The sequence below is a fragment of the Microbacterium croceum genome, assembly GCF_023091245.1.
Taxonomy (GTDB): Bacteria; Actinomycetota; Actinomycetes; order Actinomycetales; family Microbacteriaceae; genus Microbacterium; species Microbacterium croceum.
The window spans coordinates 507185-563749 of the sequence record NZ_JAHWXN010000001.1; the positions used below are offsets into that span (position 1 = coordinate 507185).

53 protein-coding genes (2 of these 53 only partly in view) are annotated in these 56565 nt (G+C 68.2%); 28 read left to right on the forward strand and 25 right to left on the reverse strand.

Annotated features, from left to right (window positions below; genetic code table 11):
* The 5 genes in view from KZC51_RS02360 to KZC51_RS02380 are tightly spaced (at most 11 nt apart) and all read right to left on the reverse strand, a layout consistent with a single transcriptional unit that may run on beyond the window.
* Positions 1-9 carry the start of an ABC transporter ATP-binding protein gene (locus KZC51_RS02360; protein ID WP_247628418.1) on the reverse strand. It extends 831 nt beyond the left edge of the window, so only the first 9 of its 840 coding nucleotides appear in the window; it begins with the start codon at positions 7-9; its stop codon lies off the left edge, out of view.
* Positions 2-850: an ABC transporter ATP-binding protein gene (locus KZC51_RS02365; protein WP_247628419.1), complete on the reverse strand. Its 849-nt coding sequence runs from the start codon at positions 848-850 to the stop codon at positions 2-4. Before KZC51_RS02365 ends, KZC51_RS02360 begins: the two co-directional genes overlap by 8 nt.
* Positions 847-1758 carry an ABC transporter permease gene (locus tag KZC51_RS02370; protein ID WP_247628420.1) on the reverse strand — a complete coding sequence of 304 codons (912 nt, stop codon included), beginning with the start codon at positions 1756-1758 and terminating at the stop codon, positions 847-849. Before KZC51_RS02370 ends, KZC51_RS02365 begins: the two co-directional genes overlap by 4 nt.
* Positions 1755-2816 carry an ABC transporter permease gene (locus KZC51_RS02375; RefSeq protein ID WP_247628421.1) on the reverse strand — a complete coding sequence of 354 codons (1062 nt, stop codon included), beginning with the start codon at positions 2814-2816 and terminating at the stop codon, positions 1755-1757. The genes KZC51_RS02370 and KZC51_RS02375 overlap by 4 nt, the downstream gene beginning before the upstream one ends.
* 11 nt (positions 2817-2827) lie before the next feature.
* A complete protein-coding gene (locus KZC51_RS02380; RefSeq protein ID WP_247628422.1) occupies positions 2828-4414 on the reverse strand; it encodes an ABC transporter substrate-binding protein in 1587 nt (528 codons plus the stop codon).
* Between the two features lie 151 nt (positions 4415-4565).
* Here KZC51_RS02380 and KZC51_RS02385 point away from each other — a divergent pair, with 151 nt between their 5' ends.
* Complete coding sequence (locus tag KZC51_RS02385; protein ID WP_281731697.1) at positions 4566-5156, forward strand: Lrp/AsnC family transcriptional regulator; 591 nt, start codon at positions 4566-4568, stop codon at positions 5154-5156.
* 89 nt (positions 5157-5245) lie between these two features.
* Here KZC51_RS02385 and KZC51_RS02390 read toward each other — a convergent pair whose 3' ends face one another.
* The gene (locus KZC51_RS02390) at positions 5246-5602 is read right to left on the reverse strand and encodes an avidin-fold protein (protein ID WP_247628424.1); all 357 of its coding nucleotides are present in this window, start codon (positions 5600-5602) and stop codon (positions 5246-5248) included.
* A 22-nt stretch (positions 5603-5624) separates the two neighbouring features.
* Positions 5625-6227, reverse strand: a complete 603-nt coding sequence (locus KZC51_RS02395) for a GNAT family N-acetyltransferase (RefSeq protein ID WP_247628425.1) — start codon at positions 6225-6227, stop codon at positions 5625-5627.
* An 80-nt stretch (positions 6228-6307) separates the two neighbouring features.
* Between KZC51_RS02395 and KZC51_RS02400 the strand changes: the two genes are divergently transcribed.
* The 3 genes from KZC51_RS02400 (at position 6308) to KZC51_RS02410 (ending at position 9723) form a co-directional block, all read left to right on the forward strand.
* Entirely contained in the window at positions 6308-7276 is a 969-nt protein-coding gene (locus tag KZC51_RS02400) for a hypothetical protein (protein ID WP_247628426.1), read from the forward strand.
* Positions 7273-8388 (forward strand): DUF3137 domain-containing protein, encoded by a 1116-nt coding sequence (locus KZC51_RS02405; protein ID WP_247628427.1) that lies wholly within the window; start codon positions 7273-7275, stop codon positions 8386-8388. The genes KZC51_RS02400 and KZC51_RS02405 overlap by 4 nt, the downstream gene beginning before the upstream one ends.
* A gap of 372 nt (positions 8389-8760) precedes the next feature.
* Entirely contained in the window at positions 8761-9723 is a 963-nt protein-coding gene (locus tag KZC51_RS02410; protein ID WP_247630570.1) for an IS481 family transposase, read from the forward strand.
* Here the strand turns inward: KZC51_RS02410 and KZC51_RS02415 are convergent.
* Positions 9720-10614 (reverse strand): IS5 family transposase gene (locus KZC51_RS02415; RefSeq protein ID WP_247628428.1). Its coding sequence is split into 2 segments (ribosomal slippage): positions 9720-10256 and positions 10258-10614, totalling 894 coding nucleotides; the frame shifts between segments, so codons are not numbered across the junction. The two genes, KZC51_RS02410 and KZC51_RS02415, sit on opposite strands and share 4 nt — an antisense overlap.
* 536 nt (positions 10615-11150) lie before the next feature.
* Positions 11151-11693, reverse strand: coding sequence for a cutinase family protein (locus KZC51_RS02420; protein WP_247628429.1), 543 nt, complete (start codon positions 11691-11693; stop codon positions 11151-11153).
* A gap of 282 nt (positions 11694-11975) precedes the next feature.
* Here KZC51_RS02420 and KZC51_RS17915 point away from each other — a divergent pair, with 282 nt between their 5' ends.
* The 7 genes from KZC51_RS17915 to KZC51_RS02450 all read left to right on the forward strand — a co-directional run bounded on the left by KZC51_RS17915 (position 11976) and on the right by KZC51_RS02450 (position 18029).
* Positions 11976-12179, forward strand: a complete 204-nt coding sequence (locus KZC51_RS17915; RefSeq protein WP_372491743.1) for a helix-turn-helix domain-containing protein — start codon at positions 11976-11978, stop codon at positions 12177-12179.
* 211 nt (positions 12180-12390) lie between these two features.
* Positions 12391-13086 (forward strand): DUF1684 domain-containing protein, encoded by a 696-nt coding sequence (locus KZC51_RS02425; protein WP_247628430.1) that lies wholly within the window; start codon positions 12391-12393, stop codon positions 13084-13086.
* A gap of 28 nt (positions 13087-13114) precedes the next feature.
* Positions 13115-14611, forward strand: a complete 1497-nt coding sequence (locus KZC51_RS02430; RefSeq protein ID WP_247628431.1) for an ABC transporter substrate-binding protein — start codon at positions 13115-13117, stop codon at positions 14609-14611.
* A 52-nt stretch (positions 14612-14663) separates the two neighbouring features.
* Positions 14664-15626 carry an ABC transporter permease gene (locus KZC51_RS02435; RefSeq protein WP_247628432.1) on the forward strand — a complete coding sequence of 321 codons (963 nt, stop codon included), beginning with the start codon at positions 14664-14666 and terminating at the stop codon, positions 15624-15626.
* Positions 15623-16483 carry an ABC transporter permease gene (locus KZC51_RS02440; protein ID WP_247628433.1) on the forward strand — a complete coding sequence of 287 codons (861 nt, stop codon included), beginning with the start codon at positions 15623-15625 and terminating at the stop codon, positions 16481-16483. The genes KZC51_RS02435 and KZC51_RS02440 overlap by 4 nt, the downstream gene beginning before the upstream one ends.
* Complete coding sequence (locus tag KZC51_RS02445) at positions 16480-17277, forward strand: ATP-binding cassette domain-containing protein (protein WP_247628434.1); 798 nt, start codon at positions 16480-16482, stop codon at positions 17275-17277. The genes KZC51_RS02440 and KZC51_RS02445 overlap by 4 nt, the downstream gene beginning before the upstream one ends.
* Positions 17274-18029, forward strand: coding sequence for an ABC transporter ATP-binding protein (locus tag KZC51_RS02450; RefSeq protein WP_247628435.1), 756 nt, complete (start codon positions 17274-17276; stop codon positions 18027-18029). The genes KZC51_RS02445 and KZC51_RS02450 overlap by 4 nt, the downstream gene beginning before the upstream one ends.
* Positions 18030-18127: 98 nt before the next feature.
* Here the strand turns inward: KZC51_RS02450 and KZC51_RS02455 are convergent, their stop codons facing one another.
* From KZC51_RS02455 to KZC51_RS02465, 3 genes are all read right to left on the reverse strand, one after another.
* Positions 18128-18529 (reverse strand): DUF779 domain-containing protein, encoded by a 402-nt coding sequence (locus KZC51_RS02455; RefSeq protein ID WP_247628436.1) that lies wholly within the window; start codon positions 18527-18529, stop codon positions 18128-18130.
* Between the two features lie 66 nt (positions 18530-18595).
* Positions 18596-20146, reverse strand: a complete 1551-nt coding sequence (gene exaC / locus KZC51_RS02460) for an acetaldehyde dehydrogenase ExaC (RefSeq protein WP_247628437.1) — start codon at positions 20144-20146, stop codon at positions 18596-18598.
* A 114-nt stretch (positions 20147-20260) separates the two neighbouring features.
* Positions 20261-21583, reverse strand: coding sequence for a GAF domain-containing protein (locus KZC51_RS02465; protein WP_247628438.1), 1323 nt, complete (start codon positions 21581-21583; stop codon positions 20261-20263).
* 244 nt (positions 21584-21827) lie between these two features.
* Here KZC51_RS02465 and KZC51_RS02470 point away from each other — a divergent pair, with 244 nt between their 5' ends.
* Both KZC51_RS02470 and KZC51_RS02475 read left to right on the forward strand, forming a co-directional pair.
* Positions 21828-23333 carry a sensor histidine kinase gene (locus KZC51_RS02470; protein ID WP_247628439.1) on the forward strand — a complete coding sequence of 502 codons (1506 nt, stop codon included), beginning with the start codon at positions 21828-21830 and terminating at the stop codon, positions 23331-23333.
* Positions 23326-24225: a response regulator gene (locus KZC51_RS02475; protein WP_247628440.1), complete on the forward strand. Its 900-nt coding sequence runs from the start codon at positions 23326-23328 to the stop codon at positions 24223-24225. The genes KZC51_RS02470 and KZC51_RS02475 overlap by 8 nt, the downstream gene beginning before the upstream one ends.
* 228 nt (positions 24226-24453) lie before the next feature.
* Here the strand turns inward: KZC51_RS02475 and KZC51_RS02480 are convergent, their stop codons facing one another.
* The gene (locus KZC51_RS02480) at positions 24454-25881 is read right to left on the reverse strand and encodes a CCA tRNA nucleotidyltransferase (RefSeq protein WP_247628441.1); all 1428 of its coding nucleotides are present in this window, start codon (positions 25879-25881) and stop codon (positions 24454-24456) included.
* A gap of 39 nt (positions 25882-25920) precedes the next feature.
* On the opposite strand from KZC51_RS02480, the gene KZC51_RS02485 reads away from it, so the two are divergent.
* Positions 25921-26535, forward strand: a complete 615-nt coding sequence (locus tag KZC51_RS02485; protein WP_308194280.1) for an HD domain-containing protein — start codon at positions 25921-25923, stop codon at positions 26533-26535.
* 21 nt (positions 26536-26556) lie between these two features.
* On the opposite strand, the gene KZC51_RS02490 is transcribed toward KZC51_RS02485, so the two are convergent.
* Complete coding sequence (locus tag KZC51_RS02490; RefSeq protein ID WP_247628442.1) at positions 26557-27954, reverse strand: hypothetical protein; 1398 nt, start codon at positions 27952-27954, stop codon at positions 26557-26559.
* Positions 27955-28034: 80 nt separating this feature from the next.
* Positions 28035-28325 carry a hypothetical protein gene (locus tag KZC51_RS02495; RefSeq protein WP_247628443.1) on the reverse strand — a complete coding sequence of 97 codons (291 nt, stop codon included), beginning with the start codon at positions 28323-28325 and terminating at the stop codon, positions 28035-28037.
* Positions 28326-28474: 149 nt separating this feature from the next.
* On the opposite strand from KZC51_RS02495, the gene KZC51_RS02500 reads away from it, so the two are divergent.
* The 10 genes from KZC51_RS02500 to KZC51_RS02545 all read left to right on the forward strand — a co-directional run bounded on the left by KZC51_RS02500 (position 28475) and on the right by KZC51_RS02545 (position 40758).
* Complete coding sequence (locus KZC51_RS02500; RefSeq protein ID WP_247628444.1) at positions 28475-31018, forward strand: FN3 domain-containing metallophosphoesterase family protein; 2544 nt, start codon at positions 28475-28477, stop codon at positions 31016-31018.
* Between the two features lie 237 nt (positions 31019-31255).
* On the forward strand, positions 31256-32281 hold the full coding sequence (locus KZC51_RS02505; RefSeq protein WP_247628445.1) for an Lrp/AsnC family transcriptional regulator: 1026 nt from the start codon (positions 31256-31258) through the stop codon (positions 32279-32281).
* Positions 32282-32395: 114 nt separating this feature from the next.
* Positions 32396-33886 carry an aldehyde dehydrogenase family protein gene (locus KZC51_RS02510; protein WP_247628446.1) on the forward strand — a complete coding sequence of 497 codons (1491 nt, stop codon included), beginning with the start codon at positions 32396-32398 and terminating at the stop codon, positions 33884-33886.
* Entirely contained in the window at positions 33883-34641 is a 759-nt protein-coding gene (locus tag KZC51_RS02515) for a gamma-glutamyl-gamma-aminobutyrate hydrolase family protein (RefSeq protein ID WP_247628447.1), read from the forward strand. Before KZC51_RS02510 ends, KZC51_RS02515 begins: the two co-directional genes overlap by 4 nt.
* Positions 34638-35108: a DUF3830 family protein gene (locus KZC51_RS02520; protein ID WP_017829890.1), complete on the forward strand. Its 471-nt coding sequence runs from the start codon at positions 34638-34640 to the stop codon at positions 35106-35108. Before KZC51_RS02515 ends, KZC51_RS02520 begins: the two co-directional genes overlap by 4 nt.
* Positions 35109-35148: 40 nt before the next feature.
* Positions 35149-36228, forward strand: coding sequence for an extracellular solute-binding protein (locus tag KZC51_RS02525; protein WP_247628448.1), 1080 nt, complete (start codon positions 35149-35151; stop codon positions 36226-36228).
* Complete coding sequence (locus KZC51_RS02530) at positions 36225-37052, forward strand: ABC transporter permease (protein ID WP_247628449.1); 828 nt, start codon at positions 36225-36227, stop codon at positions 37050-37052. The genes KZC51_RS02525 and KZC51_RS02530 overlap by 4 nt, the downstream gene beginning before the upstream one ends.
* A 2-nt stretch (positions 37053-37054) precedes the next feature.
* Complete coding sequence (locus KZC51_RS02535; RefSeq protein WP_031205837.1) at positions 37055-37855, forward strand: ABC transporter permease; 801 nt, start codon at positions 37055-37057, stop codon at positions 37853-37855.
* Positions 37855-38898, forward strand: a complete 1044-nt coding sequence (locus KZC51_RS02540) for an ABC transporter ATP-binding protein (RefSeq protein WP_247628450.1) — start codon at positions 37855-37857, stop codon at positions 38896-38898. Before KZC51_RS02535 ends, KZC51_RS02540 begins: the two co-directional genes overlap by 1 nt.
* 99 nt (positions 38899-38997) lie before the next feature.
* A complete protein-coding gene (locus KZC51_RS02545; RefSeq protein WP_247628451.1) occupies positions 38998-40758 on the forward strand; it encodes an alkaline phosphatase family protein in 1761 nt (586 codons plus the stop codon).
* Positions 40759-40800: 42 nt separating this feature from the next.
* On the opposite strand, the gene KZC51_RS02550 is transcribed toward KZC51_RS02545, so the two are convergent.
* From KZC51_RS02550 to KZC51_RS02580, 7 genes are all read right to left on the reverse strand, one after another.
* On the reverse strand, positions 40801-42339 hold the full coding sequence (locus KZC51_RS02550) for a carboxylesterase/lipase family protein (protein WP_247628452.1): 1539 nt from the start codon (positions 42337-42339) through the stop codon (positions 40801-40803).
* A 14-nt stretch (positions 42340-42353) separates the two neighbouring features.
* A complete protein-coding gene (locus KZC51_RS02555) occupies positions 42354-43025 on the reverse strand; it encodes a GAP family protein (RefSeq protein WP_372491745.1) in 672 nt (223 codons plus the stop codon).
* 79 nt (positions 43026-43104) lie between these two features.
* Positions 43105-44820 (reverse strand): sensor histidine kinase, encoded by a 1716-nt coding sequence (locus KZC51_RS02560; RefSeq protein ID WP_247628454.1) that lies wholly within the window; start codon positions 44818-44820, stop codon positions 43105-43107.
* A complete protein-coding gene (locus KZC51_RS02565) occupies positions 44817-45464 on the reverse strand; it encodes a response regulator (RefSeq protein WP_247628455.1) in 648 nt (215 codons plus the stop codon). Before KZC51_RS02565 ends, KZC51_RS02560 begins: the two co-directional genes overlap by 4 nt.
* Positions 45465-45761: 297 nt before the next feature.
* Positions 45762-45950, reverse strand: coding sequence for a hypothetical protein (locus KZC51_RS02570; protein WP_247628456.1), 189 nt, complete (start codon positions 45948-45950; stop codon positions 45762-45764).
* A gap of 39 nt (positions 45951-45989) precedes the next feature.
* A complete protein-coding gene (locus KZC51_RS02575; RefSeq protein ID WP_247628457.1) occupies positions 45990-47045 on the reverse strand; it encodes an LLM class flavin-dependent oxidoreductase in 1056 nt (351 codons plus the stop codon).
* 29 nt (positions 47046-47074) lie between these two features.
* Positions 47075-48583: a DUF7059 domain-containing protein gene (locus KZC51_RS02580; protein WP_247628458.1), complete on the reverse strand. Its 1509-nt coding sequence runs from the start codon at positions 48581-48583 to the stop codon at positions 47075-47077.
* 97 nt (positions 48584-48680) lie between these two features.
* Between KZC51_RS02580 and KZC51_RS02585 the strand changes: the two genes are divergently transcribed.
* The 4 genes from KZC51_RS02585 to trxA all read left to right on the forward strand — a co-directional run bounded on the left by KZC51_RS02585 (position 48681) and on the right by trxA (position 53988).
* Positions 48681-50876 carry a DUF6049 family protein gene (locus KZC51_RS02585; RefSeq protein ID WP_247628459.1) on the forward strand — a complete coding sequence of 732 codons (2196 nt, stop codon included), beginning with the start codon at positions 48681-48683 and terminating at the stop codon, positions 50874-50876.
* Positions 50869-52503, forward strand: a complete 1635-nt coding sequence (gene murJ / locus KZC51_RS02590; protein WP_247628460.1) for a murein biosynthesis integral membrane protein MurJ — start codon at positions 50869-50871, stop codon at positions 52501-52503. Before KZC51_RS02585 ends, murJ begins: the two co-directional genes overlap by 8 nt.
* Positions 52504-52622: 119 nt before the next feature.
* On the forward strand, positions 52623-53597 hold the full coding sequence (trxB, locus tag KZC51_RS02595) for a thioredoxin-disulfide reductase (RefSeq protein WP_247628461.1): 975 nt from the start codon (positions 52623-52625) through the stop codon (positions 53595-53597).
* Between the two features lie 67 nt (positions 53598-53664).
* Complete coding sequence (trxA, locus tag KZC51_RS02600) at positions 53665-53988, forward strand: thioredoxin (RefSeq protein ID WP_247628462.1); 324 nt, start codon at positions 53665-53667, stop codon at positions 53986-53988.
* 234 nt (positions 53989-54222) lie between these two features.
* Here trxA and KZC51_RS02605 read toward each other — a convergent pair whose 3' ends face one another.
* From KZC51_RS02605 to KZC51_RS02615, 3 genes are all read right to left on the reverse strand, one after another.
* Entirely contained in the window at positions 54223-54558 is a 336-nt protein-coding gene (locus KZC51_RS02605) for a tryptophan synthase subunit alpha (protein WP_247628463.1), read from the reverse strand.
* A 9-nt stretch (positions 54559-54567) separates the two neighbouring features.
* Positions 54568-56016 carry a sugar porter family MFS transporter gene (locus tag KZC51_RS02610; protein ID WP_247628464.1) on the reverse strand — a complete coding sequence of 483 codons (1449 nt, stop codon included), beginning with the start codon at positions 56014-56016 and terminating at the stop codon, positions 54568-54570.
* A gap of 62 nt (positions 56017-56078) precedes the next feature.
* Positions 56079-56565 carry the 3' portion of a ParB/RepB/Spo0J family partition protein gene (locus tag KZC51_RS02615; RefSeq protein ID WP_247628465.1) on the reverse strand. The gene runs 476 nt beyond the window's last position, so 487 of the gene's 963 nt are visible here — the last part of the coding sequence; its start codon lies off the right edge, out of view — the gene reads right to left on this strand; the stop codon is at positions 56079-56081.

Sequence of the window (56565 nt, forward strand, 5' to 3'; positions counted from 1 at the left end):
CTCACTCATCAGCGGCCTCTCCCTCGGGTGCTTCCTCGATCTTCGAACCGGGCAGCGCCGCGAGCAGCGTGCGCGTGTACTCGTGCTGCGGCGAGAGGAACAGGGTCTCGCGGTCGGCCCGCTCGACGATGCGTCCGTCCTTCATGACGGCCACCTCGTCGGCGATCGCGCTCATGACGCCCAGGTCGTGCGTGACGAGCAGCACAGCCAGGCGTCGCTCGGTGGCGAGATCGCGCAGCAGCCGCAGGATGCCGGCCTGCACCGTGACGTCGAGCGCCGTGGTCGGCTCGTCCGCCAGCAGCACGTCGGGGTCGCACGCGAGGGCGCACGCGATCGCGATGCGCTGACGCTGTCCGCCCGAGAACTGGTGCGGGTAGCGCTTCAGCGCCTCGTCGGGGTTCGGCACCTGCACGGTCTCGAGCAGCTCGACCGCCCTGGCACGCGCCGCCGCCCCCTTGAGGCCGAGGTGCACGCGCATGTGGTCGGTGAGCTGACGGCCGACCGGCAGCTGCGGATGCAGCGACGCCGAGGGGTCCTGGAAGATCATCGCGATGCGCTTCCCGCGGATGCGGTTGAGCGCGCGGCGTCCGAGACCGACGAGCTCGTCGTCGCCGAGGCGGATCGACCCCCCGGTGCGGGCCTGTCGCGGCAGCAATCCGAGAACCGCCAGCGAGGTCAGCGTCTTGCCGGAGCCGGACTCGCCGGCGAGACCGTGGATGCGACCGGGCGCGAGGTCGATCGACACGCCCTTGACGAGCGGGCGGCCGATGTCGATCGTGAGGTCGCGGATGCTCAGCGTCGGGGCGACGGTGGTCGCCGCCCCCTGAACCGGCGTGCTCTGGGCGCTCATGCGGCGACTCCGGTCGCGGAGGCCTTGTGCTCGGCCTGCTTCTCGTGCGTGATCTCGGCCGTCGGGTCGAGCACATCGCGCATCGCGTCACCGAGGAAGTTGAACGCGAGCACCACGGTCAGGATCGCGAGTCCGGGGAAGACTCCGAGCCACCAGGCATCGAAGTTCTGCATCGCGCCGGAGATCATCGATCCCCACTCGGCCGTCGGCGGCTGCGCGCCGAGACCGAGGAAGGAGAGCCCGGAGAGGAGCAGGATGGCCGCGCCGATGTCGAGCGTCGCCAGCACCAGCACGGGCCCGGCGATGTTCGGGAGGATGTCGACGAACAGCGTCCGCAGCGGCGAGTGGCCGAGCAGCCGTCCGGCGATCACGTAGTTCTGACCGCGCAGGCCGAGCACGATGCTGCGGGTGACGCGGGAGTACTGCGGCCACGACACCACGATCGCGGCGATCACGGCGTTGAACAGCGAAGGGCCGAGCGATGCCGCCACCACCATCGCGAGGATGACGGTCGGGAACGCCATGAACAGGTCGGTGATGCGCATCAGGGTCTCATCGAGCCAGCCGCCGAAGTACCCGGCGAGCGCACCGATGACGGTGCCGATGATCATGGCCGCGATCACCAGGGTGAGCGCGAGCGGCAGGCTCACGGTGGCGCCGGTCATCAGACGCGAGAAGATGTCACGCCCGTTGCCGTCGGTGCCCAGGATCGTGTCGATACCCGGCGGTTGCAGGCGAGGGAGCACCTGGGCATTGGGGCCGAACGGCACCCACCACTGCGCCGTGAAGGCGACGATGACCCAGGCGCCCGCGATCACGGTGCCGATGATGCCGAGCGGGGTGCGCCAGGCTCGGGGCCACCGGAAGCGGAAGCGTCCGGCCGGGGTCGCGGCGGCGATGCGGCTCATGCGATCCTCACTCTCGGGTCGAGGACGCCGTAGAGCAGGTCGACGACGAAGTTGATGAGGAGGTAGATGAATCCGACCACGAGACCGACGCCCATGATGCCGGGCAGGTCGAGGTTCGCGGCCGAGTTATAGGCGTAGGTGCCCAATCCCGGCCAGGCGAAGACCGACTCGACGAGCACCGTCCCCGAGAGCAGCGCCCCGAAGGCCACACCGACGACGGTCAGGATCGGCAGCGAGGCGCCGCGGAGCACGTAGTCCAGGATCACGCGCATCGCCGGGAGTCCCTTGGCCCGCGCGGCTCGCACGTAGTCGCTGCCCAGCACCTCGAGCACCGAGGTGCGGATGAACCGAGTGAGCAGACCGATCGTCACGAGCGACAGCACCATGACCGGCAGGGCGAGGTGCGCGAGGGCGTCGAAGAAGCCGACCGCGTCGCCGTTCAGGAGGTAGTCGACCGTGTAGAGCCCGGTCACACGCGGGGGCGGCGTGATCGACGGGGAGATGCGTCCGGAGCCGGGCGCGATGCGCAGCTCCAGGAAGAAGACATAGAAGCTGACCAGCGCCAGCCAGAAGGTCGGCACGCTGAGTCCCACCAGCGTCACCACGCGGATGACCTGGTCGGTGACGAGTCCGCGCCGGTAGGCGGCGAGAGTGCCGAGCACGATGCTGACCACGAGGCTGAGGATGATCGCGCCGATCGCGATCTCGATCGTGGCCGGCACCGCGGTGGCGAGGTCGCTGGTGACCGGGCGTCCGGTCACCAGCGACGTGCCGAGGTCCCCGCGCAGCAGGTTCCCCATATAGATGAAGTACTGCACGAACAGTGGCTGGTCGAGTCCGTGCTCCCGGATGAACGCCTCGCGCGTCGCCGGGTTCTGGGACGCGCCCTCACCGAGTGCGGCCGAGACCGGGTCTCCCGGCACCAGGTTGGTGAGCGCGAACGTGACGATCGTCACGCCCACCAACAGGAGCAGGGAGGTGCCGGCCCGCCGCAGCAGGTATCCGAGCAGAGGCGACCGGCGCCGCTGCGCCTGCCTCTGCACCGCCACTGTCGTCATGAGATGTCCGCTCAGCCGGCCGGGGTGATCTCGGCGATGTCCATCTCCCAGACGGAGTTGTACACGGCGCCGGTGACGCTGTCGGCCGAGGAGATGTTGCGACCGGGGACGATCAGCGGCACGAACGGGCCCTCGGTCTGCATGGCCTCGGCGAAGGCCGTGAAGGCATCGGTGCGCGCAGCGGCGTCGGTGGCTGCAGCGGCATCAGCAGCGATCGCGGCGATGGCCGGGTTGGCCTCAGCGGCCCAGCCGGCGCGGAGACCGACCTTCAGACCGGGGCCGAAGGGCAGGAAGTTCGCGGAGTCCGCGTAGTCCGGACCCCAGAACCAGAGGCCGAAGCCCTCGGTGCCGTTGACGTAGGCGTCGAGCTCGGTCGCGAACGGGGCCGGGGCGAGCTCGACCGTGATGCCGGCGTCTTCGAGCTGTGCCTGGATGCGCTCGGCGAGCGGGGTGAACTCCACGCCACCGACCGGGTAGTCGTTCGGGAACTGCAGCTTCAGGGTCTGGCCCGTGTAGCCGGCCTCGGCGAGCGCGGCCTTGGCCTTGTCGAGGTCCTGCGTCACTCCGCTGTCGAGCGCGCCCTCGAATCCGGGCGGGATGACACCGGTCGCCTGCACGGAACCGGCGCCCGCCAGCTCCAGCAGCGAGTCGTAGTCGAGCGAGTAGCGGATGGCCTCGGCGATCTTGACGTTCGCCAGGTCACCAGCGACGGCCTCGGACTGGTTCAGCAGCAGGAAGATGGTCTGTCCGGACGGGACCGAGTCCACCGTGATGTCGTCGCCCAGACCGGCGACCTGGTCGCCGTTCAGGTCCATCGCGACCATCGAGTCGCCGCCCTTGAGGTTGGCGAGCTGCGTGGCGCTCTCCGAGACGTTGCGCACGACGACGCGCTTGTATGCCGACTCCTCGTCGCCGTTGTACTCGTCGTTGCGGGTCAGGACGACCTGCGAGCTGAGGTCGAGCGTGTCGAGCACGAACGGGCCGGAACCGGCCGACTCCCCGTCGAGGAACTTCTGCGCCGTGTCGGTGCCGTCGGTCGTGCCGCCGTTCTCGATCACGACGTCGGAGTTGACGATGCCGAGCGCCGGGTTCGCGAGGATCGCGGGCAGCTGCAGCAGCGGGGTCTCGGATGTGAACTCGATGGTCTTGTCGTCGACCTCGGTGATGGTGAGGCCGCCGAGCAGGAAGTTCGGCTTGGCGTCGGCCATGCCCTGGATGCGCTGCAGCGAGAAGACGACATCCTTCGCCTCGATGGGCGAGCCGTCGGAGAAGACGCGGTCGCCCTCGAGCGTGAAGGTGAACTCGGTCGCCTCGTCGTTCTGCTCCCAGGAGGCGAGGCCGGGGACCGGGGTCGACACGTCAGAGCCCTTGAAGTCGACCAGCGTCTCGTAGAGCGCCTTGGCGATCATGTTGCCGGTGGGGTCGTAGGTGTGGCCGGGGTCGGCCGTCTCGATCGAGAACGCCGTGTCGATGACCAGCGAATCCGTGCCGGAGGACTGGCCGCCGTTGTTGGCCGAGTTCCCTCCTGAGCATCCTGCGAGCGCGAGGAGCGCAACGGCTCCGATCGCGATGACCGACGTGCTGCGACGTGACGACATGAGAGCCTCCAGAGGCGAGGAGTACATTCGGGTGTGGCCGAGCCAGATGTGGACGACCGGTGATCAGATTCGCATCATATGCGACGATGTGTCCAGCAAGGATGCGGATCATCATCATGGTCTGTCTAGAACCTTGGACGTGAGGAGCAATATGTCCAGCAAGGATGCCGAACAGTCAAAGCATTCTGGACGGAATGCCACCCCGTTGGACGAGACCGCGTACAGAATCCTCGAAGTGCTCCGTGATAACGGTCGCGTCTCGATCGCCGCACTCGCGGACAAGGTGGGGATCTCCCGGGCGAATGCGTACACGCGGGTCGAATCGCTCGTGCACGACGGGGTGATCACGGGCTTCAGCGCACGGGTCGATCAGGCCAAGGCCGGACTCTCGATCGGCGCACTCGTGTTCGTCACGGTGCTGCCGCAGGCCTGGGCGTCGTTCCGCGACCGCGTGCTCGAGATGCCGGATGTGGAGTGGTGCGCGATCACCACGGGCGAGCACGATGCGATGCTGCTGATCCGCGCGGTCGACGTGAGCGGTGTGCACGAGTTCTCGACCGGCGTCATCGCGCAGCTGCCCGAGGTGCGCACGGTCGTGAGCGTGGTGGTTCTCGACGAAGTCATCCGCCGCCCGTACCTGCTGCCGGGCGACCTCCCCGAGCGCGCGAGCGCGAGTGCCCTGCTCGGCATGACGCGCTGGACCCCGGCCTCCCCCGGCCGCGACACGCTCCCCCCGCGCTGACCCCCACCCACCCGTGAGGGGTCAGGACACGCCGCGCCGCGGCATCCGAGCACGGCGTGTCTTGACCCCTCACGGGTGCGAGGCGGGCCTCAGGCCGCGATCTCCTCGCACACGCTGAGCTGCGGAAGTCCGTGCATCTCGTAGTGCTCGACCAGGCGGATCGCTCCGTCCTCGGTGAACTCGAGATCGCTCTCGCCGTCCCCGGTCACGACGGTGCCGTCCGCGACGAGCACGTGCACGAACGAGACCCAGATCGAATCCCCGGTGCGGGTCCCGACGAACTTGCCGAATGTGACCGTGTCACCCTCGTACCCGCCCCAGATCGCCCCGTCGCGCTCGAAGTACTCGAAGATGCTCGGCGCAGCGGGGTCGACCGCAGAGGTGGTGGACGACACCATCCGGAATCGGCGGCCGTCGAGGGAGGGGATCGTTGCAGTGGCAGTCACCCCTCGATTATGCGGGATGCGATCACCGCACGGATGCGGACCGCTCTCGCCACTCGCCCTCGAGGAGGCCGTAGATCAGGAGCGTCGTCCACTCCTGCTTGAACCACTCGCTCTCGACGAGACGCGCCTCGCGGCGGAAGCCCAACCGCTCCACGACGCGTGCTGACGCGGCGTTGCGCTCATCGATCCGCGCCGCGATCCGATGCAGTCCGAGCCCGTCGAAGCCGAGCGCGAGCAGCGCGTCGACCGCCTCCGTGGCGTAACCGCGCCCCGAGAACCGGGGGTCGAAGATATAGCCGACCTCGCCCGCGCGATCGGTCTCGCTGCGCCAGAACAACACGACGTCGCCGACGAGCGCACCGCTCTCGCGCTCCTCCACCGCGAGGCAGATCCCGTCGCCCTCCGCCGTGAAGACGGTGCGCGACCAGGTCGTCGCGATGCGCTGCTCGACCTCGCCGAGCGTCAGCGGGGCATAGGGCACGTAGCGCACCGCATCCGGATCCGACTTGTACGCGTGCATCGCGACCGCGTCGTCGGCCGCGATCGGTCGCAGCAGCAGCCGTGCGGTCGGGATCGGGTACTCGGGGGCGAGTCCCCCATTCTGCAACGGCGTCTGATCCACCACGCGCGATCCCCTCAGAAGACTCACTTCTCGACGTTCGGATCATAGGGCACGCCTGTCGCGCGGCAGGTACCGTGGGTCGCATGGAGTGGATCGCGAACCCCAGCGTCGGCGAATGGCTGCGCGAGCAGCTCGATGAGGACTACGGGACCATGCATGGCGTCGTCCCGCACGGATACCCGGCGTACGCCCGGGTGTTCCACCCCGCTGTGGTGCGATCCCTGCCCGACCGCGCGGTCCCGACCCACCAGGAATGGGAGCGCCTGGCTCCGGACGAGCAGGCTCGGCTCGTCGGCCTCTTCGTCGACGAGCCCACCACCTGGGCGGAGACCGCCGCTGCGTTCGGCACGACGCTGCATCCGCTGGCGCAGTGGCAGCGACTCGTGCGGACACCTCCCGAGGAGGACTGGCGGACGCGCGTCGCCCCTGACGGCCGCGAGTTCACGGCCCCGATCGATGGTGAGCTCGACGTCGACGCCCTGGCCGCCGTCGCCACGCACCTGGTCACCCATACGCACACCCCGGATGCCGGCTACGCCGCGCTGTGGGAGGGTACCGGCGGGCTCGTCGGCTACCTGGGCGAATCGCCCTCGCGCGCCTTCTTCATCGTCGGCGAAGATCCGAACCACGAGGCGATGCTGAACCGCAGCACGCACGACCCGTTCAACAACGTGTTCCGCAAGCCGTCGTGGCAGGAGGGCATCCTGTCGCGCGAGATCTCCGAGGGCCCACGACTTCAACTGCCCGGTCGCGACCACGTGCTCTTCTCCGTGCCGCCGCGCCTCTTCGCAGATCCGGAATGGGTGCTCGACGTGCCGTGGCGCGACCGCATCGCCGAAGAGCACGGGTTCCAGGCCTCTGCGCAGGGCCCCAGCATCATCTGGCCGGAGGATCGGTCGTGGGTCGTGGTGACCGAGGTCGACTTCGATTCGACCGTGGTGGCCGGATCCGCCGAACTCATCCGCGCCATCTGCGCCGACGAACGCCTGGAGGCCCTGCCGATCGCCGAGGGCGCCGACCTGGGCTGGCACGGCGACGAGGTCAATCGGTGAGCGCTCCGCAGTCTCCGCTCACCTTCGACGCCGCACCCCTCACCGACCCTGTCGATCCGGCAGCCGTCCGCGCATTCGCCGCTGAGGTGCGGGCGCGCGGAGCGCAGGGGCCGGCGATCTCGACCATCATCGGCATCGTCGTCGCGGTCGTCGTGACACTCGTGCTGGTGCCGACCGTGGTCACGGTCATCGTCAGTCTCGCCGCGGCCAGCGGCTCCCCCGCGGCTGCCGCGATCCCCCTGCTGCTCATCGGCCTGGTGCTGGCCGCGATCGCGATCATGATCTGGCTGGGTTGGCGCAACGGACGCGACACCCGCTATCGGCTCGACCGGTTCGCACGGGCGAACGGGATGTCGTACGAGGCTCGCGTCGCCGACCCGCCGCTGCCGGGCATGATCTTCAGCCTGGGACGCTCGCGTCTGGCGACAGACCTGGTGCGGGGTTCGACGCCTCGCTTCGTCGAGTTCGGCAACTATCAGTACACGGTGCAGAGGGGGAAGAACTCCACCACGTACCGATGGGGCTACGTGGCGGTGAAGCTCGACGTGCCGCTGCCGAACATCGTGCTCGACGCCAAGGGCAACAACGGCTTCGGATCGAACCTGCCGGCCTCGTTCCAGAAGGAGCAGCGACTGTCGCTCGAGGGCGACTTCGACCAGCACTTCACGCTGTACTGCCCGGCGGGCTATGAGCGCGACGCGCTGTACCTGTTCACGCCTGACATCATGGCCCGCTTCATCGACAACGCCGCACAGCTCGACGTCGAGATCGTCGACGACTGGCTCTTCCTGTACACGCAGCGCAAGGTGTCGACGCTCGATCCGGCGACGTGGGCGTGGCTGTTCGGTGCCGTCGGGGCGCTGCTCACGAAGTTCGACCAGTGGGCGCGGTGGCGCGATGAGCGGCTGCTCGCCGAGCACGCGGAATCCGCGGCGTCACGACCAGCAGCGTCATCCGATGCCGCCCTGCCCTTCGCTCCGCCTGCGGGCCTGCTCACTCCGCCACCCGGTGTCGCACCGCAGGGCCGTCGGCTCAAGCGCAGCGGAACGTGGCTGCCGATCGTCGTCCTGATCGCGTTCGGCGTGTTCTGGCTCTGGAGCCGACTGAACTAGAGGGAGCGCTCCCATCTATGTGGGGGTGGGTGCCGTTTGGGGAACAGCCGCCCACCCCATCCCCCCTCGGGATCAGAAGAAGAACTGGGGATCCTCCTCCTGCATGATGACGGCGTAGCCGTCGCGCCCGCGGTCAGCTGGGGACTGACGATGCTCGGCGCTCAGGAGAATGGTATACCGGATGACGTTGCAATGTCTTGCGTTCATTCAGGCGCATGGTCCCTGTCCCTACCGGAGGTAGGCGACCGAGCCAGCGCAGGAGCCTCCTGCTCGGATCGACCTACGCAGGCAGATCCTCCTACGTCCGGTCTCAGGTCCCGAGCGACGTGAGCCCTTAGTACTCCGGTTCCGCTCCAGCACGATGGAGTCCAGATCACCGCCCCTAGTTGTGATGTCCAGGGACGTTGTTGGCCGGTCGCTGTCGCGGCGAAGATGTTCATGACCTCACCGCCCACAGCACGGAAATGGGCTGCACGGTTCCGGGTCGAAGGGCCTGCGGGGATGACCGACAGGTCCAGTCGGCCGCGGTCGATGCCGACCAAGACGTCGCCGACGATGGTCAAACGGATCGTGAAGGCACGCTGGCGGCGACGGCTCGGGCCGATGCAGATCGCCGGAGAGCTGGGCATCCCCGCCTCGACCATCCACGCCGTGCTCGTGCGGTGCCGGATCAACCGGCTCAGCCACATCGATCGGGTCACGGGAGAACCCATCAGACGATACGAGCACGACCATCCCGGGTCGCTGATCCATGTCGATATCACCAAATTCGGCAACATCCCAGACGGCGGCGGGTGGCGGTTTGTCGGCAGACAGCAGGGCGATCGGAACCGGGAGGCGACGGCGAAGCGGACCGGGCAGCGGCACGCCCACTACAAACCCAACGTTGGCACTGCGTTCGTTCACACCGTCATCGACGACCACTCCCGCGTCGCCTACGCCGAGATCTGCATGGACGAGAAAGCGGTCACCGCGATCGGAGTCCTCGAACGCGCAACCGCCTGGTTCGCCGACCACGGCGTCACAGTCGAACGCGTCCTCTCCGGCAACGGCTCCGCCTACAAGTCCTACGCCTGGCGAGACGCTTGCGCGGCGCTCGGGATCCGGCACAAACGCACGCGCCCCTACCGTCCACAGACGAACGGCAAAATCGAACGCTTCCACCGCACTCTCGCCGATGGCTGGGCCTACGCCCGCTTCTATGGATCCGAGGCCGAACGTCGAGCCGCGCTACCCGGCTGGATGCACTTCTACAATCATCACAGGCACCACTCCGCAATCGGAGCCCCGCCCATCAGCAGGATCGAGAACAACCTGCCTGGACATCACACCTAGTGCATGTCTGATAATTGCTGGGTCCACGCGATTGCTGCATGGATGAGGACTGCGGCGCGGTAGACGATCGCGCGCTTGTCGTAGCGGGTGGCGAGGCCGCGCCATTGCTTGGTGTGGCAGAACCGGCGCTCGACGACGTTCCGGTTCTTGTAGTCGTTGGCGTCGAGCCTGATCGGTCTGCCGCCGCGTGAGCCGCGCCGTTTGCGATGCCCTTTCTGATCTTTGGGCTCGGGGATGACGGCCTTGATGCCCCGCTCGCGCAGGTGTTTCCGGATCGCGCGTGATGAGTAGGCCTTGTCTCCGCGGACCGCGTCCGGGAGGGTGCGTGGCCGGCATACGTCCCGGCCGACTCGCAACTGTTGCAGGAGTGGCAACAGCATGGGCGAGTCCCCAGCCTGACCCAACGTGATCAGTGTGACCAGCGGGAGCCCGCTGCCGTCGACGAGCTGATGGATCTTCGTCGACAACCCGCCCCGGGAGCGGCCGATCCCGTGATCAAGCGGCTCGACGGCCAGATTCGTGTAGTGCGATCCATCCCCCCGTGGGGCGAGTCGTATTCGTCGCGTGCAGATGCGCCCGGGCGATCGTCGAGTCCACGGACAGTGACCAGTCGATCAGCCCGTCCGCGTCCGCCTGCGCGGCGAGCGTCGCGAGCACCCTGTCCCAGGTGCCTTCGACTGCCATCCGGTGATGCCACGTCCACACCGTCTGCCACGGCCCGAACACCGACGGCAGATCACGCCACGCGATCCCACACCGATACCGATAGATGATGCCCTCGACCATCGACCGGGCATCCGAGAACGGCCGCCCCTTCCGACCCGTCGAGCTGGGCAGCATGCCCTCGATCAACAACCACTGAGCATCCGAGAGCAACTGGAAACGCGACACGCCTCAAGCGTCCCAGGCGGCCGCCCATCTACTTATCAGACACCCCTCGGTGAACGCCAATCTGGGTCAGTACACGTGGGCGAGGAGGACGTCGCCCGATCGGCAGCAATGTCGACCACCTGAGCGCACAAAACCAAGTGAAACCGCCACATGACTCCTCGTTCGCGCCCGGGCGCCAGGCCTTCGCTGGGCATGACCTACCGCATCAGTAGCGCCACCTCACTGACATAGCTAGCAACGAAGGCACCGGCCGCGGTGACCAAGATTCCAACGAGCGGAAGCCACCACCTCGGCCGCCCTGGAAGCAAAAACTGCAGCGCGCCAACGAGTAAGAACAACAAAACCGCGAATGCGGCAAAGATGTTCCCGGTCGCATGCAAGAGTTCGAAATTGCACTGCTGATCACAATGGGGGACGTAGATCCTCTTGAAATAGACGAACGGGATCAGAACCCCTGCCACCGCGAACTGCACTCCCCAAAGCGCCGTGCTAAGCACGCCGCGCCGTGCTTCCCTAGTGGCCATCACTCCTCCACCCTAGAACGCATTTACCATGTACTCCATCCACTGACGAGCGGCCGTCGTGGAGTTCTCGCCGTAAAGGTTGTGAATGTTCATGGCGTTCGAGGCCTTCCCGCGGTTGCAGAAGAAGTCGCCGGAATAGCAGTATGAACGAATCTTATAGACCCAGCCCTGGAAGGAACTACCCATCGGCCAGCCCCATGACCGGTAGGAAGCGTACTGATCCTTGTATGCCTGGATGCCTCCACCCATGAGCCCGTCCGTGTTAGTGGGGGAACCGGGGGCGTTGTATGGCTGGTTGGGGGAGAAGTTCGGATCACCGAATACGACTACGGCCCGAATCGCACTCTTAGCTCTGATGGAGAGATTCGGGGCACCCGAAACCTGAAGGAGTGCGTTTAGTACTACGGCGCCGCCCTGGGAATGTCCTGCGAGGAATATCGCGGGCGTGTACGAGCCGCACTGTTGGACTAGCCAGTTGATCTCGTTGACGAGGTTCGCTCGGCCAACCATCACACTGTTGAAGTAGTTTCCGTCGCCCGAAGCGGGGTAGTTCACCGATGCCACATACATCGGCAGCGGACTACTCGCTTTGAAATGCCATGCCAGAGAAAGCAGCTCGTCTCCATGTCCTCCCGTCGTCCACACTCGATTGCCGTGAGCGAGGCCCGCACCTGCGGCAGCGCCTGTGCCTCGTGCCGTCAGGAGAATGCCAAAGTCGCAGATGCCCGCGCTGGCAGCGTTTGCGGGAGGTGGCCCGACCACTCCCAGCCCGGCCATCATCAGGACTGCCGCGATTCCTCCAACTAGATTCCGAATCCTGTATTTTCTACGCCCAACTTGCGGGCTCGGCTAGCTCGCGGCATGACACAAGAACAAGTAGCTCAATCCGCCCAAATCGACGTGTCGACATATGCACGCATGGAGCGGCGCCTCGACGAGGCGGATGGCCACGGATCCAGAGCCAGCACCATAATGAAAGTTCTGCGCGTCCTCCACGTTCCGGCCGCCCAGATCGAGAGGGTCGCCAACGCCTATTGGTGACGGCAGGGTTTCGTGCTTGACCTTCTCCTCCAGGCTTGCTCGGTCTGCGCCGTCTAGCCTGAGGCGCAGCGGCGTGCGATCTCATGTGCCGGATGAGTCTCATCGAAGGTCCCCGCTCCGACGATGCGGCACCCGAGGCCGTCGCGGACCGCGTTACCGCAAGTGACGGTCACGGCCCCACCCCCGTCTGCATGCAAGAGAATGGAAGGTGATGTCTGAACGCGAATCCCACACCCTCTGGCAAGCAGAACGCCGCGCCTCCGTCACCGGGGCCACCGGCAACCTGGCGCTGATCGAGACCCGCTGGACCGGCGAACGCCCCGATCTGGAAGCCGAGCAGAATGCGGCGCGGGCCGGTGTCACCGTGACGCCGATCCAGCGCACCGACATCGACACCGGCGAAGACCAGCACGGACTGCGTGTCTGGGATGCCGACGCACCCGCGATCCGCGCCTTCGACCGCATCGACACCTACGAGTACGACCCGGCGTGGGTGCTGGAGGGTCACTTCACCCCGGTCGCCGGCGACCGCCGGGTGTCGTTCGAGCACATCCGCGACAACGGCGGAACGCGCGATCTCGTCGTCCCGGGCGACATCCGCCTCACGCTCGACGGACGCGAGTACGACCTGGCGGCGTTCGACGACGGCGGCACGCTGCTGCTCGTCTTCGGCGACGAGACCAACGGATCGGAGACCTACGGCTCCGGGCGTTTCCTGTTCGTGCAGCTGCGCGATGACGAGGGCACCGTCGTCCTCGACTTCAACAGGGCCTTCGTGCCGCCGTGCGGATTCAGCGCGCAGTACAACTGCCCGCTGCCGCCGGCATCCAACCGCTTCCCCCTGCCGATCCGAGCAGGTGAGAAGAACGTCGTCTTCCGCGACGGCTTCGACATCTACGCGGCGTGACGCCGCACACTCTCACCCTGGAGCACTCATGAGAAGAACCCGCATCCTCGGCGCGCTCGGCGCCGTCGCCACGCTCGCCCTCGTGGCCGGCTGCGCGTCCGGCACGGGCGATGACACCACGGCGAGCGAAGACGCCACGATCTTCATCGGTTCGCTGTACGAGCCCAAAAACCTGAGCAACACCCAGGGCGGTGGCCAGGGCGTGACGGAGGCGCTCACCGGGAACGTCTACGAAGGCCTGTACCGGCTCACGGACGACGGCGAGGTCGAGCCGCTGCTCGCCGAAGACGCCCAGGTCTCCGACGACGGCCTGACCTACACGATCACGCTGCGCGACGATGTGACCTTCCACTCGGGCGACCCGCTCACCTCCGCCGACGTGAAGTCGAGCATCGAGGCCGTCACCGCCGAAGACTCGGTGTCGGCTCGCAAGTCGAGCTTCTCGACGATCGCCGACATCGCGACCCCCGACGACCAGACCGTCGTGTTCACGCTGTCGCAGCGGTCGATCTCGTTCCTCTACAACCTCAGCTACGTGTGGATCGTCAACGATGAAGCGGGTGACATCACCGCCGCGGAGGATGGCACCGGCCCCTATACGCTCGACGAGTGGAAGAAGGGCTCGACCCTCACCCTCGAGCGCTGGGACGACTACTGGGGCGAGCCGGCCAAGAACGGCGAGGTCGTCTACACGTACTTCACCGACGCGACGGCCGAGAACAACGCCCTGCTCACCGGCGAGATCGATGTGATCACCAGCGTGCAGAGCCCCGACTCGCTCTCGCAGTTCGACAACGACGACTACGTGATCAGCGAAGGCACGTCGACCACGAAGGAGCTGCTCGCGTTCAACGACCGGGTCGCCCCCTTCGACAACGTCCTGGTGCGCAAGGCGATCTACTCGGCCATCGACACGAAGAAGCTCCTCGAGTCGATCTGGGGCGACTACGGCACGCTGATCGGTTCCATGGTTCCGCCGACCGATCCCTGGTACGAGGACCTCACGAGCGTGAACCCGTACGACATCGACCTGTCGAAGGACCTGCTCGCGCAGGCCGGGTACGCCGACGGCTTCACGTTCACGCTCGACACCCCGAGCTACGACCCGCACCCCGCCGTGGCGGAGTTCCTGCAGTCGCAGCTCGCCGAGGTCGGCATCACGGTCGAGATCAACACGATCAGCGCCGACGAGTGGTACACCAAGGTGTTCAAGGAGCAGGACTTCGAGGCCACTCTCCAGGAGCACGTGAACGACCGTGACGTCGTCTGGTACGGCAACCCCGACTTCTACTGGGGTTACGACGACGCCGACGTGCAGAAGTGGGTCGCCGAGGCCGAGCAGGCAGCGACGACGGATGAGCAGACCGCCCTTCTGAAGCAGGTCAACGAGAAGATCGCCGCGGATGCCGCGAGCGTATGGTTGTACCTGTACCCGCAGATCGTGGTCGCCTCGAGTGACCTCAGCGGGTACCCGGTCAACGGCCTGAACTCGCAGTTCTTCGCCTACGACATCGTCAAGTCCTGACGTGCGAGGGGGATGCCGCGCGTCGGCATCCCCCTCGTCATCCTGAGAAGCCATGCTCGCCTACCTGCTGCGCCGCCTCGCCTTCCTCGTGGTGTCGCTGATCGTCGCGATGATCGCGATCTTCGTGCTGCTGCGCCTGCTCCCCGGCGACCCGGCGAACGCCCTGCTGTCCGTGAACGCCACTCCCGAGCAGATCGCGGCCGCCCGCGAACAGGTCGGCTCCGATCAGCCTCTCCCGCAGCAGTTCACGACCTGGGCGGGACAGCTGCTGCGCTTCGACCTCGGCGAGTCGTTCCTGAGCGGTCGTGCGGTCGGACCCGACATCGCGGACCGCCTGACCGTGACCCTTCCGCTCACTCTCATCGCCTTCACCGTCGCACTGCTCGTCTCGCTCGTGATCGGCATCACCGCCGCGGTGAAGTCCGACCGCTGGTACGGCATCGCGCTCTCGGGTTTCGCGCAGCTCGGCGTCGCCGTCCCCGTCTTCTGGGTCGGCGTCGTGCTCGTGTGGGTGTTCGCACTCGGACTCGGCCTCCTGCCCTCTGGCGGCTTCCCTCGCGATGACTGGGAGGATCCGGCCGACGCATTGCGCTCGCTCGCGCTCCCGGTGATCACGATCGTGATCGTCATGAGCGCCTCACTCAGCCGTTACGTCCGCTCGGCCACTCTCGACGTGATCGGCAGCGACTACCTCCGCACCGCCCGCGCCGGCGGATCCGGCACCGCCGAGGCTCTCCTGCGTCACGGCGTACGCAACGGCGCGGTGCCCGTGGTGGCGGTCCTCGGCATCGAGCTGTCCACGACTCTGCTCGGCGCGGTCGTCGTCGAGAGCGTCTTCACTCTTCCCGGACTCGGGAGTCTGCTGCTGTCGGCCATCGAGCAGCACGACTTCCAGGTCATCCAGGGTGTCCTCGTCATCAGCACGCTGTTCGTGCTGATGGTCGGGTTCGCCGCCGACATCGTGCAGCGCCTGATCGATCCGCGTCTGCGCACGAGCGTCTCGGGGAATCGATGAGCCGCGTCGCCGAACAACTGATCACCGGATCCGTGCCCGTGCGGCGGCGGCCGAAGGCGACCCTGCTGATCGGGCTCGTCCTCACGGGTGCGATCGTGCTCATCGCCCTGGTCTCGCTGTTCTGGCTGCCGTATCCGCTCGCCGACACCAGCGGCAGCCGCCTCGAGGGACCGAGCGCGCTGCACCTGCTCGGCACGGATCGGCTCGGACGCGACCTGCTCTCCCAGCTGATGTGGGGCGCGCGGATCGCCCTCATCGTCGGCACCTGCGCGGTCGCGATCGCCGCGGTGCTGGGCACGATCGTCGGCCTGATCGCCGCGTTCTCCCGACCGTGGGTCGACGACACGCTCTCGGCAGGACTCGACGTCGTGATCGCCTTTCCCGTGCTGCTGTTGGCGATGCTGGTCGTCGCCATCCAGGGCGCGTCACTGTGGTCGGCCGTGCTCGCGATCGGTCTCGCGATGTCGGCGGTGGTCGCGCGGCTCACGCGCATCCTCGCTCGTCGTGTGCTGCAGGAGCAGTTCGTCACAGCCGCCCGCACGAGCGGCACGAGCGTGCTCGGCATCGTCTTCCAGCACGTGCTGCCGAACATCGCGCCGACCCTCGCCGTGAGTCTCGCGCTGCAGTTCGGTGCCGCCGTGCTCGCGGAGGCGAGCCTGTCGTACCTGGGTCTGGGCGCTCCCCCGCCCAACGCATCGTGGGGCCGGATGCTGCAGGAGGCACAGGGCACCGTGCTCACCGCTCCTGTGGGTGCGATCGCTCCCGGTGTCGCGATCATCGCGCTCGTGCTCGGCGTGAACTTCCTCGCCGACGGACTGCGCGACCTGGCCGACCCGACCCGCAGGAGGAGTCGATGAGCCTTCTCGACGTCGCCGGCCTCTCGGTGCGCTCGGCATCCCACGCTCTCGTGCGCGAGGTCTCGTTCTCGCTCGCAGCCGGAGAGCGTCTCGGCCTGATCGGCGAATCCGGTTCCGGCAAGTCGCTCACCTCGCTCGCGGTGACCGGTCTGCTGCCGGATTCGCTCTCGGCGTCGGGCTCGGTGCTGCTCGACGGCCACCAGGTGATCGGAGCCCGGGATGCCGATCTGCGACCACTGCGCGGACCCGTCGCGCAGATCGTGTTCCAGGAGCCACTGACCGCGCTCGACCCGCTGATGCGGGTGGGGCGTCAGATCGCCGAACCGCTGCGCCGCCACCTCGGGCTGCGCGGTCAGGAACTGCGCGCCGCGATCGCCGCTGCGCTCGACGAGGTCGCGCTCTCCGATCCGCGCATCTCGCGCGCGTACCCGCACGAGCTATCGGGTGGCCAGCGACAGCGGGTGGCGATCGCGATCGCCCTCGCGGCCCGCCCGCAGCTGCTCATCGCGGACGAGCCGACCACCGCGCTCGACGTCACCGTGCAGGACAGCGTGCTCACTCTTCTCGAGCGCCTGGTCGCAGAGCGCGGCATGGCGCTGCTGTTCATCAGCCACGACCTGGCCGTGGTCTCGAGCATGGTGGATCGCATCGTCGTGCTGCGCGACGGGCTCGTCGTCGAGGCGGGGCCGGTGGCGCAGGTGCTGCAGGAGCCGGCCGAGCCGTACACGCGGATGCTGGTCGACAGCGCCCGTGCGCTCGATGCGTTCCTCGACGCCGGGGAGGTCGGACCATGACGCTGCTCGAACTGCGCGCGGCCGGATTCTCCTATGGATCGCGCCGCGTTCTCGACGACATCTCGCTGCGCATCGACGAGGGAGACTCGCTGGGCCTCGTCGGTGAGTCGGGGGCCGGAAAGTCGACGATCCTCCGGCTGATGCTCGGCCTCGCCGCCCCGCGTGAGGGACAGGTGCTGTTCGATGGCACCCCGCTCGCTCTGCGCGATCGCGCACAGATGCGTCGGTTCCGCGCGAGCGTGCAGCCGGTGTTCCAGGACCCGTATTCGTCTCTCGACCCCCGCCAACGCATCGACCGGATCATCGGCGAACCACTCCGTTCGCTGGGTCTGGCATCCGGCACCGATGCGCAACGCCGTATCGCCGAGGCGCTCGAGTCGGTCGGGCTGCCCGCCGACACCGCACGCCGGTACCCGCACGAGTTCTCCGGAGGACAGCGTCAGCGCATCGCGATCGCGCGCGCCGTGGTCTCGCGCCCCCGCGTGCTGCTGGCCGACGAGCCGGTCAGCGCCCTCGACGTCACCACGCGCGTGCAGGTGCTCGAGCTGCTCGACCGGCTGCGCCGCGAGAACGGCCTGTCGCTCGTGATGGTGTCGCACGACCTGACAGCGATCGCCTCGGCCTGCGACCGCACCGTCGTGCTGCAGCACGGTCGTGTCGTCGAGCAGGGGGCCACGGCGGCCGTGCTCCATGCCCCGCAGCAGCCTTATACGCGCGCGCTCGTCGACGCCGTTCCGCGGCTGCCGCGCTGAGACCGCGACACATCCCCCGCCGAAGCGAACAAGTCACCCCATATCGGGTGTTTCTGGCCATCGGATAGCCGGGATTCTGGCCACTCTTGGACCGTCGTTCACGCCGACGGCGCGGAGAGCCCGAAGTACGCGAGCTCCGCGTCGTTCAGCATCCGGGACCGGATCAGGAACCGCATCCCCGTCGGCCCCTCGACCGAGAAGCCGGCCCCCCGACCCGGCACCACGTCGATCGTGAGGTGCGTGTACTTCCAGTACTCGAACTGCGACTCCGACATGAACACCTCGACGGGTGCCTCCAGCCCCACGTCGAGCGCACCGAGCAGCACATCGCCGGGCCCCGTGATGAACATGCCCACGGGGTAGCACATGGGCGACGAGCCGTCACAGCATCCGCCCGACTGATGGAACATGAGCGGTCCGTGCTGCACGGTCAGATCACGCACGAGGGATGCCGCCGCATCCGTCACGTCCACGCGCTGGTAGGTGCCGATGCTGACCATGACTGCCGCCTTCCGGGAAGGGAGCCGGGCGGACGCTGAGAATGCAGCGTCCGCCCGGGGATGAACTCAGAAGAAGCCCATCGGGCCTTCCGCGTACGAGACCAGGAGGTTCTTGGTCTGCTGGTAGTGGTCGAGCATCATCTTGTGGTTCTCGCGCCCGACGCCCGACTGCTTGTATCCGCCGAACGCGGCGTGCGCCGGGTACTGGTGGTACGTGTTCGTCCAGACGCGACCGGCCTCGATCGCGCGGCCGGCGCGGTAGGCGGTGTCGCCGCTGCGGCTCCAGACACCGGCACCGAGGCCGTAGAGCGTGTCGTTGGCGATCGAGATCGCGTCGTCGAAGCCGTCGAACGAGGTCACGGAGAGCACCGGCCCGAAGATCTCCTCCTGGAAGATGCGCATGTCGTTCGTGCCCTCGAACACGGTCGGAGCGACGTAGTATCCCTCGCTCAGGTCTCCGCCGAGATCGACCCGCTCACCGCCGGTGAGCAGGCGGGCGCCGCCCTGCTTGCCGATGTCGATGTAGCTGAGGATCTTCTCGAGCTGGTCGTTCGAGGCCTGCGCGCCGATCATGGTCGCCGGGTCGAGCGGATTGCCCTGCACGACCTTCTTGACCCGCTCGAGTCCATCGGCGAGGAAACCGTCGTAGATCGAGCGCTGGATCAGTGCGCGCGAGGGGCAGGTGCACACCTCACCCTGGTTGAGCGCGAACATCGTGAAGCCCTCGAGCGCCTTGTCGTAGAACGGGTCGGAGGTGGAGCGGGCGACGTCCTCGAAGAAGACGTTCGGGCTCTTGCCTCCGAGCTCCAGCGTCACGGGGATCAGGTTCTGCGAGGCGTACTGCATGATCAGGCGGCCGGTCGTCGTCTCGCCCGTGAAGGCGACCTTGCGGATGCGCTTGTGCTGAGCCAGCGGAGCGCCCGCCTCGATGCCGAAGCCGTTGACGATGTTCACGACGCCGGCCGGCAGCAGGTCGCCGATGATGTCGAACAGGAACAGCAGCGATGCCGGCGTCTGCTCGGCCGGCTTGATGACGACGCAGTTGCCCGCGGCGAGCGCCGGGGCCAGCTTCCATACCGCCATCAGGATCGGGAAGTTCCAGGGGATGATCTGGCCGACCACGCCCAGCGGCTCGTGGAAGTGATACGCGACGGTGTTCTCGTCGAGCTGGCTGATGCCGCCCTCCTGCGCCCGCAGCACGCCGGCGAAGTAGCGGAAGTGGTCGACCGCGAGGGGGATGTCGGCGGCCAGCGTCTCGCGCACCGGCTTGCCGTTCTCCCAGGTCTCGGCGATGGCGATCTCCTCGAGGTGCTGCTCGATGCGGTCGGCGATCCTGTTGAGGATCACGGAGCGCTCGGCCGGGCTCGTCTTGCCCCAGCCCGCGAATGCCTGCCAGGCGACATCGACCGCGCGGTCGATGTCTTCCACGGTTCCGCGGCCGACCTCGGTGAACGGCTTGCCGTTGACGGGACTGACGTTCTCGAAGTACTGGCCTTTGACCGGCTCTACGAACTCGCCGCCGATGTAGTGGCCGTAGCGAGCGCGGTAGTTCGCAAGGGCCCCCGGCTGCCCCGGGGCCGTGTAGGCGGTGGACACGTCTTCTTCGACGATGGTCATCGTGACTCCTTCGACCGGCCGCGCGTCGGTGCTGCGGCGTGTCCTCCGAAGGTAGGTCGCGGGAGGTTGCACCCGGGTGCGCAACGTTGCAAGCAGTTGCAGTCGGTCCCGGCGCTACTCGGCTCGCTCGATGCGGGCGACCAGGCTGGCGCGCTTCGGCGACCGGGCGGGCAGCATCTCGAGCGCCAGGCGCAGGATCTCGACGTCAGCCTGCCCCTCGGGGATCTCGGCATAGGCCAGCAGCACATCCAGGCTCGCCTCCGACAGCATCGCCTCTCGAAGACCGGCGCGCACCGACTCACGGAACTCCTCGACGCCGGGTGAGGTCGATTCCGGCAGCACGGGTCCGCGGTAGGCCGTCAGCGCCACGCGGTGCGCTCCGCGGTCGAGCAGCGAGAGCACATCGTGCGCATCGGTGTCGAGCGGCAGCGGCAGCCGATAGGGACGCGATTCGGGCACCAGGTCGGGGGCCGCGCGCTCGAGCACCTTGCGCAACCGCACCATCTCGGGGCGCAGAGTGTCGGGAGAGACCCCGGGGCCGTAGACCAGCTCGCACAGACGCTCGGCCGAGAGTCCCTGCCGGTGCACCGCGAGCATCAGCAGGATGGCGGCGTGCCGGGCGCTGAGCTCGATCATCGACTCCTCGTGCGCGGACTCGGTCTCGAGCCGCGCCCGATCGCGCCCCAGCACGTGCAGCGTCGCCCGGGCGGTGGCGCGGGTGCGGGAGGCCGCCGCATGAGGGCGAGACGGCGTCTCGGCCCGTGAGCGCAGCCGTGCCACCAGAAGCTCGGATTCCACGGCGCGAGCGGTCGCATCGACCAGGAGTCGGGCCTGCGGGCTGACGACCTCTGAACCGCCGGTGATGTCGATCACGCCGAGCACGCGCTTCGTCTCGGGGTCCCGCACCGGAGCCGCCGAGCACGACCACGGGTGCACGAGCCGGTTGTAGTGCTCGGCACCGCGGATCTGCACTGACTGACCGAGTGCGAGGGCGGTGCCGGGGGCGGTCGTGCCGACGGCGTCCTCCGCCCAGTTCGCGCCGGCGACGAACCCCATCCCGTCGGTGAGGGACTGCAGCTGCCGGTCGCCCTCGATCCACAGCAGGCGCCCGGCCTGGTCGCCGACCGCGATGACGACCCCGTTGTCTTCGGCGTCGCCCGGCAGCAACAGCGCCCGGATCATGTCCATCGCGGAGGCCAGGGGATGAGCGAGGCGATAGGTCTCGAGCTCCTCGCTCACGAGCTCGATCACGGGCGCGGCCTCGGGGCCGACGCGACGACGCCACGACCGCTCCCATGACTCCCGCACGAGAGGGCGCACGTGCGCGAGACGCTGGTCGTCGAGGTTGCCCGCCAGCAACTCCTCGTGCGCACGCTCGATGAGGAGACGGGAGGTCGCAGGCTGGACGTCCCGGGAGTCGTGCCACAAGGCAGACACGGCAGTCTCCGATCATCAGCGGTGGAGCGTCCTGCCAGTGTACGACGCTGACGCGGCGAGGCACAGAGCGCGGATCACCCGATCGGCGTCGAATCCGCAGCACCCCGGAAGTGAGGGAAACCGCGATGCTGCGTTGCGTCCGAATCGGTCGCAGCACTAGACCAGCAAGAGCAGGGTCGGAGGGGATGTGCAGACGGGGTCATCGGCGATCCGCGCCGATCGTAGACACCGTGGCGCGAGGAGGATGTCGCGCAGAGCCGTGCTCCTCGCGCAGACGTTCGTCTTCGCGATCCTTCTCGCCGTCACGCTGGTGGGCGCTCTGACGTTCGCGGGTGCCGAGAACGAGCGCGGCGTCCTCGGCATGCTGAAGCGTCCGGTCGCCGATGAGATCGCCGATCGCGTGCTCAGCGGAGACTCCCGCCCGCTGGGACGACCGCTGTCCCTGTACGCCGTCGTCGATGCCACCGGCGACATCATCGCGGCGGAGGGTCCTGACGGCGAGGGAGCGATCGGGCGACACGTGGACGGGCTCGGCAACGAGCCGGGGGCATCGACCGGACCGGGATTCTCGTTTCCGCTCGCACGCGGAGGCTGGTTGTTCGTCGAGATCGATCAGCGCTGGCTCGGCAGTCGGGTGATGGGCATCGCCCTGCCCGTCTCGCTCTTGATCATCGGGGCGGCCGCGCCCTCCTTCATCCTGCTGCGTGTGCTGTCGGTGCGCATGACTCGCGCGGCGTACCGCATGGAGCCGGAGCAGGTCGACCAGATCGTGCGCGAAAGGGCGACGCTGCTGGAGAGCATCGCCGACGCGGCGATCGGGATCGACAAGGACGGCGGGCTCCTGTGGTTCAATCGCGCGGCCGAGGACCTCCTCGCCGTGACGCACGCCGACATCGGCCGGAGCGCGGAGGAGGTGCTCTCGACCGCGAGCGGCGGCAACGGCGGTCACGCGCTCGACGCTCATCTGATCCAGATCGGTGACCGCGTGCTGATGCTGTCATCCGATCTCACGCTCTCGCACGCCGCGGGCGAGAGCCGGCTGGTCATGCTCAGGGACTACTCACGTGATGCCTCGCTCCTGCGCGAGCTGGACGGAGCGCAGAGTCATATCGATGCGCTGCGCTCGCGCGGACACGAGTTCGCCAACACCTTGCACATCATCGAGGGACTGCTGGAGATGAAGGAGCCGGATCGCGCGCTGGATTTCGTTCGAGCCGGTGGGGTGTCCGGGGAGTTCGGCATGCCTGCGGACGGGATCGAGGACCCGAGTGTGCGCGCACTCGTCTACGCGCACCGGGCTCGCGCACGCGAACGCGGCATCGAGCTCGTCGTCGCGCCCGGTGCCGCTCTGCCCGACCTCGCGGGCGCGGAACCGCTGTTCACAGAGGCCGGCCTGCTGGTCGTGGGCAACTTCCTCTCCAATGCCGTCGAGAGCTGCGAGGTGGATGACCGGGTGCGCCTGAGCATCCGTTCTCAGCCCGCGGGCGATGGGCGTGGCCTCGAGGTGACGATCCAGGTCGACGACAGCGGGCCCGGGGTCCCGGAACATCTGAGGGGTCAGATCTTCGCGCTCGGCATGACGACGAAGACCGGTCGCGACGCGCGTGGATACGGTCTCGCGATCGTGCGAGGCGCCGTCACCCGGTTGGGCGGGTCATGCGTGTGCCGTCCGTCCGAACTGGGTGGCGCGCAGTTCGAGGCGCGACTCCCGGTGCCGGATTCCGACGAGTGGAGGTTCCCCGATGCCTGAGCTCGGAGTCCTGATCGTCGACGACGAGCCGATGGCGGCGCAGCTGCATCGGATGTTCGTCGAGGGAACTCCCGGATTCGTCGTGACGGGGGTCGCCTACTCGGGCGAGGAGGCGGTGGAGATGATGACGAGCGAACCTCCCGATGTGGTGCTACTCGATCTGCAGCTGCCCGGGATCTCGGGAATCGACGTGCTCCGGATGCTGCGCACCCGCCTGGGCAACGAGGTCGATGTGATCGCGGTCACCGCAGACCGACGTGCCCGCAGCATCGACCAGATGCGGATGCTGGGCGTCGCCCACTACCTCGCGAAGCCGTTCTCGGTGCGCGAGCTCCGCACGCAGCTCCGTTCCGTGGCCCGTGTGCGCACGGCGCTGGCTTCTCGTCAGAGCTTCGACGGACAGGCGGACATCGACGGGGTGATCCACAACGGCTTCGTCGAGATCGGCGCTTCGGTCGCGCGACCGGACGACCCGACGGAACAGGACATCCTCGCCGGGCATCCGCTCGACGCCCTGCGCGAACTCGCGGATCGTCGCATCGCCGATCACGGGCACTCCGTCGACTTCACCCTGCACACTCTCGCGGACACGCTCCATGTGTCGGCCCGTCAATTGCAGCGTGCCTACGCACGAGCCGATCGTGCGGTGCAGGATGCGATCCGCGACCACAGGGTCGGTGTCGCCGCGATGCTCATCCTCGGGGCGGAGCGGCTCACGATGACGGAGGTGGCGCGCCGCAGCGGCTTCAGCTGCGTCCGCACCATGCGGCGCGCGTTCCAGGAGGTGCACGGAGTGCCGCCCGCTCGTTGGCGTGCAATGCAGACGCACGCGGCGAAGGAGCCGGAATCGCGACGAAAAACGGACAGAACGCGTCCAGGACGCGGGGAATGACACATCTGCGTCTCTGCCGCATGCCGGCGTCCGAGAGGATTCGGGAGAAGGATGCCACCGCGCGATGAGCGGGGAGTCGCCACCGCGCCGCGCATCCCTCGGACCGCCCAGGGGAGCGGTCAAGGGCACGGATCTGTGGAGAGTGCCCGAGGAGACGATGGAGCCTCCTCACCGTGAGGGGTCTCGGCTGGGGCGAAGGCCCCTCACGGGGACCACGAGGGAGCCGCCTCAGCCGCGCGCGGCCCACCACGCGCGCAGGCGCTCCTCGGCGACCTCGGGGCCGAGCACGCCCTCGTCGAGACGCAGCTCGAGGAGGAACTTGTACGCCTCCCCCACCTCGCGCCCCGGCGTGATGCCCAGCACCTGCTGGATGCGGTTGCCGTCGAGCTCCGGACGGATGGAGTCGAGCTCCTCCTGCTCGCGCAGCGCCGCGATCCGCGACTCGATGTCGTCGTAGGCGCCCGCGAGGCGCGCGGCTTTGCGCTTGTTGCGCGTGGTCACGTCGGCGCGGGTGAGGATGTGCAGGCGATCGAGCTGGTCGCCGGCGTCGCGCACGTAGCGTCGAACGGCCGCATCGGTCCAGGCGCCCTCGGCATAGCCGAAGAACCGCAGGTGCAGCTCGATGAGGGTGGCGACGGCATCCGTCGTGGAGGTGTCGAAGCGCAGGGCCTGCATCCGCTTGCGAGCCATCCGCGATCCCACCACGTCATGGTGATGGAACGTGACGATGCCGCCGTCTTCGAGCTTGCGGGTGCGCGGCTTGCCGATGTCGTGCAGCAACGCGGCGATGCGCAGGGCCACGTCGGGCTCGGCGCCCGGATTGCGGGACTTCTCCAGCTCGATGGCCTGGCTCAGCACCGTGAGCGAGTGCTCGTAGACGTCCTTATGGTGGTGATGCTCATCGACTTCGAGACGCAGCGCGCTGACCTCGGGAAGGAACTCGTCGATCAGTCCGCTGCGCACCAGCACGCGGATGCCGCGCACCGGGTCATCGCTCTGCATGAGGCGCACGAGCTCCGACTGGACGCGCTCGGGGCTCACGATCTTCAGCGTCTCACGCAGTTCGGCTATGGCGTCAGCCGTCGCATCTTCGACGCGGAACCCGAGCTGCGCACTGAAACGGGCGGCCCGCAGCATGCGCAGCGGATCGTCGCCGAACGAGATGCGCGGGTCGGCAGGAGTGCGCAGGATGCCGGCGACGAGGTCTTCCACTCCCCCGGTCGGATCCACCAGTTTCACCGAAGGCACCCGCAGCGCCATCGCGTTGACCGTGAAGTCGCGCCGCACCAGGTCGCCCTCGATCGAGTCGCCGAACTCGACGGTCGGCTTGCGCGTCACGCCGTCGTAGCTGTCGGCGCGGTACGTGGTGATCTCGACCTGCTCGCCCTGCACGCGGGCGCCGATGGTGCCGAACGCGCGACCGATGTCCCAGTGCGCGGTGGCGATCGGCTTCACGATCGCGAGGATCTCGTCCGGCGAGGCATTCGTCGTGAAGTCGAGATCGTGCGTCTCGCGGCCGAGCAGCGCGTCGCGCACCGGGCCGCCGACGACGGCGAGGTCGAATCCGGCATCCGCGAAGGCCGTGGCGAGGGTGCGGACGACCGGATTCTCGGCGAGCGCACCGAGACGAGCGAGGCCGTCAGCCATGTTGAGCATGGGTTCCAGCGTACCGGGCGGGGTCGCGCCGGTAATCTGATGCCCATCATGCACCTGCGCACATTCACGCCTCCCGCCACGCCTGCGGCCCGCGCCGCCAGGGCCCTGGCGGCGCAGTACCACTCCGCGTCGATCCAGAACCATGTGGTGAGGTCGTGGCTGTGGGCGGAGGCCTTCGCCGTCGTCGAAGACCGCGGTGACATCGATCACGAGCTTCTGTACGTCTCGGCGATGCTGCACGATATCGGGATCGTCCCTGCGTTCGACAACGTGGACCTGTCGTATGAAGAGGCGGGTGGGCACGTCGCCGTGGCACTCACGACCGGTGCCGGGTGGGACGCGGAGCGCAGCCGCCGCGCGCTCGAGGTGATCATCCGACACAACTGGCCGTCGGTCGACCCCGCGATGGACATCGAGGGCTACCTGCTCGAGATCGGCACCGGTCTCGACATCTCGGGCGCGCGACCCGACGCGCTTCCCGCCGACTTCATTCGCGAGGTGCTGGCCGAGTACCCGCGCCTCCAGCTCGCCCGTGAGTTCGGCGACGGCGTCGTCGCCCAGGCGGCGCGCAAGCCGCACACCGCCGCTCACCGGCTGGTCACCGGCGGCGTGGTCGGCAAGCTGGAGAACCACCCGCTCGAGCGCACGTTCTGACGCGCGGCGGCGACTCCGGCGCTACGAGCCGGGGAACCATCCCAGGAACTCGCCGTAGATCGGCAGCAGCAGTGCGGCGATTTCCAGCGCCGCGACCAGTGCGGCGACCACCCACGCCGCGACGAGCAGACCACGACGGGTATCGTCACTCGCGCGCCGCAGCCAGCTGGCGATCACGACCAGCACGAACGATGCCGGCGGCAGCGGGCTGAGGAGGATGGCGACCACGGCGAACACCCGCCACGGTTCCGGTTCGCTCTTGGTCCGCACCTGCTGCAGGCGCTCGACCTGTGCCTCGAGTGCAGATCGAGCGGCAGCCAGCAGTGCAGGCGACCTCTTCCTCGTGCCCGGCAGGAGGATCAGTGCAGCGATGACCGCCCCCGGCGGCACCAGGATCAGAAACCCGTACGCGAGACCAACGAGATATCGGGGAAGCTCGTCACCGGAACCGAGGTTCATCGCCGTGACGCCTCCCTCCATGGCGACGACGACCGACACGAGCGCCGGCGGTATGGGCAGCATCATCGTGTCGAGCACCCTGGCCTGCAGCGCCGACGGTATCGCCTGGAGAGCCGCCCCGACCGCGAAGAGGGTGAGCACCGCAGCGAACACGACGTAGGCCACGGTCAAGCCGACACGATCGAGCATCGCCTGCACGAGCAAGGCACCCGCCCCGATCGTCAGCACGGTCACTATCCCCCCGCGCAGGGTGAGCGAGCGTCGCGGATGCGGGTCGCGCTCACCCGGAATGCGGTCGATGGCCGTTCGAATGCGCGCGATCACCGCTCCGGTGCGCGACGATGCCAGACTCAGCTTCTCCGCTTCCAGATCGGCGAGGGTCGCGGCATCCGCCGCGATGAGCAGCGTCATCACCGCTCCAACGGGCACCCCGAACACCTGCACCACATCGAAGGTCTCGGGGAAGCGCGACGCCGCTGCGCCGAGGAACGTCGACAGCGCCACGAACGCCGAGGACATGGCCACGACCCCGGCGACATGCCCCCAGAACTGCCGGTGAGCGATCGCATTCTCCGGCTCGATGTTCTCGTGGTCCCGCGGCATCCGTAGCAGCACCTGCAAGGCGATCGATGCCGGAAGGAGCAGCACCAGGGCAGCACCGCCCTGGTCGAGGCCGAGCGTGGCCGGAGAGAGCGTCAACGGCGACGTCCCGCTGTCGGGAACGAGGCCGGTCAACCAGACGAACAGCAGCTGCACCGCCACGAGCAGCATCCCGACCAGCGACGCGCGACCGGCCGTGCGCCGGAGCGACCGGGCATACCTCGTCTCGGCGATGACCACGGCATCCGCGTCCACGCCGCCGGTGCGCGACACCGGCTCTTCCGAATCGGCCGGCGGGTCGGCTGCTCTCCGGCGCTGCAGCACTTCGCGAAGGCAGTCGACGACGCTCTTCTTCCCCATGATCGCCCCCCGGGATCGTTTCGACCGACCATACCGAGATCCGGGCGGCTCACCGGTATACGATCCGGCCGCCAGACGCGTCAGAACAGCGGGTTCTCCCCCTTGGCCTGGGCGAGGGCCTGCGTGCGCGCCTGCATCTGACGCACCAGCAGCGCGCTCATCAGGAACCCGCCGACCAGGGCGACCGCGACGAGCAGCCAGACGCCGACATCGGGGTCGATCACCTCGAAGGCGAAGATCGCGACCGCGAGGATCAGCAGCACCGGACCCTCGACCAGCGCGAACCCGAGGAACAGCCGGGTCTGCCTGGCGCGGAAGTCCGCTTCCACTGCCGCGACGCGGGCATCGATCGAGTCTCCGGAGTCGCTCATGCCCCCAGGGTATCGATGCGACGCCGGCTGCCGCAGCATCCGTTCATCTGCCGGTTGCCCGGAGGTCAGCCCGCGGTCATCCCGCACCGATGGGCTGAAGGGGCCCCGTGCGGCTGAGCACGGAAATCCTCACCCCACAAAGGACTGACATGACCTCCCCCACCCCTGCGGTGCGGTGGCGGCGCCACGGACTCACCTCCGTCGCGCTCCTCGCCCTGCTCGGCGGCGCCGTCGTCGCCCCCGCGGCCCTCGCCGCACCCGAACCCGAGGTGCCCACGGGTTCACTGATCTCCGGTGACACCGCCTGGCACTACCTGGATGACGGATCCGACCCGTCGCCCGCGCCGGCGGCCCTGCGCGACTGGACGCTCCCGGCCTACGACGACAGCACCTGGAAGACGGCGCCCGGCTCGTTCGGCGCCAAGAACGGCAAGCTCGGCGCGGTCGGCCCGCAGACGCCGAAGACGCTGCTCACCCACTACCTCGACGGCACCAAGGCGCCGACCGTGCCGACGTACTTCTTCCGCACCACGTTCGAGCTCGAGGCGGGCGTGGCGGAGCAGGTCGCCGCCCTGCAGAGCACCATCACGTACGACGACGCGATCATCGTCTGGATCAACGGCACCGAGGTCGCCCGCTACGTGGACGGCCGCATCACCGACACCACGAACGTCGAGTACGCCGGCGACTCGAACGGCGACCCGCTGACGAGCTCGTTCAGCGCTGAGGGCGAGCTGCTGCACGACGGCACGAACACGATCGCCGTCTCGCTGTTCCAGGACCGCGAGTCCAGCTCCGACATCTACTTCGACATGTCGTCGCTGACGCTGATCGAGGCGGCCGACCCCGGCACCCCGGTCGTCGCCGCTCCCACCCGCGTCATCCTCACCCCGACCGAGAACCCCGAGGTCTCGCAGGCGTTCACCTGGCTCGCCGGTGACGCCTCGCACACGGTCGGGCAGGTCGAGATCGCCCCGGCGGCCGGTGGCGACAGCCGCACGATCGACGCCTACGACGCGGGCGTCGTCAACGGCAACCCGAACAAGCACTTCTCGGCGACGGTGACGAACCTCACCCCCGCCACCGAGTACCGCTACCGCGTCGGCCTGCCGGGCAGCTGGAGCGACTGGTACCAGTTCCGCACCGCCGACCCGAAGGCGACGGACTTCCAGTTCATCTACTACGGCGACGCGCAGATCGGCCTCGACACCACCTGGCCGAGCGTCGTGAAGCAGGCCGAGGCGAATGCTCCGCGATCGATCGGATCCGTGCACGCGGGCGACCTGATCAACACGTCCAGCAACGAGAACGAGTGGCTGAACTGGTTCAAGGGCATGAAGGACTCCGCGGTCCGCACCAACGTGATGGCGGCGCCGGGCAACCACGAGTATTCCGGAGACAAGCTGCTCACGGCGTGGAAGGCCGCGTTCGAGTACCCGCACAACAACCCGTCCACCAGCTCGGTCGGCGAGCTCGCCGACCTCGCGAAGGGCGACTCCGAGGTCGCGCAGCAGTACCGCGCGTTCTTCGACCACTGGAGCTCGTTCGCCGCCGAGACCGCGTACTACACCGACTACCAGGACGTGCGCTTCATCACGTTGAACGCCACCCGTGACAAGACGTTCCTCACCCCGGCCGGACTCCCGTCCTGCACCGGAACGGACTGCCCCGCGAACAAGGTCGACGTGCTGTGGACCCGCTTCCAGGGCGCCTGGCTCGACCTGCTGCTGCAGAACAGTCCGTCGAAGTGGAACGTCGTCACCTTCCACCAGCCGGTGCTCTCGGCGTCCGAGGGTCGCGACGAGCCGGTGCTGCGCGCCGACTGGCTGCCGATCTTCCAGCGCAACGACATCGACCTGGTGCTCATGGGCCATGACCACACCTACGCCCGCGGCTACGTGAACACCGACGCCACCGAGACCCCCGGTCTCACGACCGGCCCGGTGTACGTCGTGTCGAACTCGGGCGCGAAGCACTACGACCTCGAGACTCCCGAGAAGAACGTCTGGACCAACAACGGCGCCACCCAGGTGCTGCGCGGTCAGGGCGTCACGACCTACCAGGTGATCGACGTGTCGAAGAACCAGCTGGTCTACCGCTCGTACCTCGCCGAGAAGACCGAGAACGCCACGACCGACCTCCCCGTCGGTGCCGTCTACGACACCTTCACGGTGACCAAGTCGGATGCCGGTGAGAAGTGGGTCACCGAGAAGGGGGTCACGCCGCCCGTCACCCCGGAGCCCGAGGTTCCGGCCGAGATCGAGCTGGGCACGGCATCCGTCGCTGCCGGCGGAACCGTCACGGTGAGTGGAAGCGGCTTCGCGGCCGACGCCGAGCTGCGATTCGAACTGCGGTCCGACCCGGTCGACCTCGGCACGGCCACCGCCGATGCGAACGGTGCCTTCCGCCGCACGCTGACGATCCCCGCGAACACTCCGGCCGGCGTGCACACGCTCGCCGTGGTCCGCGCCGATGGCACCGAGGTCACGGCCTCGCTCACCGTGACCGCGGCGTCCACCGGGGGCGACGAGACCCCGGGCGGGAACACCGGAGGCTCGACCGACGGCGACCTCGCCACGACCGGGGCCGACAGTGCGCCGTACGTGATCGGTGCCGTGGTGCTTCTCGCGCTGGGCCTCGGCCTGTTCGCGATGCGCCGTCGCCGCCCGCACGCAGAGGTGGACGCCGAGTAGTCGTCGGCATCCGACCAGGGGCGCCGCCGGGGCTTCGGCCTCGGCGGCGCCCCTGCTCATCCGTCGGGTCGCGTCCGGTTCGGGGCCCCGAGCACAGCTTCGTATGCCGCGGACGACGCGCCGTGGTTTCGGCATCCTGCACGGCGTGTCGTCCGCCATCTCCGAAGTCGTGCGCGGGGAGCGGAGGCCGTACTGGGATAACCTTCCTCCGAGTCCGTCCCGCCGAAGGAGAAGCCCGTGCCCGCGAACGATGTGATGGCCGACGAGACCGATCGGATCGTCGCTGCGGCCCTGCAGGTGAACGGCCGCGCCTCGTGGGGTGAGATCGGCCGCGCGGTCGATCTGCCCGAGCGCACCGTCGCCCGCCGCGGCCAGCGCCTGCTCGACCGAGGACTGGTCCGCGTCTCCACCTACGTGGATCCCGCCCGGGTGCTGCACGCTCGCGCCGTGCTCTTCCGCATCACCACAGAGCCGCATGCCCTCTGGCACGTGGCCCGCACGCTCGCCCGCCGGTCGGATGCCTCGTCGGTCTCGGTCCTCGAAGGCAGCAGCGACATCGCCGGGATGCTGCTGCCACGCGATGACGCCTCGATCCGCGAACTGCTCTTCACCGACTTCCCCGAGCTCGAAGGCATCGCGTCGATCAACGTGACCACGGTGCTGAAGTTCTTCCGCTCCGGCCACGACTGGCGCGCCGGAGTGCTCACCGACGAGCAGGCGCGCATGCTCGACGAGTCCTCGGGGTCGGAGGTCGACCCCGCCGATGCGCTCACCGACGAGGAGGAAGCGCTCATCACGCTGCTCCTGAAGGATGGGCGCATGCCGGTGGCCCAGCTCGCGCGCGCCCTCGGCGTGAACGTCACCACCACCCGCCGGCGCATGGAGTCGCTGAACCGCCGCGGTCTGATGCACCCGCGCACCGAGGTGGTGCCGAGCCTGTTCGGCCTGGGGCTGGAGGCTCTGGTGTGGCTGCGTGTGCCGATGGATCGGCTCGAGAAGGTCGGCACGGCGCTGGCGGCCGCGCCCGAGGTGAAGTTCATCGCGGCGACCACCGGCACCTCGCAGCTGCTCGCGAACGTGCTCGTGAAGGACGCCGACGAGTTCTACCAGTTCCTGACCGGTCCCGCGGTGGCGGGGCACGACGGCCTGGAGGTCGTCGAATCGCTCGTGGTGATCACGCCGGTGCTGCGCGGGTCACTCATCGTCGACGAGGCGCCCGAGGCGCTGGCCATCGATATGCCGACGGGAGCGATCCGCCTTTAGGCCGATTCTGTTACGGACATGTAAAGAAATGGCGAGATCGTTCGCCAACCCTTGACCTAATGGCGAAATAGGGCGACTATCTCTCCAGGGCCTTCACCCCTGGAGAGGACGACCGTGTTCACGGCAACTGGAGACGACTGGGCGGATCGCGCTGCGACCCTGCGCCTGCGCACCCGCATGTTCATCGACGGCTGCTGGGAGGCCGGTTCGGCCGAACCCCTCACCCCGACGAGCCCCCGCGACGGACGGATCCTCCCCGAGGTCTCTGCGGCATCGGTCGCCGACGTCGACCGGGCTGTGCGCTCCGCACGCCGCGCCTTCGACTCCGGCGTGTGGTCGCGCATCGCGCCCCGCGAGCGCGGACAGCTGCTCATCGCGTTCGCGCAGAAGATCCACGACAACGCCGAGGAGCTCGCCCTCACCATCTCGCTCGAGATGGGCAAGCCCGTGCGCGAGGCGCTGCAGACCGAGCTCCGCGCGGTCGTGAACTGCTTCCGCTGGTACGGCGAGGCCGCCGACAAGGTCCTCGACGAGATGCCCGTCACCGCGCCGGACAGCCTGGCGCTCGTCACCCGCGAGCCGGCCGGTGTCGTCGCGGCCGTCGTGCCCTGGAACTTCCCCCTCACGATGACCGCGTGGAAGCTCGCCCCCGCACTCGCCGTCGGCAACAGCGTCGTGCTCAAGCCCGCCGAGCACACCACCTTCTCGGCGCTCCGCCTCGCGGAGCTCGCCCACGAAGCCGGCATCCCCGCCGGCGTGCTCAACGTCACCCCCGGCGCCGGACACATCGCCGGCCGTGCGCTCGGCGAGCACGACGACGTCGATGTCGTGACCTTCACGGGCTCGCCCGAGGTCGGCCGACGCTTCCTCGGCTACTCCGCCGCATCAAACGGCAAGCGCGTCTGGCCCGAGCTCGGCGGCAAGACCGCGAGCCTGGTGCTGCCGGATGCCGACCTCGAGAACGCGGTGCGCGCCACCGCCGACGGCTGCTTCTACAACCAGGGGCAGATGTGCACGGCATCGTCCCGCCTGCTGGTGCCGCGCTCGCAGCACGAGCGCGCGCTGGAGATCGCCGCCGATGTGGCGAGGAACAGCCTCCCTGCCGACCCCTTCGACGTCACCACCTCGATGGGCGCGATCGTCAGCGAGAAGCAGCTCGCCGGGATCACCGGATTCGTGGCGCGCGCCCAGGCCGAAGGCGGGGTGCTCGCCGCCGGCAGCGCTGAGCGGTTCCACGCCGTCGACGGCGGCAGCTACTTCGCCCCGGTCGTGCTCGGCGTCACCCCGGAGCACGAGGTGGCCCAGCGCGAGGTCTTCGGCCCCGTGCTCTCCGTGATCGCCTACGACGACGTGGAGGACGCCCTGGCGATCGCCAACGGCACCGAGTTCGGGCTGGCCGCGGCGCTGTGGAGCAACGACCTGAACGCCGTGCACACGCTCTCGCGCCGACTGCGCGCCGGGATCGTCTGGGTCAACTGCTTCGAAGAGGGCGACATGACGATCCCCTTCGGCGGGGTCAAGGGCTCCGGCTTCGGTCGCGACAAGAGCCTGCACGCCATGGAGAAGTTCACCGACCTGAAGACCACCTGGATCGCGCTCTCATGACCCGCCCGTTCGTCGGCATCACCACGTGGCGCCGCTTCATCGACACCGACCTGGGTGCAGGGCGCCCTGCGCACAGCCTGGGCACCGAGTATTCCGCACCCTTCGAGGCCGCGGGCGCAGCCGTCGTGCTGCTGCCGCCGACCGCAGGGGTCGATGAGGTGCTCGACCGCCTGGACGGACTCGTGCTCTCGGGCGGCGAAGACGTGCACCCCGCCCGCTACGGTGCCCAGCCGCAACCCGAGAAGACCTACGACCCGGCTCGCGACGAATTCGAGATCGCGCTCGCGCTCGGCGCCCGCGAGCGCGGCCTTCCCGTGCTGGCGATCTGCCGCGGCCTCCAGGTGAGCAACATCGCATTCGGCGGCTCGCTCATCGTCGACATCCCCTCGACCGAAGACCACCACCCCGTGCGCGGTGCCGATGAGCAGCTCTCGGCCCGGCATCCGGTCTCGTTCGCGTCGGACAGCCGGCTCGCGGCACTCTACGGCGTGCGCGAACGCGTCGTGAACACCATCCACCACCAGTCCGTCGACATCCCCGCCCCCGGTCTGCGCCCCGTCGCGTGGGCGCCGGACGGGATCGTCGAAGCGGTCGAAGCCGACGGCGACTGGCCCTTCTGGGCCGTGCAGTGGCACCCCGAGAAGATGATCGACCCCGTCGAGGCCGCAGAGGAGCTCCCGCTGTTCGCGGCGTTCGTCTCGGCCGCCCATGAACGAGCAGCGGAACACGCCGCTGCGGAGAAAGGAACACGATGACCAAGCAGGTCTTCCTCGAGTACGAGAACGGCGTCCGCGCCGTCGCCACCCTGTTCGAGGACCTCGCCCCTCGCACGTGCGAGGCCATGTGGGGTGCGCTGGAGAAGCCGGTCACCATGCAGGCGATGCACGCGATGTACGCCGGACCCGAGGTCATGGTCGGCCTCCCCGAAGAGGCACAGAACTTCGACCCCGAGAAGGTGCCGTTCGAGAACCAGCAGGTCGTGCCCGCACCGGGAGATCTGCAGTGGTACTGGCAGCGTCCGATGCAGATGGGCGGCCTGCCGTTCGAGTGGTACGAGATCGGAGTCTTCTACGATCGTGGTGCACGTACTCTCGGCCCGCTCGGATGGACACCCGTCAACATCTGGGGCGGCATCACCGAAGGATTGGCGGAGTTCGCCAAGGAGAGCGCGGCGATCCGCATCGACGGAGCGAAGCAGCTCACCATCGGACGCCTGGTCTAGGCGTCCATTCCGTGCTGGACCCATCCCGAAGGAGCAGTGCATGAATACCCGCAGAATTCTCACGACCGGAGCGCTCGTCGCCGCCGGAGCCCTCGTCCTCGCCAGCTGTGCAGCCGGTGACGACACCACCGCAGGCGGCGACAAGGAGTTCGCCGGCGAGACCATCGTCGTCACCTCGTTCGGTGGCGACTGGGAGAAGGCCTTCATCGAGGCCGTCGTCGATCCCTTTGAGGAGGAGACCGGCGCCAAGGTCGAGCTGATCACGCTCTACAGCGCCGATGCCCTCGCGCAGGTCACCGCCCAGAAGGCGAGCCCGCAGATCGACGTCGTGCACTTCTCCGGTGGCCAGGAGTTCACCGCGGCCCAGGACGGGCTCATCGCCCCGATCGCGGCCGACGAGCTCTCGGAGTCCGGCGACCTCATCGACCTCGCCACCGCCGGTCTCGAGCGCGGCGAAGGGCCCGTCATCCAGCTCGCCCCGATCGGGCTGGTCTACAACACCGAGGCCGACGCGCCCGCGCCGACCTCGTGGCTCGACCTGTTCGACGATGCCTACGCTGGGCACGTCGCGCTCACGGACTTCTCGAACACGTACGGCGTGCTCTCCATGCTCCGTGTCGCGGATGCCCTCGGCGGCGGCATCGACGACCCGTCGCAGGCGATCGCCGACCTCGGTGCCCTGGCATCGTCCGGTGACGCGATCGTCGTGCCCACCTCGCCCGACCTGCAGACCGCGTTCGCCCAGCGCGCGACGTGGATCGCCCCCTACGCGATGGACTACGCGGGGACCCTGCAGGATGCAGGCCTCCCGGTCGAGTTCATCGTTCCGGAGGAGGGCGCCACGGCATCCCTCATCACGGCCAACGTGGTCGAAGGACGGGACAACCCCGACCTCGCCAAGCTCTTCATCGACTTCGAGCTGCGCCCCGAAGCGCAGACCGTCTTCGCGGAGAACATGCGGTACTCGCCGGTGAACACCAAGGCCGAGCTCTCGGGCGACGCCGCGGATGCGGTGCTGACCGGTGACGAGCTCGACAACGTCGTGGTCTACGCGCCCGGCGACATCGCCGCCGACCGGCAGTCCTGGACCGACGAGTGGAATGCGCTGATCACCAAATGAGCGTCCGAACCCGTAGGGAGCCCTGGCTCCTGCTCCTGCCGGCGATCGTGCTGCTCGCGCTCGCCTTCATCACCCCGGTGGCTGGCATGCTCCTCATGAGCGTGCAATCGTCGGCAGGCGGGTTCACCCTCGACAACTTCACCCGGTTGTTCACGAGTGAATATCACCTCCAGGCGGCGCTGCGTTCGCTCCGCCTGGGGGTGATCCAGACGGTGATCACCCTCGTGCTGGCCATCCCGCTGTCGTACGTGATGGCGCGCGCCGGGTCGAAGGTGCGCTCCTTCCTCCTCATCGTCGTCATCCTGCCGCTCATGACCAGCGTCGTCGTGCGGACGTTCGGCTGGGTCGTGCTCATGGGGCCGTCGGGTCTGTTGATGAAGATCCCCGGCGCCGAGTTCCTGGTCGGCGGCACCCAGGGCTTCCTCGGCACCGAGACCGGTGTCGTGATCGCGATGGTGCAGGTGCTCCTGCCGTTCGCCGTGCTGAGCATCCTCGGTGTGATCTCCGGCATCACCCCGCAGTTGGAGGAGGCGTCGCGCACGCTCGGCGCCGGCTTCTGGCGCACGCTCCGACACGTCGTCCTCCCCCTGGCGATCCCCGGCATCGTCGCCGGCGCCTCGCTCGTCTTCGTGCTCTCGGTGAGCTCGTTCATCACCCCCCGCTTCATCGGCGGGGCGCAGATCCCGGTGTTCGCCCAGACGATCTACGTCGACGCGACCACCAACCTGGACTGGTCGTTCGCGGCCGCGCAGGCCGTGCTGCTGTTCGCCGGCGTCATGCTCGTGCTCGCAGCGACGTCCCGACTCGGGAAGCAGAAGGTGTGACCATGGTCCGTTCCGTTCCGATCCTCGGCAGAGTCCTCGCCATCGTCCTCGGCGTCGTCGTGACGCTGTACATGCTCGTCCCCCTCATGGTCGTCGCCGGTGCGTCGGTGGGCGAGAACCGCTTCCTCACGTTCCCGGGTCAGGGCTTCACGCTCGACTGGTACGTCGAGGCACTCACCTCCGACACCTACCTGGAGCCCTTCCGGCTGAGCCTGCTGGTCGGCATCACGGTCGCGATCGTCGCCGCCTCCATCGGCACCGCCGCCGCGCTCGCCCTGACCCGCTTCAAGGTCCCCGGCGGTGCGGCGATCCAGGGGCTGCTGATGTCGCCGCTGACGATCCCCACGATCATCCTCGCGATCGGCGCCCTCTCGATCTCGTCCCTCACGATCGGCGCCCCGAACGTCGGGGTGCTGATCGCCATCCACGTGGTCATCGCCATCCCCTATGTCATGCGCACCGTCACCGGTGTCATGACCAGAGCCGACCACTTCACCGAGGAGGCGGCCCGCACGCTCGGCGCCAGCGCCTGGAACCGCTACCGCCTGGTGGTGCTCCCCATCGCCCGCCCCGGCATCGCGGCCGGCGCGTTCTTCGCCTTCAACATCTCCTTCGACGATGCGGTCATCGCCCTCTTCCTGCGCACCCCGCAGCTCGAGACGCTGCCCATCGCCATCTACGGCCAGCTGGAGTTCAGCACGTCGCCCACCGTGGCGGCCGTCTCGACCCTCATGGTCCTGCTCACCGTCGTCCTCATGATCGTGCTCGAACGAATCATCGGCCTGGGAAGGTTGTTCGTCTGATGACAACACTCACCATCACCTCACTCACCAAGGACTTCAAGGGGACGTCGGTGCTCAAGGGCATCGACCTCTCGATGCAGTCGGGGGAGTTCGTCTCTCTGCTCGGCCCGTCAGGGTGCGGGAAGACGACGCTCCTCCGCTGCATCGCGGGGTTGGAGTCGCCCAGCGGCGGCACCATCGAGATCGCGGGAGAGGATGTCACGAAACTCCCTCCGGAGAAGCGCCACCTGGGCATGATGTTCCAGAGCTACGCGCTCTTCCCGCACATGAGCGTGGCAGAGAATGTGCGCTTCGGACTGCGGATGTCGGGCGAGAAGTCGAAGGCCGAGCAGAAGGAGCTGGCCGTGCGGGCGCTCGAACGGGTGCAGATGGGCCACCTGGCAGATCGGATGCCGGCACAGCTGTCCGGCGGTCAGCAGCAGCGCGTCGCGCTCGCCCGCGCCATCGCCTTCGAGCCCCGCGTGCTGCTGCTCGACGAGCCGCTGTCGAACCTCGACGCCCGCCTGCGGGAGGACATGCAGGTCGAGCTTAAGGAACTGCACCGCACGCTCGGCCTCACCACCGTGTTCGTCACGCACGACCAGGAGGAGGCCATGAGCCTGTCCGACCGGATCGTGCTCATGAACGCCGGCGTGATCGAGCAGGAGGGTGCACCCGCCGAGCTCTACGGCGCACCGCGCACTCCCTTCGCGGCCGACTTCATCGGCGCGGCCAACCTTCTTCCGGCGACCCGCTCCGGTGCCGTCGCGACCCTCGACGGCACTGCGGTCCAGGTGCCGCTGACCGGAGCCGGACCGGACGGTGCCGGAGAGGTCGTGCTGCGCCAGGAGGACCTGCGACTGTCGCCGGCCGTGGGGGCGGATGCTCCCGTAGGCGTCGAGGTCGTCACGCACGTGTACCGCGGCGCCGACATCGTGTACATCGTCGAGCTCGCCGGTCGGCGGCTGCGCGTCGTCCGCCCGCGGCACGAAGAGCCGATCCCCGAGGGCGCCGCCGGCCTCGGCTGGCGCGACGGAGCCGTGCTCTGGATCGCGGCCGCCTGACCCCCGGGTCCCGCCTTCCGGCCCCGGGCGCCTGGGCTCGGGCCCTCCCCCGACCACCGGGGCCTGCGGCCGAGCCGGTCGTGGTCATAGGATCGGCTCGTGGCCGCTGACGACGACGAACGCTCTCCCGTACCCGACACCTCCCGTCGCGGCTTCCTCAAGATGGGCGGTGCCGCACTGGCCGGCGCCGTCGTCGGCGGGGCGGGCGGAGCCGCGATCGGCGCAGGCATGGCGGCGAACGGTCGCAGCGGTTTCGCCGCTGAGCCCGACCCCTTCGCCGCTCTCACTCCGCGCAAGGAGCCGGGTTTCGACCACATCGTCGTCGTGATGGGTGAGAACCGCTCGTTCGACAACCTCCTCGGCTACCTGTACTCGAAGGACACGCTGCCCGAGGGCGAGACCTTCGACGGGCTCGCGTTCGGCGACCACAGCAACACCGCTCCCGACGGCACCGCCGTGCCCGCGCATGTGCACACCGGCGACACCGATCGCATCATGAGCCTCCCCGACCCGGATCCTGGCGAGGAGTATCCGCACGTCAACACCCAGCTGTTCGACACGATCGACCCGGCCTCCAACGCAGACCTCTACGTCGACGGCATGCAGGCCCCGTTCAACGCTCCGGCGCACGGCACGAAGGCGACCATGTCCGGGTTCCTCACCGACTACTTCGTCAATCTGCGCCGTCTACGCAAGGGCGTCGAGCCGTCGCTCGACGAGGCCCGGCACATCATGGGCTCCTTCTCCCCCGAGATGCTGCCGACGCTGTCGACCCTGGCCTCCGAGTTCGCGGTGTTCGACCACTGGTACGCCGGAGTGCCGTCGCAGACCTTCTGCAACCGCTCGTTCTTCCACGCTTCCACCTCGCACGGCTTCGTGACCAACCAGGCGGGTGGCGGCTACCGCAAGTGGCTCGACGCACCCGCAGCGCCCACGGTCTTCAACCGCCTCGAGGATGCCGGCATCTCATGGAAGGTCTACATCGACAAGCTGCAGCTCGTCTCCTTCACCGGGATGCTGCACGCCGCCGTGCTCGAGAAGTACTGGCGTACCGAGCACTTCGGCACGATGGAGGACTTCTACGCCGACACCAGGAACGGAACGCTCCCGGCCTACGCGTTCATCGAGCCTCGCATGGTCTATGACCACAACGACTTCCATCCGCCGTTCGGCGAGGTGCGCGCGAGCGACGTCGACGGCTCCGAGATCTTCGACAGCGCGATCTCCGATGTGCGCGCCGGAGACCGGCTCATCCACGACATCTACGAGGCGGTGCGCACCAGTGCGTCGGCGAAGGGGTCGAACGCGGTCAACACCCTGCTGCTGATCACCTTCGACGAGCACGGCGGATGCTACGACCACGTGCCTCCGCCCTCCGCGACGAAGCCGACGCCCGACACCGGTCCCGGCGAGATGGGCTTCACGTTCGACCGCCTCGGATGCCGGGTACCGGCGATCGCGGTGTCGGCGTACACGAGACGCGGGACGATCATCCACGACGAGATGCATCACGGCTCGGTGACCGCGACCCTCTCGCGCCTGCACGGACTGAAGCCCCTGAACGACCGGGACGAGTCCGCGAACAACATCCTCGGCGTCGTGAATCTCGAACAGCCGCGGCATCCCGCCGACTGGCCGATCACGACCCCCGCCTACACCCCGCCGAACCCCGAGCAGAATCCGCCGCATCCGGGCGAGAAGGATCAGCAGAAGCCGCTCACTCCCCCCGCGCGCGGACTGCTCGGACTGCTGATCGCCCGCTACGGGCGCCCCGATGAGCCGGAGCCGGAGACCTTCGCGGACGCCTACCGACTGCTGCACGAGCACGGTGAGGAGTTGTTCGGTCCGCCGAAGGGCTGACGCCGTCACCGGACGACCTGTCGTACCCGACTCGACGAAGGATCAGCGGAACGCGAGCACCCTGTCTCCCCAGCCTTCGCGCAGGTCATGATCGAGGTCGGGCACGGCGCGATCCTGCTCATCGATCACCAGCGTCGAGCGGTCGGTGAGGTCGTAGGTCCGCCACGCATCAGCGCCGTCGACGTCGGGCGCACCACCGTGGGCGAACGCGGTCCAGCGGGCGAGCATCCGCTTCGAGACGGCCCGCCCGCGTCGGCGTCCTCCGAGCAGGAACGTGGGGTCCTTCGGAGTGGTGTCGAGGTTGCCCCAGACGTAGGGAAGCTCTGTCGCATGGGTGGCGCCGATGCCCAGCAGACGCAGCATGGTGGTGGTGAAGTCGAATCGATACAGCCACACGGGCGCGACCGCGCTGTGTCCCTCTGCCAGCCAGAGCGTGGGCATGCGGAATCCGATGTCGCGCGCGATGCCGAGCCCGATCGCGCGGTGTCTGGCATCCTCGTAGACCGCCATGACCTGCTCCCTGCTCGGAAGCTCCTCGCGCCGGTACTCGGATGCCATCGCGTCGAACATCGCGTCGAGCGTCGGGGCGGTGATCGGCATGAGCGGGGACTTCATGTACTTGAACAGCGTCGCCTCGTCCCGATTCGTGCCGATCATGAGAGGCACCGGCAGGCCCCGTCCGTTCTGCAGGGTGGAGAGCGGATGCTCCGGGATGAGCACCCCGTCGACGACCGGTGCGAACGGGAGGACACCGGGCGTCTCACGGGGAACCTCGGCGTAGACGGCCATGCTCGCCTCGACGATCTGCTCGGCGCTGCACACTCGAGCCTCGTCGATGGTCCTCACCCCGAGCTCACGGAAGAGCCGCTGCCCGACGGTGCGGGCGCGATCGGTTCCGTAGACCGAACTCGCCGGTGAGCTCTGCACGATCGCGCGTGCGAACAGCCCCCGAGCGGAGGGAACGGCGAGCAGCGTCGACACGATGCCTCCGCCGGCCGATTCGCCGAAGACGGTCACCCGCGCGGGGTCGCCGCCGAATCCGGCGATGTTCGCCTGCACCCACTCGAGCGCGAGGAGCACATCGCGGATCGCGAGATTGCTGTCCACGACCTCCCCGTGCTCAGCGAGGCCGGTCAGATCGACGAAGCCCAGTCCCCCGAGGCGGTAGTTCACGGTGACGACGACCACTTCACCGTCCTCGACGATTCGTCGACCGTCGAAGAGCGGTTGGCTCGACGAACCGAAGGTGTAGGCCCCACCGTGCACCCACACCATGACCGGGCGCGCGGCGTCGAGCGCACCGTCCGCGGTCCAGACATTCAGCGAGAGGCAGTCCTCGTCCATCACGGCATCGGGACCGAGCGGCACGGCGGGGTTGGGTCGCTGCGGGCACACGGCGCCGAACGAGGTCGCATCGGCCACCCCACTGTGCGGCTCCACCGCGACGGGCGCACACCACCGCCGCTCGCCGACCGGGGCCTGGGCGTAACGGATGCCCCGCCACGAGACGATCCCTCGGTCGCTGAGGCCTGCGTAGGCACCGAGCGCCGACTGTGCGATGACGGATTCCTGATCGTCCACGGATGCTTCTCCTGTCATGCGAGCTGATGGATGAGGTGCGCGCCCTCGACACCGGCGAGAATCGCGAACAGCACGGTCATGATGACCGCGTTGTGCCGAACCATCTCGACCTTGAGTCGGTTGAGCCCGCCCGCGATGGTCTGCGAGCCACTGGCGGCGAGCGCGGTGGGCAGCAGCACCCCGAGCGCGGCGATGATGGCGAACACCACGCTGACGAGGATGACCGTCAGCAGCGGAAGATCGTGGGCTCCGATCAGCGCGCCCGCCTTCAGCTCGAGCGGGATGTTCTTGGAGTTCGTCGCCGCCATCAGGGCACCCAGCCCCGCGGCCTTCATCGGGGTGAGGGAATCGACGGCGGCGAGCCAGGAGGGGGTCTTCGGTTCTGCACCGTCGCGCGGTCTGCTGCGCCAGCTGAGCCAGGCGAGCACCAGGAAGCCGATCAGGAGCGCGGCGGTCAGCACCAGAACGACGGTGTCGTCCCCGTCCGAGTGTCCGGCACCGGCACCGGCCGTCGTCACCGCCGCGATCATCGTGAACACCGCACCGACGGCAGTGGTCGCGCCGGCGAATGCGAGCCCGTTGGCCCGACCTCGGGGGGACAGCAGGATCGCCACGATCGCGACGATCGGCAACGGACTGATGATGCTGCCCACTGCCAGCGGCAGAAGTTGGCCAAGGTCGCCCACGTGCATGATCCTTCTTCCTCGATGCCGTCGCTGGAACGGTATCTCCCGCCATCCGGGCGCGCGGCGGGAGGTTCGGGAATTACGACCCGTGGGTCTGGCCGTGGAACGCGACCGTCAGACGCACGGCCCCCTCGTGCTGCGTCAGGTGCGCGGACTCCGCGCGCGCTCGCAGTGCCCGCAGGCCGATGCCGTCGCCGGCGACGGAGCGGATTCCCCCGGGCGAATCGACGGTGAGCCGCAGACGTGCTTCGGATGCTGACAGTGTCACCGTCGCGGCCCGCTCGGTGCCATGTCGCAGGATGTTCGTGAGAGCCTCGGACGTCGCATCGACCACCTGCTGCAGGATCTCCGGATGCCGGTCGGCGATCTCCCAGGCGGCCTCCTCTGCGTGAAAGCGGATGTCGATGACACGACTCCAGCCCGCGAGTACCGCGCTGAACGTCGCTTCGGACGTCGTTGCCGGCCGGGGAGCGGCGTGCCGAAGTCCTTCGATGGCCCGTCGAGTGTCGACGAGCGCGTCCTCCCAGACGCTGCCCTCATCTGCGCGGCTGAGCTGCACGGCCGCCACCAGGCAGGTCGATTGCACACGCCCGTGCAGTGCCTGGGCCGCATCGAACAAACGCTGTGCGGCGCGACGGTGTGCATCGTGCTCGTCGACCCTGTAGGCGCGGATCTGCTCGGACAGGATCATCTCTTGGGCGCGGAGTTCCGTGGCGAGACCGGCGACCGCGGCGCACATGATCGCGACGACGGCGTACACCACGGGCGCCGTCAGAATCACCCCACCGCCGGCGATGGATGCCGTCGCCATCAGGATCAGCGCCGCGATCACCACGCTCCCGACGATGACGACCAGCGCCGACGTGCACCGCCCGATCACTCTCACGGCCACCCACCGCAGGAGCATCTCACCGGCACAGCCGATCACCCCGGCGATGACTGCGGCCAGGAGGACGGTCGTCAATGGGAGCCGGGCGAGTGCGAACGGGGCGAGCAGCACGAGATACAGGGCGATCGGCGTTCCGGTCGCCGCGGGCACCAGGCGCATCCCGCGGGGGCGAGCGGGCGGCGACGGCGGTCGTCCCTTCTCGAGAGATGCCGCGAGCGCATCCCCCTCCCGAAGTTCGTAGAGGTGACGACTGGCGGAGCGTACGGCGATGCCGCTGAACGTGCACAATGCCTCTGCCCGCGCGGATGCCGAAAGGGCTCCGCCCCGACGCTCGAGCTCATCGAGTCGAAACAGCAGGGCCCGTTCCTCGTCGGCGAGAACACGATCGACTTCTGCGAACAGCCGACGCCCGTATGTCCTCTCCGCATTCAGCCATCCCGCGACGATTCCCAGCTCGGCGACAGTCTCCTTCCGACGGCGCAGGGATCCGACGAGAACCGCGATCAGGGTGGTGGCGACGAAGACGGCGAAGAGGTTGGTCGTGATGCGGATCGAGATCGGCACGGGAAAGCCGGGCAGCCCGGCCTGCTGCGTGAACCATCCGATGAGGACCGGACGCATCACCCCGATCATCAGGAGTGCCGTGACGACGATGCCGGCGCGTGCGCCTCGTGACGAGGTCGCACGCTCACCCCCTGCGGCGAGGATGCCGGGCAGACCGCACAGCACGTGGACGGCGGCGGCGACCGCCACCCCCGCGAGACGATCCCGAACGGTGGACGCTGCGTCGTGACCACCCAGGATGGTCAGCGCGAAAGGAGCCGTCAGCACCCAGCTCCATGGCGTGAAGAAGGTTCCGCTCGTGAACACGTCACGCGCTGCGCGCACGCGGCCGACCCGTGTCATTGCTCCGAGGGGCGGCCGAAGAGTCGGCTGTACCGATTCGCTGCGGCGACCCGCGGGTTGATGGCACTCACGTGCGAGACGCCGAGCGTGTCGAACACGCGGCTGACGCTTCGTTCCACTGCACGGAGGCTCGCTCCGCTCCGCTCCGCGATCTCCCGGTTCGAGAGCCCGGCAGCGATCAGCGAGAGTATGCGTCGCTGATGCGGCGTCAGCCGGTCGATCAGCTCCTCATCCCCCTCCACTCCGGGCACGGGCGTGGCGTCCGCACGCACTGATGCCTCGATCGCGGCCACCAGTTCGCTCGGATCGCTGAAGGTGAGTTTGTCCACGGTCACCGCACCGGTGATCGTACGGCCGAATCCGGTCGTGGCCGCGCGAGTGAAGCTCGTGAGGAACACGACCCCGAGATGCGGAGCGAGCGAACGGGCGATCATGGCGAGTTCGACGCCGTCAGGACGGGAGCCGAGCTCGATGTCTGTCACGAGTACGTCCGGATCGAAGTCCTCGAGAAGGTCCACAGCATCGGCTGCGGTGGCGACCGACTTCACCAGGAACCCGGCAGCGACGAGGAGCTCGCCGACCAGCACGCTGACGATCTGCTGATCCTCCACGAACAGCACTCGTCGAGTCCACTTCTCCGGCACGTTCACAGCGTAGGGGACGTGACGACCGCACTCGCCGGGGGTGCCGCAGGGGTGCAACGCGCGTCAGTCGCGCTTCGAGCGACGACGGGAGGCGATCAGCAGCGTCGCGCCGAGGATCAGCACGACCGCGCCACCCGCGGCTCAGGCGAACGTCTCCGGCCCGAGGCCTGTTCTCGCCAGCGGACCCTGCCCGTCCGCTCCGACCGCGCCGATGCGCACGGCGTCGGCAGGTGCCTCGAAGGAGTATGTGCTCGTCGACGGACATCAGGATGCCAGTGTCCGCGCGCTACGGCCCGATCAGCTCTGGTTGAGCTGACGCTTGCGGTATGTACTGATCGATTTGAGGATGTAGCGAAGCTGGACCGCACATGCGCCCAGGATGAAGGCATACCCGAGACCCTGCGAGAACTCCTGGGTGCTGCGCACGAGGAAGAAGCCCGCGAGAAGAAGTACTGAGGTCAGTAGCAGCGTCCAGTTGGTCTTCATGAACGCGAGCCTATCAACGGGGCCCCTCGGTCGACCAGCTCAGATCGCGTACCCCTCGACAGGCCCTTCCGTGTTCGGCTTCCACCCCAGCGCCGGAGCCACGTGCTCGGCGAAGGCCTGCAACACGTGCAGGTTGTAGTCCACCCCCAACTGGTTCGGGATCGTCAGCATCAGGGTGTCCGCGGCCATCACGGCCTCATCGTTCTTCAGCTGCTCGATCAGCACGTCGGGCTCTGCCGCGTAGGTCTTGCCGAACGTGGAGCGGAAGCCGTCGATGACGCCGATCTGATCGCCGTTCTCCTCGCTGCGCAGACCGAAGTACGCGCGGTCCATGTCGGAGATCAGCGGGAAGACGCTCCGGCTCACCGAGACGCGCGGGGTGCCGGTGTGACCGGCCTCCTTGTACGCGGAACGGAACAGCTCGATCTGCTCGCGCTGAAGCTCGTGGAACGGCTGCCCCGTCGCCTCGGTGACCAGCGTGGAGCTCATCATGTTGAGCCCCTTGCGACCGGTCTCCTCGGCGGTGGCGCGGGATCCCGAGCCCCACCAGATGTGGTCGCGGAGCGTCGGCGACTGTGGTTCGATCGCGAGATAGTGCCCGGCCCCGACCATCCGAGGGTCGCCCTGAGCCAGGCGTTCACCGTCGATCGCGCGCAGGAAGATGTCGAACTTCTCGCGGGCGAGCACACTGCCGCGCTCGGGGTCCTCCTGGTCGCGGAAGCCGAAGGCCTCATAACCGCGCAGCGCCGTCTCGGGTGACCCACGGCTCACGCCGAGTGCGATCCGCCCGTCGGCGATCAGGTCGAGCGCGGCCGCCTCTTCTGCCAACTGCAGAGGGTTCTCATAGCGCATGTCGATCACGCCGGTGCCGACCTCGATGCGCTTCGTGTGTGCCGCCATCGCTGCGAGCAACGGCATCGGAGACGCGGCCTGGCGCGCCCAGTGGTGCACGCGCACCGCGGCACCGTTGACTCCGATCTCGTCGGCGCCCTCCGCGATCGCGATCGTCTGCTTCAGCATGTCGCCCGCAGTGCGGGTCGCCGAACCTGGCACGTCGGCGTAGTGCCCGAAAGAGAGGAATCCGAAAGCCTTCATGATCTATTCGAACGCATGGATGCCGGGGACTATTCCGCCGGCACGAGGAAGCCGTCGAGCACGAGCGAGCGGATGCGCGGCTCCAACTCGTTCCACAGCTCGGGAAGCGCCACGTCGAACAGGTCGGCGAGGGCCTGGGCGATCTGGCTGACGGTGAGGTCGCCGTCGCAAGCGCCGACGAATGCGGCGAGCGCGGGGTCCACGTTCACGGTGCGCGCGAACCCGCCACCCTGGCGCAGCTCGATCACGCTCGGGTCGTCGTTTCCGGGCAGCAGGTGCCGGGCCTCGGTCACATCCGCCGCGGTGAGCAGCGTGGCGGGCACGCCATCGGCGAGAAGATCGTGACCGTGCAGCCCAGCGCCCAGGGCCTGGCCGACACCCGAGACGTGCTGCACGAGGCGCTCCGTCCGGCGCAACGGCGTACCGACACCACGGCGCATCAGCACGTAGCCGAAGCCGATCGAGGTCACCCCCCGGGCCGCGAAGTCATCGAGCCAGGCGGTCAGCAGCGGGGTGAACGCCGGGTCGCGGGGGGTCGTGCCGCCGTCGCGGATCCACAGTTCCGCGTAGCCGAGGGGTGAGAGCTGCTCGCGCTCGATCACCCAGAGGTCGAGTTCCGAGGGCACCCACGCATCCAGCCGCGCCAGACCGGCCACCCCGCCGCGTGATTCCCAGTTGCCCAGCAGTTGCGCGATGCCGCCCTCGGTGAGGTACGACGGCGCGGTGCGCACGAACTGCTCCACCAGCGCGTCGCCGACCAGTCCGCCGTCGCGGTACTCGTACTCGGGCACATCGTCTCCGCGGGGCGTGATCACGAACGGCGGGTTCGAGACGATCAGATCGAAGGCCTCGCCGGCGACCGGCTCGAACATGCTGCCCAAGCGGAACTCGATGTTGCTCACGCCGTTGAGCAGTGTGTTGATCTCGGCGTAAGCGAGCGCCCGAGCCGAGATGTCCGTCGCGACCACCGTGCCGGCACGGCGGGCGACCAGCAACGCCTGGATGCCGCACCCGGTGCCGAGATCGAGTGCGCGTTCCACCTCGATCGGCACCACGATCTCCGCCAGGGTGCGCGAGGCGCCGCCGACACCCAGGACGTGATCGGGCGGCAGCGCACCATCGAGCGCCACCTCGTCGAGGTCGCTGGCGATCCACCATTCACCGACGCCGTCCGTGTCGACGAACGACTGCGGGCGCAACAGCGCGGTGGGGGTCACCGTCGCAGCATCCGCTCTCGCGAGACCCAGACCGACGAGTCCTGCCACCCTCAGTCGTGGCAGCGCCGCCTCCACGGCTTCCCGGGGCTGCGGCATCCCCAGCACCAGCAGACGCCCGAGGGTCGCCAGCACCCCGTCGTCGCCGCGGATCTCCCGCAGGATCGGCTCGCGCATGCCGCGGGCGAGTGCGTCGTCCGCTTCCTCCCCCCAGAGGCTCCGCAGAGGCTCCGAGCGCAGGTCGGCGGCGTCGAGATCGGCGGCGAGCGCCGCGCACAGCAAGGGTTCGGGGACGGGTGCAGGGGTGTCGGACACGGCCGTCACTCTACGCGCCTTCAGGGTTCTCCTTCCTCGGGCCTCCTAGAATCACTAGGTCAGTACTCACGATCAGCCCTGTCCCGGGCGTTCGAGGAAGACCTTCATGACCGTGACCACCCCCGAAGCCGGCCTCCGTGCGCTCCTTCTGCGACTCACGCGCAGGACGGCGGTCTTCGCGATCGCACTCGGGGTCTGTGGATTCGTGGCTCCCAGCGGAGTCGTCGCCGCAACCGACGACGCTCCGACGAAGGATGACGAGACGGTCGAGCTCTACGTCTCGGCGGGGGCACGGGGTGCCGTGGCCGTCGGCGGCTCGACGTCGGCGATCGTCACGGTGCAGAACGAGACCGAGTCGCCGTTGAGCGGCGGACGAGTGCATGTCGAGCTCAACCGCACACCGCTCGTCGACAACGAGGCGATCACCACCTGGCTCGACGACGGCGACGCCTCCGGTGATTTCACCGCGCTCGGCAGCGAGACCACGACCTCCGTGGATGCCGGCGACGAGGAGTCGACGACCGTCGTCATGCCGGACGACGTGCTCGGCGACATCGCTCCGGGGGTCTACCCGCTGCGCGCGGTTCTCACCGGCGCGACCACAGGAGCAGCGGAAACCGATGACGAGGTCGATCGCGATGCCGAGGCGACGAGCGTGCTGGTCGTCACGGCCGGCAGGGCCGCGCGGGTCGGTGTTCTCGTGCCGATCACGGCGACTCCGGCCGACGGCGCGCTGCTCACGTCAGACGAGCTCAGCACGCTCACTGCCGACGACGGCGCGCTCACCGCGCAGCTCGACGGCGTCGCGGGTACCGCGGCGATCCTCGCCATCGACCCGGCGATCATGGCCTCGATCCGCGTGCTCGGCACCGCGGCACCGGCATCGGCGACCGAGTGGCTCGCCCGGCTCGACGAGCTGCCGAACGAGCGGTTCGCCCTCCAGTTCGGTGACGCGGATGCCACCGCGCAGGCACAGGCCCAGCTCCCGTCGCTGCTGCAGCCGACCACTCTCGCACCGTTCCTCGACGAACGGAACTTCCCGAAGACGCCGGCCGCTCCGATCACGGATGCCCCCGCGATGAGCGCCACACCCTCCCCCGCGGCGCCGGAGACGCCCACGCTTCCCGACGACGAGACGCTCTCCGAGGTAGACGGTTCGATATCCGGGGTGCTCTGGCCGCGCGGAGACGTCACCCAAGACGACCTGGCGACCTTCGCGGACTACCTCGGCCGCGCTCCTCTCACGGTCCTCCCGTCGAGCAGCGTCGGCGGCGAGACCTCTGCGCACGCCACCGTGGGCTCGTCCGCGATCCTGGTCACCGACGATGCGGCGTCGGGAGTGCTGTCGCAGGCAGCGGCAGAGAACCACACCGCGGCCCGCCAACGCTCTCTGGCGGCAGCGACAGCGCATCTCTTCCTCGCCTCACAGAGCTCCCCCACCACTCCTCTGCTCGTCGGACTCGATCGCGACGAGACCCGCAGTGCCGATGCGCTGCGAGATGCGATCTCCACCGCCGACACCGTGGGATTCGGTCTCACCGACCTCCGCGCCACACCCGCAACAGCTGCGAAGCTGACGACGAAGCCCGATGCGGGTCGCGCTGCCGCCGTCGGCGAGCTGCTCGCCGACGAGAACACGCTCACGGGCTTCTCCTCGATCCTCACGGACCCTCAGCTGATGCTGAGCCCCGAGCGCATCCGGATCCTGCGCACCCTCGCCGTCGGCATCCCGGCGGACTCCTTCGGTGCCGAGGTCGCCGCGCACCGCACAGCGACACAGAAGACCCTGAGCGCGGTCAGCATCCCTCCGTCGAGCACGATCCAGCTGCTCACCGCTGCCGCCGATCTCCCCTTCCGGGTGCGCAACGACCTGCCCTGGCCGGTGACCGTGCAGCTGACGGTCATCCCGACCGACCTGCGCCTCGATGTGGAACCGGTGACGATCGCCGAGGTCCCCGCGAAGTCCAGCACCCGCGTCAAGGTTCCCGTGTCCGCCCGTGTCGGTAGTGGCGAGCTCACGCTCCGGCTGAGCCTGTCGACTCCCACCGGTGTTCCGATCGGTGGAACCGAGAGCGTCCGCGTCGCCGTGCGTGCCGAATGGGAGACCATCGGGCTCGCCGTCCTCGGCGGGCTGATCGTCGTGCTGATCGGGCTGGGCGTGTGGCGCACTGTGCGGCGCCGACGGAACGAGGCGAACGCGGAAGCGGCGGATGCAGACGAAGCCGCCGATCCGGATGCTGTGGAAGAGGATGCTGTGAACACTGGCCCGGATGCCGCCTCGACCGAGAAGCCGAATGAGTAGCCTCGGCCGCGCGAGCGCCATCATCGGCGCGGGCACCATGGTGTCGCGCGTGACGGGGTTGCTGCGCAGCATCGTGCTGGTGGGGGTGATCGGCTCCTACAAATCGGGACCGGCCGATGCCTTCACGTTCGCCAACCAGCTCCCGAACAGCGTGTTCTCGCTGATCTCCGTGGGTATCCTCACGGCCGTCATCGTCCCTCAGATCGTGAAGGCCGCGGCGGATGCCGACGGCGGGAACGCCTTCATCTCGAAACTCTTCACGTTGGGAACCGTCGTCCTGGTCGTGATCACCGGGATCGCGACGGCCGCTGCCCCGTGGCTGGTTCATCTGGCCGCGGGCAAGGCATCGCCCGACATCCTGGCTCTCGCCACAGCGCTCGCGTACTGGTGCCTTCCGCAGATCCTGTTCTACGGCCTCTATGCCCTGCTGGGCGAAGCTCTGAACGCCCGTCGAATCTTCGGTCCGTTCACCTGGGCTCCCGTCATCAACAACGTCGTCTCGATCATCGGGTTCCTCATCCTGGGCGCCGTGTTCGCTCCGGTCTCCACGAACGCGGCGGAGTGGACGCCGGCGATGATCAACACCCTCGGCGGCACGGCGACACTGGGCATCGCCCTTCAGGCGGTCGTGCTTCTGGTGTTCTGGCGTCGCACCGGTCTCGCTCTGAAGCCCGACTTCCGGTGGCGGGGTGTCGGTCTCGGCGCTGTCGGGCGCCTCGCCGGGTGGACCTTCCTGATGGCCTTCGCGAGTCTTGCCGCCGGAATGCTGCAGGGGTTCATCATCAGCGAGGCGGCGGGTGCCGGGGCTTCGGCGACGGTGACTGCGAACGCCTGGCTGATCTTCATGCTGCCGTACTCGGTCATCGTGCTGTCGATCGGTACTCCCTACTTCACACAGATCAGCGAGCACGCGGCAGCGGGCCGCCATCAGGAGGTCCGTGCGGACATCGCGCGGAGCATCCGCACCCTCCTCTTCTTCATCGTCGCTGCCGTCGCTGCCGTCGCAGCCTCCGCGATCCCCGCATCCCGCGTCTTCTCGAAGGCCACGGAAGACGTCAGCGCCGCGAGCGCCGCCGAAGCCGCCGCCCTCGTCCTGCTCTGCTACCTCGTGAGCCTGATCCCGCTCACGATCCTCTTCATCGTGCAGCGCACGTTCTACGCCTACGACGACACCCGCACGCCGTTCTGGTTCACGATCTTCCAGTGCGTGCTGATCGTGGCGACCACTCTCGCCGCCTGGGGTCTGCTCGAGGCCGATGTCATCCCGATCACCTCTCTCGCCGCTGCGGTGGCCCTCGGTCAGTCGATCGCGAGCATCCTGCAGACCGTGGTGGCGACCTGGTTGCTGCACCGCAAGATCGGCGGCCTGCAGGTCGGCAGCTGGATGCTCACGATCGGCCGCTTCGCCGTCGCCGGCATCCCCGCAGGATTCGCCGGCTGGGGCGTCTACCTGCTCGCCGGAGGCGCCGACGGATGGATGGTCGCCGGCCAGTTCCTCGGCGCCCTCGGCACCGCGGTCATCGGCCTCGTCGTGGTCGGGGTCTACATCGGCATCCTCGCCCTGATGCGTGCCCCCGAGCTCACGGTCGCGGGCGCCCTGGTGCGCCGATTCCTGCCCGGCCGCTGAGGCGGCCATCGAGCCGTCTCCCAGCCCGACACGCGACCCTGGTCAGGGAATGCCTCGCGGCTACCATGGGTTGAAGCACTCGAAGGTCATTCGACTGCAGTTTCTAAGACGGAGAGCACATGCGTCAGGTCATCATCATCGGCTCCGGCCCCGCCGGATTCACGGCTGCCATCTACGCAGCCCGAGCGAACCTCAAGCCGCTGCTCATCGCGAGCTCGGTCGAGGTCGGCGGCGAGCTCATGAACACCACCGAGGTCGAGAACTACCCGGGCTTCCCCGAGGGCATCCAGGGCCCAGAGCTCATGGCGAAGTTCCAGGAGCAGGCCGAGAAGTTCGGCACCGAGGTCGTCTACGACGACGTCACCGAGCTGCAGCTCGACGGCCCCGTCAAGAAGGTCATCCTGGGCAGCGGTGCGGAGCACGAGACCAGGGCGCTGATCTACGCGACCGGTTCCGCGTACCGCAAGCTCGACATCGAGGGCGAGGAGCGTCTCTCCGGCTACGGCGTCTCGTGGTGCGCCACGTGCGACGGCTTCTTCTTCCGCGAGAAGACGATCGCCGTGGTCGGTGGCGGCGACTCCGCGATGGAGGAGGCGACCTTCCTCACGCGCTTCGCAGAGAAGGTCTACGTCATCCACCGCAAGGACTCGCTCCGCGCCTCGAAGATCATGCAGGAGCGCGCGTTCGCGAACGAGAAGATCGAGTTCGTGTGGAACAGCGAGGTCGCCGAGGTGCTCGGTGGCGACTCCGTGACCGGCGTGCAGCTGCGCTCCACGGTCGACGGCACCCTCCGTGACCTCCCGCTCGATGGACTCTTCATCGCGATCGGCAACGACCCGCGCACGCACCTCGTGCACGACAAGCTGAAGCTCACGGAGGAGGGCACCATCTGGGTCGACGGACGCTCGTCGGTGACGTCGGTCCCCGGCGTCTTCGCTGCCGGAGACGTCATCGACCCGACCTACCGCCAGGCCATCACGGCTGCCGGGTCCGGAACGGTCGCCGCTCTCGACGCGGAGCACTTCCTCGCGGATTTCGATGACGCCTCGGTCGAGGTCCCGGCTGCCGAGGCCGCCGAGATCCTCACTGCGTGACCCCGCGGGAACAGTTTCACCTCGTCGGCTGTTGTAGCAGACGAACCTCGAATCAAGGAGAACTCTGATGAGTGCAAAGGCTACGAGCCAGGCGACCTGGGAGCAGGACGTTCTGCAGGCCGAGGGTCCCGTGCTGGTGGACTTCTGGGCGGAGTGGTGCGGCCCGTGTCGCATGGTCGCCCCGGTGCTGGACGAGATCCAGGCCGACAACCCCGACAAGATCACGATCCTCAAGCTCAACGTGGACGAGAATCCCGAGCTGGCGATGAAGTACCAGATCACGTCGATCCCGGCGATGAAGGTCTTCAGCGGTGGTGAGGTCAAGACGACCATCATCGGCGCGAAGCCCAAGTTCGCCCTCGAGAAGGACCTCGCCGCTTTCATCGGCTGAGTTCCCACACACGTCCAGGCCGCCGTCTCCTCCGGGAGGCGGCGGCCTTTCGCGTCCCCGGCTCTGACCCGTCCGGGGTTCACACCCCGCAACTGGCTCTGCGCACCGGCTCCGGTGCGCCAAGAATCACGGGCGATCTCAAGAATTGCGGACGATCCCGCTGATATCGACCGCGAAAGTTCACATTCTCCGCAGAAGGTGACGGACGGATGCCCCCAGGGCCGCGCGTACCGGTCAGAAGGCGTCGGCGACCGAAGGGTCCCAGCGCCGGTGGCGCTGCTTCTCGTCCAGGAGGCCCCAGACGGCCGGGGTGAGCTCTGGGTACTCCAGAGCGATCTGACGCAGCACACGGTAGTGCCGAGCGGCGTTGGGGCGCACTCCGTCGTTGGCCGTGATGTTGTCGGCGCGCAAGAGGTACACCACGAGCTCGTCGACGCTCGGCAGCTCCTCCATGAACTCCCAGGGGTCTTCGCCACCGAGGAGACGCTCCTGGATGAGCACGGCGAGTTCGTCGGCCGCCTCCGCACGCAGCACTTCGAGGCTGGCACGGCGGGGGACGGACTCGGTCATGCTTCCAGCCTACGCGCGCGTGCGCCGTGGTCGGCGCTCGATCTTCACGTCGTCGCTCATCTCCTCCAGCTCTTTGCCCTTGGTCTCTGCGACCTGGAAGTAGACGAAGAAGAACGACAGCAGTGCGAAGAAGGCATAGAAGCCGTAGGCGAACGGCAGACCGATCTGCGCAAACGCGGGGAACGTCGTGGAGATGAAGAAGTTCGCCGCCCACTGCGCCGCTGCGGCGACGGCCAGGGCACCGGCACGGATCGAGTTCGGGAACATCTCTCCCAGAAGCACCCAGACCAACGGGCCCCATGTCGCCCCGAAGAACACCACGAACGCATTCGCACAGATCAGCGCCACGGTCGACCATGGGTCCGGAAGCGTCACCGCTCCGGCGGAATCCAGTGTGCCGAACGAGAAGGCGAGGGCCATCAGTCCGAGCGAGATCGTCATGCCCACCGAGCCGACGAGCAGCATGATGCGCCGCCCCACCTTGTCGACCAGCAGGATCGCCACGATCGTCACGGCGATGTTGGTGACGGAGGTGATCACGGTGATCGTGAGCGCCTGCGCTTCACCGAAGCCGACCGACTGCCACAGCGTCGTGGAGTAGTAGAAGATGACGTTGATGCCGACGAACTGCTGGAAGACGGAGAGCAGGATCCCGACCCACACGATCGGTTTCAGCCCGAAGCGGTTGCCGCGCAGGTCGCGCAGCGACTCCGAGCGCTCGGTGTTGATCGTGCCGGTGATCTCCGTGATCTTCGCGTCGACGTCGACCGTTCCGGTCACCGCTGTCAGCACCTCGGATGCCTTCTCGAGCTGCCCCTTGGCGACCAGATAGCGCGGGGACTCCGGCAGGCGCAGTGCCATGATGCCGTAGACGATCGCGGGGATCGCCTCGGCGATGAACATCCAGCGCCATGCGTATAGACCCCAGAGAGGCTCTGCCGCTCCCCCGGCGACATCCGCGAGCATCGCATCCGACAACAGCGCGACGAAGATGCCGGTGACGATCGCGAGCTGCTGGAGCGAGCCCAGACGTCCGCGCATCCGCGCGGGTGAGACCTCTGCGATGTAGGCCGGCGCGATCACGGATGCCGCGCCGACACCGAGTCCACCGACGACGCGCCAGATGATGAGGTCGACGACGCTGAATGCGAGGCCTGATCCGATCGAAGAGAGCAGAAAGAGGATCGCTGCGGCGACCATGATCGGGATGCGCCCGTACCGGTTGGCGAGCGGACCGGCGAACCATGCGCCCACCGCGCAGCCGATCAGCGCGGATGAGACGGCGAAGCCCTTGAGTCCGACGCCGAGATCGAACCCGGAACCGGATCCCGCAAGGGCGTCCACCGCCCCGTTGATCACCGCAGTGTCGAAGCCGAAGAGGAAGCCGCCCAATGCCGCCGCGATGCTGATCGCGATCACGCGACCCTTCAGAGCCGAACCCGATGGTGTCGCTGACATGATGTCCTCCCCGACGTCTGTTGAGGGGAGTCTAGGCCCGTCCCGGCACGCCTCGGGCGGCGTCAGCTCTTTCCGTAGCCCTCTTCGCCGAGCTCCTCGAGAATGCGGTTCAGATCTTGAATCGAAGCAAAATCAATCGTGACCTGCCCTTTTCGCGCGCCGAGCGCGATCTTGACGCGGGTGTTCAGCCGGTCTCCGAGCTTTCCTGCCACCTCGTCGAGGTAGGCGCGTCGCGCTCCGGGCGTCGGCTTCGGGGTCGAGCCCGCCGCCGCCGGCTGGTGCTTCGCGGCCTCCTCCGTGGCGCGGACGGAGAGATCCTCATTCACGACCTTGTCAGCGAGGCGCTGCATGGCCTCAGCGCTCTCGAGGCTCAGGATCGCCCGTGCGTGACCAGCGGTGAGCACACCGGCCGCCACCCGCTGCTGCACGGGGACCGGAAGCTTGAGCAGGCGGATCGTGTTGCTGATCTGCGGACGCGAGCGTCCGATCCGCGTTGCGAGCTCCTCCTGCGTGATGCCGAAGTCCTCCAGCAGCTGCTGATAGGCGGAA

What these genes read in the sequence shown, in the direction of transcription:
- KZC51_RS02365 (WP_247628419.1), bottom strand. Translation starts at nt 850, where the DNA reads ATGAGCGCCCAGAGCACGCCGGTTCAGGGGGCGGCGACCACCGTCGCC.
- KZC51_RS02370 (WP_247628420.1), bottom strand. Translation starts at nt 1,758, where the DNA reads ATGAGCCGCATCGCCGCCGCGACCCCGGCCGGACGCTTCCGCTTCCGG.
- KZC51_RS02375 (WP_247628421.1), bottom strand. Translation starts at nt 2,816, where the DNA reads ATGACGACAGTGGCGGTGCAGAGGCAGGCGCAGCGGCGCCGGTCGCCT.
- KZC51_RS02380 (WP_247628422.1), bottom strand. Translation starts at nt 4,414, where the DNA reads ATGTCGTCACGTCGCAGCACGTCGGTCATCGCGATCGGAGCCGTTGCG.
- KZC51_RS02385 (WP_281731697.1), top strand. Translation starts at nt 4,566, where the DNA reads ATGTCCAGCAAGGATGCCGAACAGTCAAAGCATTCTGGACGGAATGCC.
- KZC51_RS02400 (WP_247628426.1), top strand. Translation starts at nt 6,308, where the DNA reads ATGGAGTGGATCGCGAACCCCAGCGTCGGCGAATGGCTGCGCGAGCAG.
- KZC51_RS02425 (WP_247628430.1), top strand. Translation starts at nt 12,391, where the DNA reads ATGTCTGAACGCGAATCCCACACCCTCTGGCAAGCAGAACGCCGCGCC.
- KZC51_RS02430 (WP_247628431.1), top strand. Translation starts at nt 13,115, where the DNA reads ATGAGAAGAACCCGCATCCTCGGCGCGCTCGGCGCCGTCGCCACGCTC.
- KZC51_RS02435 (WP_247628432.1), top strand. Translation starts at nt 14,664, where the DNA reads ATGCTCGCCTACCTGCTGCGCCGCCTCGCCTTCCTCGTGGTGTCGCTG.
- KZC51_RS02440 (WP_247628433.1), top strand. Translation starts at nt 15,623, where the DNA reads ATGAGCCGCGTCGCCGAACAACTGATCACCGGATCCGTGCCCGTGCGG.
- KZC51_RS02445 (WP_247628434.1), top strand. Translation starts at nt 16,480, where the DNA reads ATGAGCCTTCTCGACGTCGCCGGCCTCTCGGTGCGCTCGGCATCCCAC.
- KZC51_RS02450 (WP_247628435.1), top strand. Translation starts at nt 17,274, where the DNA reads ATGACGCTGCTCGAACTGCGCGCGGCCGGATTCTCCTATGGATCGCGC.
- KZC51_RS02455 (WP_247628436.1), bottom strand. Translation starts at nt 18,529, where the DNA reads ATGGTCAGCATCGGCACCTACCAGCGCGTGGACGTGACGGATGCGGCG.
- exaC (WP_247628437.1), bottom strand. Translation starts at nt 20,146, where the DNA reads ATGACCATCGTCGAAGAAGACGTGTCCACCGCCTACACGGCCCCGGGG.
- KZC51_RS02470 (WP_247628439.1), top strand. Translation starts at nt 21,828, where the DNA reads ATGTCGCGCAGAGCCGTGCTCCTCGCGCAGACGTTCGTCTTCGCGATC.
- KZC51_RS02475 (WP_247628440.1), top strand. Translation starts at nt 23,326, where the DNA reads ATGCCTGAGCTCGGAGTCCTGATCGTCGACGACGAGCCGATGGCGGCG.
- KZC51_RS02480 (WP_247628441.1), bottom strand. Translation starts at nt 25,881, where the DNA reads ATGCTCAACATGGCTGACGGCCTCGCTCGTCTCGGTGCGCTCGCCGAG.
- KZC51_RS02485 (WP_308194280.1), top strand. Translation starts at nt 25,921, where the DNA reads ATGCCCATCATGCACCTGCGCACATTCACGCCTCCCGCCACGCCTGCG.
- KZC51_RS02490 (WP_247628442.1), bottom strand. Translation starts at nt 27,954, where the DNA reads ATGGGGAAGAAGAGCGTCGTCGACTGCCTTCGCGAAGTGCTGCAGCGC.
- KZC51_RS02495 (WP_247628443.1), bottom strand. Translation starts at nt 28,325, where the DNA reads ATGAGCGACTCCGGAGACTCGATCGATGCCCGCGTCGCGGCAGTGGAA.
- KZC51_RS02500 (WP_247628444.1), top strand. Translation starts at nt 28,475, where the DNA reads ATGACCTCCCCCACCCCTGCGGTGCGGTGGCGGCGCCACGGACTCACC.
- KZC51_RS02515 (WP_247628447.1), top strand. Translation starts at nt 33,883, where the DNA reads ATGACCCGCCCGTTCGTCGGCATCACCACGTGGCGCCGCTTCATCGAC.
- KZC51_RS02520 (WP_017829890.1), top strand. Translation starts at nt 34,638, where the DNA reads ATGACCAAGCAGGTCTTCCTCGAGTACGAGAACGGCGTCCGCGCCGTC.
- KZC51_RS02525 (WP_247628448.1), top strand. Translation starts at nt 35,149, where the DNA reads ATGAATACCCGCAGAATTCTCACGACCGGAGCGCTCGTCGCCGCCGGA.
- KZC51_RS02530 (WP_247628449.1), top strand. Translation starts at nt 36,225, where the DNA reads ATGAGCGTCCGAACCCGTAGGGAGCCCTGGCTCCTGCTCCTGCCGGCG.
- KZC51_RS02535 (WP_031205837.1), top strand. Translation starts at nt 37,055, where the DNA reads ATGGTCCGTTCCGTTCCGATCCTCGGCAGAGTCCTCGCCATCGTCCTC.
- KZC51_RS02540 (WP_247628450.1), top strand. Translation starts at nt 37,855, where the DNA reads ATGACAACACTCACCATCACCTCACTCACCAAGGACTTCAAGGGGACG.
- KZC51_RS02560 (WP_247628454.1), bottom strand. Translation starts at nt 44,820, where the DNA reads ATGACACGGGTCGGCCGCGTGCGCGCAGCGCGTGACGTGTTCACGAGC.
- KZC51_RS02570 (WP_247628456.1), bottom strand. Translation starts at nt 45,950, where the DNA reads ATGAAGACCAACTGGACGCTGCTACTGACCTCAGTACTTCTTCTCGCG.
- KZC51_RS02575 (WP_247628457.1), bottom strand. Translation starts at nt 47,045, where the DNA reads ATGAAGGCTTTCGGATTCCTCTCTTTCGGGCACTACGCCGACGTGCCA.
- KZC51_RS02585 (WP_247628459.1), top strand. Translation starts at nt 48,681, where the DNA reads ATGACCGTGACCACCCCCGAAGCCGGCCTCCGTGCGCTCCTTCTGCGA.
- murJ (WP_247628460.1), top strand. Translation starts at nt 50,869, where the DNA reads ATGAGTAGCCTCGGCCGCGCGAGCGCCATCATCGGCGCGGGCACCATG.
- trxB (WP_247628461.1), top strand. Translation starts at nt 52,623, where the DNA reads ATGCGTCAGGTCATCATCATCGGCTCCGGCCCCGCCGGATTCACGGCT.
- trxA (WP_247628462.1), top strand. Translation starts at nt 53,665, where the DNA reads ATGAGTGCAAAGGCTACGAGCCAGGCGACCTGGGAGCAGGACGTTCTG.
- KZC51_RS02605 (WP_247628463.1), bottom strand. Translation starts at nt 54,558, where the DNA reads ATGACCGAGTCCGTCCCCCGCCGTGCCAGCCTCGAAGTGCTGCGTGCG.
- KZC51_RS02610 (WP_247628464.1), bottom strand. Translation starts at nt 56,016, where the DNA reads ATGTCAGCGACACCATCGGGTTCGGCTCTGAAGGGTCGCGTGATCGCG.